Annotated in this window: 51 protein-coding genes and 1 riboswitch (2 of these 52 cut by a window edge); of the genes, 32 read left to right on the top strand and 19 right to left on the bottom strand. The window is 73.5% G+C overall.

Going from position 1 to position 56,282, the window contains the following annotated elements:
- The 3 genes from ACIPAE_RS15025 to ACIPAE_RS15035 form a co-directional block, all read left to right on the top strand.
- Positions 1–58, top strand: partial view of a hypothetical protein gene (locus tag ACIPAE_RS15025; RefSeq protein WP_402445376.1) — the 3' end only. 1,184 nt of this gene lie to the left of the window's left edge; only the last 58 of its 1,242 coding nucleotides appear in the window; its start codon lies off the left edge, out of view; it ends in the stop codon at positions 56–58.
- Positions 55–1,239 (top strand): M48 family metalloprotease, encoded by a 1,185-nt coding sequence (locus ACIPAE_RS15030; RefSeq protein ID WP_329370363.1) that lies wholly within the window; start codon positions 55–57, stop codon positions 1,237–1,239. The genes ACIPAE_RS15025 and ACIPAE_RS15030 overlap by 4 nt, the downstream gene beginning before the upstream one ends.
- Before the next feature lie 77 nt (positions 1,240–1,316).
- Entirely contained in the window at positions 1,317–2,447 is a 1,131-nt protein-coding gene (locus ACIPAE_RS15035; RefSeq protein WP_366413430.1) for a glycosyltransferase family 4 protein, read from the top strand.
- A gap of 300 nt (positions 2,448–2,747) precedes the next feature.
- Here the strand turns inward: ACIPAE_RS15035 and ACIPAE_RS15040 are convergent, their stop codons facing one another.
- Positions 2,748–4,544 (bottom strand): AMP-dependent synthetase/ligase, encoded by a 1,797-nt coding sequence (locus ACIPAE_RS15040; protein ID WP_402445378.1) that lies wholly within the window; start codon positions 4,542–4,544, stop codon positions 2,748–2,750.
- A 141-nt stretch (positions 4,545–4,685) separates the two neighbouring features.
- On the opposite strand from ACIPAE_RS15040, the gene ACIPAE_RS15045 reads away from it, so the two are divergent.
- The 6 genes from ACIPAE_RS15045 (at position 4,686) to ACIPAE_RS15070 (ending at position 10,123) form a co-directional block, all read left to right on the top strand.
- Positions 4,686–5,447, top strand: coding sequence for a metallophosphoesterase (locus ACIPAE_RS15045; RefSeq protein WP_366413429.1), 762 nt, complete (start codon positions 4,686–4,688; stop codon positions 5,445–5,447).
- 110 nt (positions 5,448–5,557) lie between these two features.
- Complete coding sequence (locus ACIPAE_RS15050; protein ID WP_402445381.1) at positions 5,558–6,073, top strand: SRPBCC family protein; 516 nt, start codon at positions 5,558–5,560, stop codon at positions 6,071–6,073.
- Between the two features lie 2 nt (positions 6,074–6,075).
- Complete coding sequence (locus tag ACIPAE_RS15055; RefSeq protein WP_402445383.1) at positions 6,076–7,263, top strand: ArsA family ATPase; 1,188 nt, start codon at positions 6,076–6,078, stop codon at positions 7,261–7,263.
- Between the two features lie 546 nt (positions 7,264–7,809).
- A complete protein-coding gene (locus ACIPAE_RS15060) occupies positions 7,810–8,214 on the top strand; it encodes a DUF5304 family protein (RefSeq protein ID WP_329370371.1) in 405 nt (134 codons plus the stop codon).
- 54 nt (positions 8,215–8,268) lie between these two features.
- A complete protein-coding gene (locus tag ACIPAE_RS15065) occupies positions 8,269–9,210 on the top strand; it encodes an ROK family glucokinase (protein ID WP_328463049.1) in 942 nt (313 codons plus the stop codon).
- Positions 9,211–9,379: 169 nt separating this feature from the next.
- The gene (locus ACIPAE_RS15070; RefSeq protein WP_366413909.1) at positions 9,380–10,123 is read left to right on the top strand and encodes an endonuclease/exonuclease/phosphatase family protein; all 744 of its coding nucleotides are present in this window, start codon (positions 9,380–9,382) and stop codon (positions 10,121–10,123) included.
- A 155-nt stretch (positions 10,124–10,278) separates the two neighbouring features.
- Here ACIPAE_RS15070 and ACIPAE_RS15075 read toward each other — a convergent pair whose 3' ends face one another.
- Entirely contained in the window at positions 10,279–10,788 is a 510-nt protein-coding gene (locus tag ACIPAE_RS15075) for a hypothetical protein (protein WP_329370373.1), read from the bottom strand.
- A complete protein-coding gene (locus ACIPAE_RS15080) occupies positions 10,781–11,560 on the bottom strand; it encodes an alpha/beta fold hydrolase (RefSeq protein WP_329370374.1) in 780 nt (259 codons plus the stop codon). The genes ACIPAE_RS15075 and ACIPAE_RS15080 overlap by 8 nt, the downstream gene beginning before the upstream one ends.
- Positions 11,561–11,698: 138 nt before the next feature.
- On the opposite strand from ACIPAE_RS15080, the gene ACIPAE_RS15085 reads away from it, so the two are divergent.
- From ACIPAE_RS15085 to ACIPAE_RS15105, 5 genes are all read left to right on the top strand, one after another.
- Complete coding sequence (locus ACIPAE_RS15085) at positions 11,699–12,421, top strand: lysophospholipid acyltransferase family protein (protein ID WP_402445386.1); 723 nt, start codon at positions 11,699–11,701, stop codon at positions 12,419–12,421.
- Between the two features lie 228 nt (positions 12,422–12,649).
- Positions 12,650–13,963 carry a MacS family sensor histidine kinase gene (macS, locus tag ACIPAE_RS15090; protein ID WP_329374373.1) on the top strand — a complete coding sequence of 438 codons (1,314 nt, stop codon included), beginning with the start codon at positions 12,650–12,652 and terminating at the stop codon, positions 13,961–13,963.
- The gene (locus ACIPAE_RS15095; RefSeq protein ID WP_329370378.1) at positions 13,960–14,745 is read left to right on the top strand and encodes a response regulator transcription factor; all 786 of its coding nucleotides are present in this window, start codon (positions 13,960–13,962) and stop codon (positions 14,743–14,745) included. The genes macS and ACIPAE_RS15095 overlap by 4 nt, the downstream gene beginning before the upstream one ends.
- Before the next feature lie 69 nt (positions 14,746–14,814).
- Complete coding sequence (locus ACIPAE_RS15100) at positions 14,815–15,843, top strand: 6-phosphofructokinase (RefSeq protein WP_329370379.1); 1,029 nt, start codon at positions 14,815–14,817, stop codon at positions 15,841–15,843.
- A gap of 266 nt (positions 15,844–16,109) precedes the next feature.
- Positions 16,110–16,787 (top strand): uridine kinase, encoded by a 678-nt coding sequence (locus tag ACIPAE_RS15105; RefSeq protein ID WP_402445388.1) that lies wholly within the window; start codon positions 16,110–16,112, stop codon positions 16,785–16,787.
- Positions 16,788–16,821: 34 nt separating this feature from the next.
- On the opposite strand, the gene ACIPAE_RS15110 is transcribed toward ACIPAE_RS15105, so the two are convergent.
- Complete coding sequence (locus ACIPAE_RS15110; protein WP_366413905.1) at positions 16,822–17,568, bottom strand: hypothetical protein; 747 nt, start codon at positions 17,566–17,568, stop codon at positions 16,822–16,824.
- A gap of 69 nt (positions 17,569–17,637) precedes the next feature.
- Positions 17,638–19,692, bottom strand: coding sequence for an anthranilate synthase family protein (locus ACIPAE_RS15115; protein WP_366413904.1), 2,055 nt, complete (start codon positions 19,690–19,692; stop codon positions 17,638–17,640).
- A gap of 283 nt (positions 19,693–19,975) precedes the next feature.
- Here ACIPAE_RS15115 and ACIPAE_RS15120 point away from each other — a divergent pair, with 283 nt between their 5' ends.
- Complete coding sequence (locus tag ACIPAE_RS15120; RefSeq protein ID WP_329370387.1) at positions 19,976–21,325, top strand: class II 3-deoxy-7-phosphoheptulonate synthase; 1,350 nt, start codon at positions 19,976–19,978, stop codon at positions 21,323–21,325.
- Positions 21,326–21,482: 157 nt separating this feature from the next.
- On the top strand, positions 21,483–21,800 hold the full coding sequence (locus ACIPAE_RS15125) for a bacterioferritin-associated ferredoxin (RefSeq protein ID WP_402445504.1): 318 nt from the start codon (positions 21,483–21,485) through the stop codon (positions 21,798–21,800).
- Positions 21,801–21,822: 22 nt separating this feature from the next.
- On the opposite strand, the gene bfr is transcribed toward ACIPAE_RS15125, so the two are convergent.
- Entirely contained in the window at positions 21,823–22,302 is a 480-nt protein-coding gene (gene bfr / locus ACIPAE_RS15130; RefSeq protein WP_329370389.1) for a bacterioferritin, read from the bottom strand.
- A 179-nt stretch (positions 22,303–22,481) separates the two neighbouring features.
- On the opposite strand from bfr, the gene ACIPAE_RS15135 reads away from it, so the two are divergent.
- The gene (locus ACIPAE_RS15135) at positions 22,482–23,096 is read left to right on the top strand and encodes a sulfite oxidase-like oxidoreductase (RefSeq protein WP_328463024.1); all 615 of its coding nucleotides are present in this window, start codon (positions 22,482–22,484) and stop codon (positions 23,094–23,096) included.
- 78 nt (positions 23,097–23,174) lie between these two features.
- Here the strand turns inward: ACIPAE_RS15135 and ACIPAE_RS15140 are convergent, their stop codons facing one another.
- Positions 23,175–24,632, bottom strand: coding sequence for an aminotransferase class I/II-fold pyridoxal phosphate-dependent enzyme (locus ACIPAE_RS15140; RefSeq protein ID WP_402445391.1), 1,458 nt, complete (start codon positions 24,630–24,632; stop codon positions 23,175–23,177).
- A gap of 146 nt (positions 24,633–24,778) precedes the next feature.
- On the opposite strand from ACIPAE_RS15140, the gene ACIPAE_RS15145 reads away from it, so the two are divergent.
- The 5 genes from ACIPAE_RS15145 (at position 24,779) to ACIPAE_RS15165 (ending at position 29,466) form a co-directional block, all read left to right on the top strand.
- Positions 24,779–25,825 carry a hypothetical protein gene (locus ACIPAE_RS15145; protein WP_402445393.1) on the top strand — a complete coding sequence of 349 codons (1,047 nt, stop codon included), beginning with the start codon at positions 24,779–24,781 and terminating at the stop codon, positions 25,823–25,825.
- Complete coding sequence (locus tag ACIPAE_RS15150) at positions 25,810–26,619, top strand: deaminated glutathione amidase (RefSeq protein ID WP_329370396.1); 810 nt, start codon at positions 25,810–25,812, stop codon at positions 26,617–26,619. The genes ACIPAE_RS15145 and ACIPAE_RS15150 overlap by 16 nt, the downstream gene beginning before the upstream one ends.
- Entirely contained in the window at positions 26,616–27,542 is a 927-nt protein-coding gene (locus ACIPAE_RS15155) for an ABC transporter substrate-binding protein (protein WP_402445394.1), read from the top strand. The genes ACIPAE_RS15150 and ACIPAE_RS15155 overlap by 4 nt, the downstream gene beginning before the upstream one ends.
- A 38-nt stretch (positions 27,543–27,580) precedes the next feature.
- Positions 27,581–28,618, top strand: coding sequence for an amino acid ABC transporter permease (locus tag ACIPAE_RS15160; protein ID WP_402445396.1), 1,038 nt, complete (start codon positions 27,581–27,583; stop codon positions 28,616–28,618).
- 86 nt (positions 28,619–28,704) lie between these two features.
- The gene (locus ACIPAE_RS15165; RefSeq protein ID WP_328473985.1) at positions 28,705–29,466 is read left to right on the top strand and encodes an amino acid ABC transporter ATP-binding protein; all 762 of its coding nucleotides are present in this window, start codon (positions 28,705–28,707) and stop codon (positions 29,464–29,466) included.
- 86 nt (positions 29,467–29,552) lie between these two features.
- Here ACIPAE_RS15165 and ACIPAE_RS15170 read toward each other — a convergent pair whose 3' ends face one another.
- The 5 genes from ACIPAE_RS15170 to thiO form a co-directional block, all read right to left on the bottom strand.
- Positions 29,553–30,440: a deoxyribonuclease IV gene (locus ACIPAE_RS15170; RefSeq protein ID WP_402445506.1), complete on the bottom strand. Its 888-nt coding sequence runs from the start codon at positions 30,438–30,440 to the stop codon at positions 29,553–29,555.
- 24 nt (positions 30,441–30,464) lie between these two features.
- Positions 30,465–32,417 carry a Stk1 family PASTA domain-containing Ser/Thr kinase gene (pknB, locus tag ACIPAE_RS15175; RefSeq protein ID WP_402445398.1) on the bottom strand — a complete coding sequence of 651 codons (1,953 nt, stop codon included), beginning with the start codon at positions 32,415–32,417 and terminating at the stop codon, positions 30,465–30,467.
- Between the two features lie 332 nt (positions 32,418–32,749).
- A complete protein-coding gene (locus ACIPAE_RS15180) occupies positions 32,750–33,571 on the bottom strand; it encodes a thiazole synthase (RefSeq protein ID WP_402445400.1) in 822 nt (273 codons plus the stop codon).
- Between the two features lie 2 nt (positions 33,572–33,573).
- On the bottom strand, positions 33,574–33,780 hold the full coding sequence (gene thiS / locus ACIPAE_RS15185) for a sulfur carrier protein ThiS (protein ID WP_329370400.1): 207 nt from the start codon (positions 33,778–33,780) through the stop codon (positions 33,574–33,576).
- Positions 33,777–34,940 (bottom strand): glycine oxidase ThiO, encoded by a 1,164-nt coding sequence (thiO, locus tag ACIPAE_RS15190; RefSeq protein ID WP_402445402.1) that lies wholly within the window; start codon positions 34,938–34,940, stop codon positions 33,777–33,779. Before thiO ends, thiS begins: the two co-directional genes overlap by 4 nt.
- A riboswitch (TPP riboswitch) is annotated at positions 34,936–35,049 on the bottom strand. Its footprint overlaps the gene before it by 5 nt.
- A gap of 160 nt (positions 35,050–35,209) precedes the next feature.
- On the opposite strand from thiO, the gene ACIPAE_RS15195 reads away from it, so the two are divergent.
- The 5 genes from ACIPAE_RS15195 to ACIPAE_RS15215 all read left to right on the top strand — a co-directional run bounded on the left by ACIPAE_RS15195 (position 35,210) and on the right by ACIPAE_RS15215 (position 40,575).
- Positions 35,210–36,421 (top strand): FAD-dependent oxidoreductase, encoded by a 1,212-nt coding sequence (locus ACIPAE_RS15195; protein WP_329370403.1) that lies wholly within the window; start codon positions 35,210–35,212, stop codon positions 36,419–36,421.
- A 101-nt stretch (positions 36,422–36,522) separates the two neighbouring features.
- Positions 36,523–36,897: an Rv2175c family DNA-binding protein gene (locus ACIPAE_RS15200; protein ID WP_329370405.1), complete on the top strand. Its 375-nt coding sequence runs from the start codon at positions 36,523–36,525 to the stop codon at positions 36,895–36,897.
- A 96-nt stretch (positions 36,898–36,993) separates the two neighbouring features.
- Entirely contained in the window at positions 36,994–37,653 is a 660-nt protein-coding gene (thiE, locus tag ACIPAE_RS15205; RefSeq protein ID WP_402445405.1) for a thiamine phosphate synthase, read from the top strand.
- Between the two features lie 961 nt (positions 37,654–38,614).
- Positions 38,615–39,535 (top strand): methylenetetrahydrofolate reductase [NAD(P)H], encoded by a 921-nt coding sequence (metF, locus tag ACIPAE_RS15210; RefSeq protein ID WP_328463000.1) that lies wholly within the window; start codon positions 38,615–38,617, stop codon positions 39,533–39,535.
- Positions 39,536–39,558: 23 nt separating this feature from the next.
- Entirely contained in the window at positions 39,559–40,575 is a 1,017-nt protein-coding gene (locus ACIPAE_RS15215) for a hypothetical protein (RefSeq protein ID WP_329370410.1), read from the top strand.
- 66 nt (positions 40,576–40,641) lie between these two features.
- Here ACIPAE_RS15215 and ACIPAE_RS15220 read toward each other — a convergent pair whose 3' ends face one another.
- The 3 genes from ACIPAE_RS15220 to ACIPAE_RS15230 form a co-directional block, all read right to left on the bottom strand.
- Complete coding sequence (locus tag ACIPAE_RS15220) at positions 40,642–42,894, bottom strand: germacradienol/geosmin synthase (RefSeq protein WP_402445407.1); 2,253 nt, start codon at positions 42,892–42,894, stop codon at positions 40,642–40,644.
- Positions 42,895–43,092: 198 nt separating this feature from the next.
- On the bottom strand, positions 43,093–44,646 hold the full coding sequence (locus tag ACIPAE_RS15225) for a phytoene desaturase family protein (RefSeq protein WP_402445409.1): 1,554 nt from the start codon (positions 44,644–44,646) through the stop codon (positions 43,093–43,095).
- A 780-nt stretch (positions 44,647–45,426) separates the two neighbouring features.
- Positions 45,427–46,050: a helix-turn-helix domain-containing protein gene (locus ACIPAE_RS15230; protein ID WP_329370414.1), complete on the bottom strand. Its 624-nt coding sequence runs from the start codon at positions 46,048–46,050 to the stop codon at positions 45,427–45,429.
- A gap of 169 nt (positions 46,051–46,219) precedes the next feature.
- Between ACIPAE_RS15230 and ACIPAE_RS15235 the strand changes: the two genes are divergently transcribed.
- From ACIPAE_RS15235 to ACIPAE_RS15245, 3 genes are all read left to right on the top strand, one after another.
- A complete protein-coding gene (locus ACIPAE_RS15235; protein ID WP_402445412.1) occupies positions 46,220–46,753 on the top strand; it encodes an SAV_6107 family HEPN domain-containing protein in 534 nt (177 codons plus the stop codon).
- 68 nt (positions 46,754–46,821) lie between these two features.
- Complete coding sequence (locus ACIPAE_RS15240) at positions 46,822–47,604, top strand: methyltransferase (protein ID WP_402445414.1); 783 nt, start codon at positions 46,822–46,824, stop codon at positions 47,602–47,604.
- Between the two features lie 269 nt (positions 47,605–47,873).
- Positions 47,874–48,308, top strand: a complete 435-nt coding sequence (locus ACIPAE_RS15245; RefSeq protein ID WP_328462988.1) for a DUF3040 domain-containing protein — start codon at positions 47,874–47,876, stop codon at positions 48,306–48,308.
- 260 nt (positions 48,309–48,568) lie between these two features.
- On the opposite strand, the gene ACIPAE_RS15250 is transcribed toward ACIPAE_RS15245, so the two are convergent.
- From ACIPAE_RS15250 to ACIPAE_RS15265, 4 genes are all read right to left on the bottom strand, one after another.
- Positions 48,569–50,968 carry a DUF3488 and DUF4129 domain-containing transglutaminase family protein gene (locus tag ACIPAE_RS15250; protein ID WP_402445416.1) on the bottom strand — a complete coding sequence of 800 codons (2,400 nt, stop codon included), beginning with the start codon at positions 50,966–50,968 and terminating at the stop codon, positions 48,569–48,571.
- On the bottom strand, positions 50,965–52,656 hold the full coding sequence (locus tag ACIPAE_RS15255; protein WP_402445418.1) for a DUF58 domain-containing protein: 1,692 nt from the start codon (positions 52,654–52,656) through the stop codon (positions 50,965–50,967). The genes ACIPAE_RS15250 and ACIPAE_RS15255 overlap by 4 nt, the downstream gene beginning before the upstream one ends.
- On the bottom strand, positions 52,656–53,699 hold the full coding sequence (locus ACIPAE_RS15260; RefSeq protein WP_328462983.1) for a MoxR family ATPase: 1,044 nt from the start codon (positions 53,697–53,699) through the stop codon (positions 52,656–52,658). The genes ACIPAE_RS15255 and ACIPAE_RS15260 overlap by 1 nt, the downstream gene beginning before the upstream one ends.
- 151 nt (positions 53,700–53,850) lie before the next feature.
- Positions 53,851–54,405 carry a carbonic anhydrase gene (locus ACIPAE_RS15265; protein ID WP_329370422.1) on the bottom strand — a complete coding sequence of 185 codons (555 nt, stop codon included), beginning with the start codon at positions 54,403–54,405 and terminating at the stop codon, positions 53,851–53,853.
- A gap of 198 nt (positions 54,406–54,603) precedes the next feature.
- Here ACIPAE_RS15265 and mraZ point away from each other — a divergent pair, with 198 nt between their 5' ends.
- Together mraZ and rsmH are read left to right on the top strand one after the other, a co-directional pair.
- Positions 54,604–55,044, top strand: coding sequence for a division/cell wall cluster transcriptional repressor MraZ (gene mraZ, locus ACIPAE_RS15270; protein ID WP_329370424.1), 441 nt, complete (start codon positions 54,604–54,606; stop codon positions 55,042–55,044).
- A 328-nt stretch (positions 55,045–55,372) separates the two neighbouring features.
- On the top strand, positions 55,373–56,282 hold the 5' portion of the coding sequence (gene rsmH, locus ACIPAE_RS15275; protein WP_329370425.1) for a 16S rRNA (cytosine(1402)-N(4))-methyltransferase RsmH. The gene runs 59 nt beyond the window's last position; 910 of the gene's 969 nt are visible here — the first part of the coding sequence; it begins with the start codon at positions 55,373–55,375; the stop codon falls past the right edge of the window.

A 56,282-nucleotide genomic window follows, 5' to 3' on the forward strand; every position in this document is an offset into this window, starting at 1 on the left:
CGGGCTCGCGGACTTCACCGCGAAGTGGCGCGCCTACGTGGAACAGGAACTGGGTTGAGCGGGCAGGACGCGAACGGCGAGAACGGCCGCGGCGAGGCGAAGAGCCCCGAACCCGTCGGCGAGGGGCCCGACTTCACTGCCGAGCAGGTCGCACGGGGACAGGCGTTGCGGCGGCAGGTGCTGCCGCTGACGCTGGCCTCCTCCGCGGTCTCGCTCGCACTGCTGCTCGCGCTCGGGCTGACCGGAGGCGGGGCGCGGCTGGTCGGCGCCTTCGGGACCGCGTGGGCGGTGCGGGTGGTGGGTGGCGCGGTCACGCTCGTGCTGCTGGGCGAGGCGGCCGGGCTGCCGTTCGCCGCGCGGGGACGGGTGGTCAGGGCCCGCTACGGCCTGGTCACGCAGGGCTGGGGCGGCTGGGCGGTGGACCGGCTGCGCGGGCTGCTGGTGTCCCTGCCGCTGGCGCTCGGCGCCCTCTTCGCGGTCTACGCGCTCGCCGGGGTGACCCGCTGGTGGTGGGCGTGGGCGGCGCTCGGCGCGGCCGTGCTGACGGTCCTGCTCTCCTTCCTCGCCCCGCTGGTCTTCGAACCGCTCTTCAACCGCTTCACGCCCATGCCCCCGGGACCGCTGCGCGCCGACCTGCTGGCGCTGGCCGCCCGCGACGGCGTCGCCGTACGGGACGTGCTCGTCGCCGACGCCTCGCGCCGTACGACCGCGCTCAACGCGTACGTCTCCGGGTTCGGCGGCACCCGGCGGATCGTCGTCTACGACACCCTGCTGAGCACCGCCGACCCGCGCGAGGTCGAACTCGTCGTCGCCCACGAACTCGGCCACGTCGTCCACCGCGACGTGGCGCGCGGCACCGCGCTGGGCGCGGTCGGCGCCGCCGCCGGGGTGTGCGTCCTGGCCGCCGTCGTCAGCTGGGACCCGCTGCTGCACGCCGCCGGAGTACGGCACTTCGCCGACCCCCGCTCGGCCTGGCTGCTCGCCGCCGTGGCCGCAGTCGGCGGCGCCCTCGGCGGCCCGCTCACCGCCCTCCTCAGCCGGCGCGTCGAGCGCCGCGCCGACCGGCACGCCCTCGACACCACCGGCGACCCCGCCACCTTCATCGCCATGCAGCGCCGGCTCACCGTGGCGAACGTCGCCGACCCGGCGCCGCCCCGCCTCGCCCACGCCCTGCTCGGCAGCCACCCCACCGCGGCCGAACGCATCGCCGCCGCCCGCCGGTGGGCCGCCGGACGCTGACCGCGCACCGCCGCTCAGGGTGCCCGGACGGGTGGCGCGGCCCGCCGGCCGGGGCGGAGGCGGTACTGTCGGCGGCGATGGAAAAGACGCTCATCGTCACCAACGACTTCCCGCCGCGGCCCGGCGGCATCCAGGCGTTCGTGCACAGCATGGCGATGCGGATGGACCCCGAGCAGGTCGTGGTGTACGCCTCGACCTGGCGGGACGGGCGCGAGGTCGCGCGGTTCGACGCCGAGCAGCCGTTCACCGTGGTGCGGGACCGGACCAGGATGATGGTGCCGACGCCCCGGGTCACCCGGCGCGCGGCGGAACTGCTGCGGGAACACGGCTGCTCGTCGGTGTGGTTCGGGGCGGCCGCGCCGCTCGCCCTGATGGCGCCCGCGCTGCGCAAGGCGGGCGCCCGGCGGCTGGTCGGCACCACGCACGGCCACGAGGCCGGGTGGGCGCAGCTCCCGGCCAGCCGCCAACTCCTGCGCAGGATCGGCGAGGGCACCGACGTCCTGACCTACCTGGGGGAGTACACCCGGTCGCGGATCGCGGCCGCGCTCACTCCCGAGGCGGCCGAGCGGATGGTGCGGCTGCCGCCCGGCGTCGACGAGAGCGTCTTCCATCCCGGGCCGGACGGCGCGGTGCTGCGGGCGCGGCTCGGGCTCGCCGACCGGCCGGTGGTGGTCTGCGTGTCGCGGCTGGTGCCGCGCAAGGGGCAGGACACGCTCATCCTCGCGATGCCGCGCATCCTCCGCGAGGTGCCCGACGCGGTGCTCCTCATCGTCGGCGGCGGGCCGTACCGCGGCGAGTTGGAGAAGCTGGCGGCCCGCACCGGGGTGGCCGCGGCGGTCCGGTTCACCGGCAGCGTGCCCTGGTCCGAACTGCCCGCGCACTACGGCGCGGGGGACATCTTCGCGATGCCCTGCAGGACCCGGCGGGGCGGGCTCGACGTCGAAGGGCTCGGCATCGTCTACCTCGAAGCGTCCGCGACGGGGTTGCCCGTCGTCGCCGGCGACTCCGGGGGGGCGCCGGACGCCGTGCTCGACGGCGAGACCGGGTACGTCGTCCCCGGGGGGTCGCCCGAACAGGCCGCCTCCCGCATCCTCACGCTGTTGCGTGACCCGGAGTTGCGGCGGTCCCTCGGGGAGCGCGGGCGGGCGTGGGTCCACGAAGCGTGGAGCTGGGACCTCCTGGCGGACCGCCTCCAGTCCCTGCTCTAGGCCGGTTGCCGGCCCGGTGGGGGTGTACGGGCCTGCGCCGCGCCCCTTGCGGTCCGCTCCCGGCCACATGCAGTGGCCTGCTGAGCGCGCAGGTCTTCCCCCAGAGCTGGGCCTGGGAGGTACCCCCAGCGCCCCTGGGTATGTGCGGCTCTTCCCGCCGCAGGCGGGTACGCCCCAAAGGGGCGCGTGGAGGTACCACCCAGGCGAAGCTCTGGGGGAGAACTGCGCGACCGGCCACCACCGGCAGGTGGTCCCTCGACCGACAGGACCACCCACCCCGGGGGGTCGGGGGCACCCTCCCTACGCGGAGTAGATCGCCTCGATGTCGGCGGCGAAGTCCGCGGCCACGACGGAGCGTTTGAGCTTGAGGGACGGCGTGAGGTGGCCCGATTCCTCGGTGAACTGGCCGGGCAGGATGCGGAACTTGCGGACGGACTCGGCCTTGGAGACGGCCGCGTTGCCCTCGTCGACGGCGTGCTGGACGGCGGCGAGGAGGTCCGGGTCGGAGGAGAGCTCCGCCGGGGTGCGGCCGGCCTTCTGGTGCTGCTCGGCCCAGCGCGGCAGGAACTCCTCGTCGAGCGTGATGAGCGCGCCGACGAAGGGCCGCTTGTCGCCGACGACCATGCACTCGGCGATGAGCGCGTCCGCGCGGATGCGGTCCTCGATCACCGCGGGCGCGACGTTCTTGCCGCCGGCGGTGACGATGATCTCCTTCTTGCGGCCGGTGATCGTCAGGTACCCGTCGTTGTCGAGGGTGCCCAGGTCCCCGGTGTGGAACCAGCCGTCGGAGACCGCCTCGGCGGTGGCCGCGTCGTTGTTCCAGTAGCCGGTGAACAGGTGCTCGCCGTAGAGCAGCACCTCGCCGTCGTCGGCGATCCGTACGGTGGAGCCGGGCAGCGGCTGGCCGACGGTGCCGATCTTCGTACGGTCCCACGGGTTGAACGCGGTGGCCGCGCAGGACTCGGTGAGGCCGTAGCCCTCCAGGACGGTGAAGCCGAGGCCCCGGTAGAAGTGGCCGAGCCGCTCGCCGAGCGGGGCGCCGCCGGAGATCGCGTGGGTGGCACGCCCGCCGAGCACCGCGCGGAGCTTGGCGTAGACGAGCCGGTCGAAGACGCGGTGGGTCAGCCGCAGCTTGAACGAGGGGCCGCCGGGGGTGTCCAGCGCCTTGCTGTACTCGATCGCGACGTCCGCGGCCTTGTCGAAGATCCGGCCCTTGCCGCCGGCCTGCGCGGTGGCCCGGGCGGTGTTGTAGACCTTCTCGAAGACCCGCGGCACCCCGAGGACCAGGGTCGGCCGGAAGCCCTGGAGGTCCTCGGTGAGGTTCTTGACGTCGGGCACGTGTCCGAGCCGGATCGGTGCCATCACGCTGCCCACCTCGACCAGGCGGCCGAGCACGTGCGCGAGCGGAAGGAAGAGCAGCACCGAGGAGTGCCCGGTGCGGAAGAGCGGGCTCAGCCGCTCCACCACGTTGCCGCACTCGGCGAAGAAGCTGCGGTGGCTGAGCACGCAGCCCTTGGGGCGGCCGGTGGTGCCCGAGGTGTACACGATCGTGGCCGGGGCGTCGGCGCCGGCGGCTGTGGAGCGTTCGTCGACCACCGCCTCGGAGACGTCGCTGCCCGCCTCGACCAGGGCCCGCACCCCGCCGCCGTCGATCCGCCACACCTGCTTGAGCTGCGGCAGGCGCTCCCGTACGGACTCCACCGTCTCCTCGTGCGGCTGCGACTCCACCACCACCGCGACCGCGCCGGAGTCGGCGAGAATCCACTCCACCTGGGAGGCGGACGACGTCTCGTAGACGGGCACGGTCACCGCGCCCGCCGTCCAGATCGCGAAGTCCAGCAGCGTCCACTCGTAGCGGGTCCTGGACATCACCGCGACGCGGTCGCCGGGCTCCACCCCGGAGGCGATCAGGCCCTTGGCGACCTCCCGCACCTCGTCGAGGAAGCGGGCCGCCGTGATGTCCTGCCAGTGCCCGGCGGAGTCCTTGCGGCCGATGACGGGCGTGTCCGGGTGCTGCGCGGCGTTGCGGCGGATCAGGTCCGTCAGGTTGCCGTCCGCGGGAAATTCGTACAGGGCCGGAAGGCTGAACTCACGCAAGGCTGCTGCTCCTCATCGGTGCCGCGTCGCACCCGGAGGGAAGGTATGGACTGCGAGGACGTTACCCATCGGTAAAGCCTCGGGATAGGGGGCGCAGGGCAGATGTTCTCAGGGTCACACACCCGAGCATAGGGTGACGGCATGCGGGTTCACGTGGTCAGTGACGTACATGGCGCGGTCGAGGCGCTGGCGAGGGCGGGGGACGGCGCGGACGCGCTGGTCTGCCTCGGCGACCTGGTGCTCTTCCTCGACTACGCCGACCACTCCCGGGGCATCTTCCCCGACCTCTTCGGCGAGGCCAACGCCGACCGCATGGTGGCCCTGCGCACCGCCCGCCGCTTCGACGAGGCGCGGGCGCTCGACCGCGAGCTGTGGGCCGGCCGGGACCGGCCCGCGCTGATCGAGCAGGCCGTGCGCAAGCAGTACGCGGAGCTCTTCGCCGCGTTCCCCACCCCGACCTACGCCACCTACGGCAACGTCGACGTGCCCCGGCTGTGGAAGGAGTACGCCCGGCCCGGCACCACCGTCCTGGACGGCGCCACCGCCGAGATCGGCGGCCGGGTCTTCGGCTTCGTCGGCGGCGGCCTGCCCACCCCGATGCACACCCCGTACGAGATCGACGAGGAGGCGTACGCCGCCAAGGTGGCCGCCCTCGGCCCGGTGGACGTGCTGTGCTCGCACATCCCGCCGGCCGTCCCCGAACTCTGCTACGACACGTCCGCCCGGCGGTTCGAGCGCGGCAGCGAGGCGCTGCTCGACGCGGTGCGGTCCGTGCAGCCGAAGTACGCGCTCTTCGGGCACGTCCACCAGCCGCTGGTGCGCCGCACCCGGATCGGCCGCACCGAATGCGTCAATGTCGGCCACTTCAACCACACCCGCGTCCCCTGGGCACTCCAGTGGTGACCTGCCGCACGGCCCGGCGCGATAGCCTTCCCCACGTCGGGACAGGTCGAGCAGTACGAGCGCTATCAGCACTTTCACCAGATGCACCAGTAGTCCGGAGGGCCACGGCGATGGCGGAACACACGAGGTCGAGCATCACGATCGAGGCGGCGCCGGCCGCGGTCATGGGCGTCATCGCCGACTTCGACCGCTATCCGGAGTGGACCGGCGAGGTCAAGCAGGCGGAGGTGCTCGCCACCGACGACGCAGGGCGCGCCGCGCAGGTGCGGCTGGTGCTGGACGCGGGCGCGATCAAGGACGACCACACCCTGGCGTACGAGTGGATCGGCGCCGACGAGGTGCGGTGGTCGCTGGTGAAGTCCCAGATGCTGCGCACCCTCGACGGCTCCTACGCGCTCGTGCCGCTGGACGGCGGCAGCCGCACCGAGGTCACCTACCAGCTCACGGTCGACGTGAAGATCCCCATGCTCGGGATGATCAAGCGGAAGGCCGAGAAGGTGATCATCGACCGGGCGCTGGCCGGCCTGAAGCAGCGGGTGGAGTCCGGCGAGGCGGACCGGCCCGCGGAGGGCGTCGAGGGCGCCGGCACGGACGCCGGGTCCGGCACGTCCGGCAAGTCGGTCTGAGCGTGACCGCGGTACGCACCCTGCTGGTCACCGGCGCGTCCGGGGCCGGCCGCAGCACCGTCGCCGCTGCCGTCGCCGCAGCAGCGGCCGGCGGCGGCAGCCGCACCCTGCTGCTCACCGCCGACCGGGCCGCCGCCGAGGTCACCGCGCCGGGCCTGGCGGTCGGCCCGGTCGATCCGGCCGCCGCGTTCCGCGAGGGCGCGCTCGACGCGCAGAGCCGGACAGGCGCGCTGCTCGCCCTGCTCGGCGCGGCGCCGCTGGACCCGGAGGAGCTGACCGAACTTCCCGGCGCCGACCCGCTCGCCCTGCTGCGGGCGCTGCGGCAGGCCCGGGTGCTGTCCGACCAGGACGACACGGGGGGCGCCGGTCCGTCCCCGTGGGACCTGGTCGTCGTGGACCTGCCCGCCGTACGGGACGCGCTGCGGATGCTGGCGCTCCCGGAGCAACTGCGCCGCTACCTCTGGCGGTTGCTGCCCCCCGACCGGCAGGCCGCCCGCGCGCTGCGCCCGGTGCTCGCCCAACTCGCCGGCGTCCCGATGCCCGCCGAGTGGGCGTACGACGCCGCGGCCCGCGCCGACCGCGAACTCGCCGCCGTACAGGCGGTGATCGAGGACCCCGGCACGGCGGTGGCCGTCGTCCTCGACCCCGGGGCCCGGCCCCAGGAGGCGCTGCGCACCGCGCGGACCGGGCTGGCCCTGTACGGGCACCGGCTCGCCGCCGTCGTCGCCAACCGCCTGCTGCCGACCGGCTCGGCCGACGCGTTCCTCGCGGGGCTGTCCGGGCAGCAGCAGAGCGAGCTCAAGGCGGTGGCCGAGAGCTGCGCCGCCGACGGGGTGCCGCTGGTCGAACTCCCGCATCTCGGGCGGGAGCCGCGCACCCCCGCGGATCTTGCCGGGCTGGGCGGGGTGCCGCTGTCCGGCGGTCCGGCGCGGGCCGGCGAGCCCTGGGAGGTCGAGGATCTGCTCGGCACCGAAGGGCACTTCCTCTGGGTGCTTCCGCTGCCCGGGGCCGACCGCGAAGGGCTCGACCTGGTCCGGCGCGGGGACGAACTCGTCGTCGACGCAGGTGGGTTCCGCCGTATCCTCCCCCTCCCCTCCGCGCTCCGCCGCTGCACCGTCCAGGGTGCCGCCCTCCGCGACGGCGCCCTACGGGTGCGCTTCGTCCCCGACCCCACGGTGTGGCCGAGCTGAACCCCCCGGGTGGCCCGGTTCTGTCGGTTCCGGGACCACCTCCCGGTGGTGGGCTTGTCGCGCCGTTCCCCGCGCCCCTGGTTGCGCTCGGCTCCTCCGTGAAAAGAAGCTCGCTTCCTTCGGAGTGCCCGGGAGTGCTTGCTTCTCTCGGGCTTTGGCGGGCTGGACTGCCGTCCAGGCTGCCCCTTGCGGGGTTTGCCGGATCTTCTGCGGGTTGAGGGCTGGTCGCGCAGTTCCCCGCGCCCCTTCGTCGTGGCTGTTCGCCGCGGGGACAGCGCACCTCAACCACGTCACCCCACTCCGTACGAAGGTCGGCCTACCCAGGGGCGCGGGGAACTGCGCGACCAGCCACTCACTGGGGGAAGATCCGGCACCCCCGCAAGGGGCAGAGCGGGCGGAGCCGCACCGGGAAATACCCGCACATACCCAGGGGCGCGGGGAACGGCGCGACAAGCCCACCACCGGCGGGTGGTCCCGGAACCGGGAGAAAGGGGAAACTCGGGGGGTTCAGGTACCGTCGGAGATACACACCGTTTGGAGCCGATCATGAGCGAAGCCAAGGACCGTCCCGACGCTGACGCGTGGGCGAAGGCCAGCGCGGAGGACATCGCGGCGGAGCACGCGCGGCGAAGGGCACAGGCGGGCGAGATGCCGGGCTCGGCGGCGGACGAACTGCGCAGGCTGGCGGAGGCCGTGGGGGACGCCGTGACGGAGCGGCTGGCCACCCTCCGCAACCCGGCCGTGCAGATGGCCGCGCAAGGCGTCATCTCCCAGGTGCGTTCCGTTGTCGAACCCATCAAGGAACGCAACCCGGATCTGTTCGATCACTTGAGCACCGCGGGAGCCGAACTCCTGGCGGCTTACCGCTCCGCGGTGGCCGGAGCGGAGGCGCGCTGGACCTCGGGTGGGAGCTCCGCGCGTTCAACCGCTGAACACATCGACCTCGACTGACCCCCTCTCCGGTACGGTTCTCTTAGCGGGGATCGACCGAAAACTGAGGGACACATGGGACTCACCATCGGCGTCGACATCGGCGGCACCAAAATCGCGGCCGGAGTGGTCGACGAGGAAGGCTCGATTCTCGAGACCGTCAAGGTGCCGACACCGTCGACTTCCGAAGGCGTCATCGACGCGATCGTGGCGGCGGTACGCCAGGTCAGCACCGGTCATCAGATCGAGGCCGTCGGCATCGGCGCCGCCGGTTACGTCGACGACAAGCGCGCCACCGTGCTCTTCGCGCCCAACATCAACTGGCGGCACGAAGCGCTCAAGGACAAGGTCGAACAGCGCGTCGGGCTGCCCGTCGTGGTGGAGAACGACGCCAACGCGGCGGCGTGGGGCGAGTACCGTTTCGGCGCCGGACAGGGCCACTCCGATGTGATCTGCATCACGCTCGGCACGGGGCTCGGCGGCGGCATCATCATCGGCAACAAGCTGCGCCGCGGCCGGTTCGGCGTCGCCGCGGAGTTCGGCCACGTCCGCGTGGTGCCCGACGGCCTGCTCTGCGGCTGCGGCAGCCAGGGCTGCTGGGAGCAGTACGCCTCCGGCCGCGCCCTGGTCCGGTACGCGAAGCAGCGTGCCAACGCCACTCCGGAGAACGCCCAGGTGCTGCTCGCCCTCGGCGACGGCACCCCGGAGAGCATCGAGGGCCGGCACATCAGCGCCGCCGCCCGGCAGGGCGACCCGGTCGCGATCGACTCCTTCCGCGAGCTGGCCCGCTGGGCCGGCGCCGGCCTCGCCGACCTCGCCTCGCTCTTCGACCCGTCCGCGTTCATCGTCGGCGGCGGCGTCTCGGACGAGGGCGAGCTCGTCCTCGACCCGATCCGCAAGTCGTTCCGGCGCTGGCTGATCGGCGGCGAGTGGCGGCCGCACGCCCAGGTGCTCGCCGCCCAACTCGGCGGCAAGGCAGGGCTGGTGGGGGCGGCGGACCTGGCCCGCCAGGGCTGAGCGCTCGGGTCCGGCCCGGACCGGAAACGGACCGACTGGACCCGACCCGACCCGACCGGTCGCACCGGACCGGTTCCACCCGACCCATCCCACCCGACCGGTTCGACCTCTCCGGCTCGACCCCTCCGGTTCGAGCCGACCCGGACGACACGACGAAAGCGCAGCGCGAGTGGAAGATCTGCCGAGTTCCGCCACGGAGCCAGGGGGCTCGGCGGTCATCCGCGTACTGAGTTACAACGTCCGCTCGCTGCGGGACGACACGGCGGCGCTGGCCCGGGTGATCCGTGCCTGCGCCCCCGACCTCGTCCTGGTCCAGGAGGCCCCGCGGTTCTTCCGGTGGCGCAAGGCCGCGGCCCGCCTCGCCGAGTCGACCGGGCTCTTCTACGTCACCGGCGGCGCTCCCGCCGCCGGGCCGATGGTCCTCGCGTCCCTGCGGGCCCGGGTGATCCGCACCGAGGACATCCTGCTGCCGCGCACCCCCGGGCTCCACCAGCGCGGCTTCGCCACCGCCGTGCTGGGTTTCGGCGGAACCCGGCTGTCCGTGCTCAGCGCACACCTCAGCCTGCGCGCCGACGAGCGCGCCGAGCAGGCCGACCTCCTGCTGCGCCGCCTCGACGCCCTCGGCGAGGAGCACCGGGTGGTCGGCGGCGACCTCAACGACCCGCCCGGTGGGCGTGCCTTCCGGCGGCTGGCCGGCACCCTCCAGGACGCCTGGGCCACCGAACCGTGGGGCGGCGAGCCCACCTCTCCCGCGCTCGGTCCCCGCCGGCGGATCGACGCGATCTTCGCCTCCACGGGCATCCAAGTCCTCGGCGCCGGCGTCCCGTTGGACCTCCCGGGCGTCAAGCGCACCGACCTCGCCTCGGCCACCGACCACCTCCCGGTGCTGGCGGCCCTGCGCGTCCCGGCCTAGCGCCTTCCCGTCCCGGTCCGGGGCCCCGCGTCCCGGCCCGGGGTCACGCGCGTCCCGGCCCGGGGTCACGCGCGTCCCGGCCCGGGCCGTTTCCTCCGGACGATGTCCGGGCTGCCCCGACAACGGCCGGGCCGCCCGTGCGGCCGGGCTGCCGGTCAGACGACGGCGCCGCCGTCCGGGCGTTCGTCGTCCTCGTCGCCCGTCCGCATCCGGGCCACCAGCGTGGCGAACCCGCCGACGAACCCGCCGACGCCGACCAGGATCACCCACCAGGTGATGTCGAGCTGGAGCAGGACGTAGACGAGCAGCAGCAGCGGCCCGCCGAGCACCGCGAGCCAGGCGAACTTGGTGGTGACGTCGGCCTCGGGCAGCGGCGGCGGCTCCGGCGGGACGTAGTGCGCGTCCTCGTCGTCATCCTCGACTTCGTAGTCCCGCGGCCCGGAGATCACCGGGTGGATGACGATGCTGCGGGTCGGCGGCGGGGTGATGGCCGCGGGGTCCTCGGCGGGCGGCGTCTTCGGCTGGTCCGGCGTCACGTTCTCGGCCTCGGGCCAGGACCCGGCCCCGGGTTCGGGCTCCTCGTCGTAACCGGCGACCAGGGCCGCCCAGGCGGCGTCCTCGTCGAGCGGCGCGGCGCCCTCGTCCTCGCGATCGGCGTCAGCCACCGGCGGTGACCTCCTCGGTGGCCGTGGTCGCGGACAGCCGCTCGATGAACGCGTGGGACTCGGCGAAGATCCGCTCGGCGTCGTGGTCGAGGGTGGCGACGTGGTAACTGCGTTCCAGGACCAGCTCGGTGACGTCGGTGGAGGAGATCCTGCCCAGCACCATCGCCGTGTTGGACGGGTGCACCACGTGGTCCTCCCTGCTGTGCAGCAGCAGCACCGGCTGGGTGACCTGGGGCAACGACGCGCGCACCACCGGCCAGAACTTCGTCAGCGAGTGCAGGGCGCGCATCGGCACCCGGGAGTAGCCCAGTTCGACGCCGCCCTCGCGGGCGATGTCGCTGGCGATGCCCGGCGCGGACGGCAGGATGTGCCGCAGCAGCGGTACCGCCTTGATCTGCAACCCGTCGGCCTTCACCGACGGGTTGACCAGGACCAGCCCGCTGATCGCGGCGCCGTGCTTCTCGGCCAGCCGCAGCGTGAGGGTGGCGCCCATGGACAGGCCGCACACGAACACCCGGGAACACGAGTCGAGCAGCGACCGCAGTGCGCGGTCCACCTCGGCGTACCAGTCCGGCCACCCGGTGGCCTGCATGTCCTGCCAGCGGGTGCCGTGTCCGGGCAGCAGCGGCACGGACACGGTCAGCCCCCGCTCCGCCAGGTACTCGCCCCACGGGCGCATCGACTGAGGGGAGCCGGTGAAACCATGGCAGATCAGGACACCGGTCTCGCCGCCTTCATGGCGGTACGCTTCTGCTCCGGGCATGAGCGGCACCGTGCATCTCCTGTTCAACGACGCGTACGCGGGTACACGGGAGTCGGACGTTCAGCGTACGCGGACCCGATCCCCAGGGGTAAGCCCCACCGGCCCCCGCGCGGGTTAAGGTCATCGCGACGGCAACAGGAGGCCCCGTTGTTCTACGGCGCGATGAAGATCGTTCTCGGCAAGCCGATCAAGGCTGTCTTCCGCCCGTGGGTGGAGGGGATGGAGAACATTCCGAAGGACGGTCCGGCGATCCTCGCCAGCAACCACCTGTCCTTCTCGGACTCCTTCTTCCTGCCGTCCATGCTCGACCGCAAGGTCACCTTCATCGCGAAGGCGGAGTACTTCACCACCCCTGGGGTCAAAGGGAAGTTGACGGCCGCGTTCTTCAAGGGCGTCGGGCAGCTCCCGGTCGACCGCTCCGGCGCGCGCGGCGCCGGCGAGGCCGCGATCAACAGCGGGATCGCGGTGCTCGAACGCGGTGAGCTGTTCGGGATCTATCCCGAGGGGACGCGCTCGCCCGACGGCCGGCTCTACCGCGGCAAGCCGGGCGGCCTGGCCCGGGTCGCCCTCGCCACCGGCGCGCCCGTCATCCCGGTGGCCATGATCGACACGGAGAAGGTCCAGCCGGTGGGGCAGGTCATGCCCAAGCTCTCCATCCGCCCGGGCATCCGGATCGGCCGGCCGCTCGACTTCTCCCGCTACAACGGGATGGAGCACGACCGGTTCATCCTCCGCTCCATCACCGACGAGGTGATGTACGAGATCATGAAGCTGTCCGGGCAGGAGTACGTGGACATCTACGCGACGGCGGCGAAGCGGATGATCGCGGAGGCGGCGAAGGCGGACCCCCCGTCCGATCCGGAAGCGTGAGTCCCGGGACCTTCTCGGGTGGGGCGGCCTGATCCTCGCCGTCGGGGCTGAGTTCGGGTACCGGCCGCGGGCCGGTGGGTGGTTGCGCGCTCCGTTCTCCCCGGAGCTTCGCCTGGAGGCGCCCCCTGCGCGCTGATTTCGTGCGGGTCCTCCCGTGAAAAGAGGGCAGCGCACCCGGGGCCCGGGGGAGACTGGCGGTTCGGGGGAAAGGAACGCGTGGCCGTGAAGATGTCGGTGGAGCTGCCGCTGTGGCGGGCGTTGCTCGCGTATCGGGTGCTGACCTGCGGGTACGCGGTGGCGCTGTACGTGCATGCGTCCGGGGAGCTGCGGCACCCGCTGCCGGGTGGCGTGTACATGGGCGTACTGACGCTGTGGACGTTCGCCACGCTGGGCCGGGTGAAGAACGCGGCACGCTGCACGCCCGCGTTCCTCGTGGTGGACCTGGCCGTCGCGGTGACCGGAGTGCTGCTGACCGCGGTGGTGGACGCGCCCGCGCGGATAGAGTCCGGCGCGTTCACGCTTCCCTCGATCTGGACCGCCGGATCGGTGCTGGCGTGGGCGGTGAAGGGCGGCTGGCGCTGGGCGGCGCTGGCCGCGTCGGTGGTGGCCGCGGCCGACCTCGTGGAGCGCGGCACCCCCAGCCCGGAGACCCTGCACAACCTGGTGCTGGTGTGGATCGCGGCGATCGCCATCGGCTACGTCGTCGAGGTGGCCCGGGCGAGTGAGCGCACCCTGGCCCGGGCGCTGCAGATCGAGGCGGCCACCCAGGAACGGGAGCGGCTGGCCCGCGACATCCATGACAACGTGCTCCAGGTGCTCGCGATGGTGCAGCGCCGGGGCGACCAGGCGGGCGGCGAGGCGGCGGAACTCGGCCGGCTGGCCGGCGAGCAGGAGGTGGCGCTGCGTTCGCTGATCTCGGGCACCCCCGAGCCGTCGCCGACCGCTCCCGACGGCTCGCCCGTGCCGGACTGCCCGGTCGACCTCGGGACGCTGCTGGCCCGGTACGCCTCCGGCCGGGTCACCGTGTCGGCGCCGGGCACGCCGGTGCCGCTGGACCCGGGCGCCGCGGCCGAGCTGGCCGCGGCGGTCGGCGCGGCACTGGACAACGTCCGCAACCACGCGGGCGAGCAGGCGCACGCCTGGATTCTGCTGGAGGACGAGCCGGACGCGGTGCTGGTGACCGTGCGGGACGACGGCCCGGGCATCGCGGAGGGCCGGCTGGCCGCGGCGGCGCAGGAGGGGCGGCTGGGCGTCGCGCAGTCGATCCGGGGCCGGTTGCGGGACCTGGGCGGCAGCGCCGAGGTCCTCTCGGTGCCCGGCCAGGGCACGGAGGTGGAACTGCGGCTGCCGAAGGCGGTGCCGGAGAAGGGGCGGCTCCGGCGTACGGGCCCGCACCCGGCGACCGCGGAGCCGCGCCCCGCCGCCGTATCCCCCGCGCTCCCGCGGCCGGGGACCGTACCCGGCGGCCCGGTAGCCTCGGCCGTACGCACCGAACCGGCCGGTACCGACGCCGGCCGGACCGAAGGGGGACCCACGCCATGACCCTCGGCACCGCCGAGCACGCCGGGCCGGACCGGCCCGTGACGGTGATGGTCGTCGACGACCACCCGATGTGGCGGGACGCGGTCGCCCGCGACCTCGCCGAGGCCGGTTTCGAGGTGGTCGCCACCGCGGGCGACGGGCCCGAGGCCATCCGCCGGGCCCGTGCGGCCCGCCCCCAGGTGCTCGTCCTGGATCTGAACCTGCCCGGCGCGTCCGGGGTACAGGTGTGCAAGGAGGCCATCGCGCACGATGCGGCGCTGCGGGTGCTGGTGCTGTCGGCCAGCGGCGAGCACACCGACGTACTCGAAGCGGTCAAGTCCGGTGCGACCGGCTACCTGTTGAAGTCCGCCGGGCGGGCCGAGCTGGTGGACGCGGTACGCCGTACGTCGGCCGGCGACCCGGTCTTCACCCCGGGCCTGGCCGGGCTGGTGCTGGGGGAGTACCGCCGGCTCGCCACCGAGCCGGTGCCGGCGAAGTCCGACGAGCCGGCCGCGCCGCGGCTGACCGAGCGCGAGACGGAGGTGCTGCGGCTGGTCGCGAAGGGCCTGAGCTACAAGCAGATCGCCCAGCGCCTGGTCATCTCGCACCGCACCGTGCAGAACCACGTGCAGAACACCCTCGGCAAGCTCCAGCTGCACAACCGGGTGGAGCTGGTCCGGTACGCGATCGCGCGCGGCCTCGACGACGAGGGCGGCGAGGAGGGCCGGGCCGACGCGCGCGGCCGGGGTGACCAGGGCGCCCGGGGGAGCGCGGCGGACGACCGCAGGGACGGCGACATGTGACCCAAGTCACGCTAGCTTGGCGGAGGTTGCACATCCGGCACAGCTGGCTTGCGACGAAGGGAAGAGTCCATGCGGGTCGGAGTCCTGACCGGCGGCGGAGACTGCCCCGGCCTCAACGCGGTCATCCGCGGCATCGTCCGTAAAGGCACCCAGGAATACGGCTACCACTTCACCGGCTTCCGCGACGGTTGGCGCGGCCCCCTCGAAGGGGACACCGTACGTCTCGACATCCCCGCCGTCCGCGGCATACTGCCGCGCGGCGGCACCATACTCGGCTCCTCGCGCACGAACCCGCTCAAGGTGGAGGGCGGCGCCGACCGGGTCCGGCGCACCCTCGCCGAGGAGGAGGTCGACGCGCTCATCGTGATAGGCGGCGAGGACACCCTCGGGGTGGCCGCCGAACTGTACGAGCAGCACGGCATCCCCTGCGTCGGCGTCCCCAAGACCATCGACAACGACCTGTCCGCCACCGACTACACCTTCGGCTTCGACACGGCGGTCAACATCGCCACCGAGGCGATCGACCGCCTGCACACCACCGCCGAGTCGCACATGCGGGTCCTGGTGGTCGAGGTGATGGGCCGGCACGCCGGCTGGATCGCGCTGCACTCCGGCCTGGCCGGCGGCGCCAACGTCATCCTCATCCCCGAGCAGCGCTTCGACCTCGACCAGGTCTGCGCCTGGGTGGAGAGCCGCTTCAAGATCCGCTACGCGCCGATCGTGGTCGTCGCCGAGGGCGCGATGCCCCGCGACGGCGACATGGTGCTCAAGGACGGCACCCTCGACTCCTTCGGGCATGTCCGGCTGTCCGGCGTCGGCGAGTGGCTCGCCCACCAGATCGAGAAGCGCACCGGCAAGGAGGCCCGCACCACGGTGCTCGGCCACGTCCAGCGCGGCGGCACCCCCAGCGCCTTCGACCGGTGGCTGGCCACCCGGTTCGGGCTGCACGCCATCGACGCGGTCCGGGACGGCGACTTCGGCACGATGGTCTCGCTGCGCGGCACCGCCATCGTGCGGGTGCCGATCGGCGACGCGACCGCCCGGATCAAGACCGTCGACCCGGCCCTCTACGCGGAGGCGGAGGTGTTCTTCGGGTAGCGCGGCCGTCGCTTCCCCGCCGCGGGGTGCGCCCCGGTGACGGCTGCCGGTTCGGGCTCCGGTCCGGCCTCGGTCCGGCCCTGGTCACCGCCCTGGTCGCGGCGCCGGACGCACCGGTTCCGCACGTTGCCCGACTCATGGCCTACGGCGCTTGCCGTAGGCCATCCGCGCGCCCTACCATCCCTCCACCCGGCATGTCCGGCCGCTTTGGTTTTCCCCTTCTCGTCCTGTCCCCACCTTTTTTGAGCACCTGAGGAGCGCCCGGTATGACGGGTGTTGTGGGAGGGCACGCGGTGCCCGTACTCGCGGTCGCAGGCGGCACCGCTTCCGGCAAGTCCACCCTTGCGGAAGCGCTGGCGCGGCACCATCCCGAGACCGTCGGTCTCGTCCACCTCGACGACTTCTACGTGCCCGCGCACGATCCGGGGCGCGGGGTGCGGACGTTGAGCGCGACCGGGGCGGAGACGCTCGACTGGAACCATCCCGGTTCCATCGACGAGGACGCCGTCGCCACCGCGATCGACGCGGCGGCCACCGGCGGGCGGCACCGGCTCGTCGTCGTGGAGGGGCTGTTCGCGCTCACCCTCCGCGCGGTCGCCGAGCGCGCCACCTGGCGGGTGTACGTGGACACTCCCGACGACATCCGGCTGGCCCGGAAGATCCTGCGCAAGATCGAGGTCTTCGGGCAGGACCCGGGGGTCTCGCTGCGCAACTACCTGCTCAGCGGGCGCGAACGGCACGCGGAGTACGTGGCCCCCGCGCGGGACCGGGCCGACCTCGTCCTGGACGGGACGACGTCGGAAGCCGGGCTGCTGAGCGCCGTCGCGCACCTGGTGGGCGACGTGCTGGGGCTCGGCGTGGAGGGGCTCGGCGCGGAGCCCCGGCACGTCGGGCTCGGCGCCGAGGCCCCGCACGCCTCGCACGCGCAGCCCCTGGCCGTATGACCCCGGTGCCCCCGGCCCCGGGCGCTGCGTCCGGTCACCAGCTCTCGCGGAGGACGGCCAGGGCGAAGGCGAGCCGCAGGTCGAGCCAGTCGGCCCGGGGGACGTAGGGGCGCTGGCGGCCCTGGCCCGGGAGGTAGTCGAGGACGTCCTCGTCGCCGGCCCGCCAGGTCACCGGCTTCGACGAGGAGCGCCCGCTGTCGCCGGTGCTTTCGCCGTCTCCGTCGCCGTCGAGCCCGATGGCGCTCAGCGCCAGGCCCACCGCGACCACGGCCGCGGTGCCGACCGCAGCCGTGGTCACCCGGCCCGCCACCTCACGGGTCGAGCCGGTCGCCCAGTGGTGGCGGGCCACCACGTTCGGGTGTCCCGGCTGCTGGAACCACAGGGTCTGCTGGACGGAGCGTTTGGCCCGCGGGGTGCGGAACACCCGGCCGATCTCGGCGCCGGCCGGGTCGACCACCCGGTGGCCGTCGACGTCCCCGCGGTCCGCGGTGTCCGTCCCCGTCCCGGCCAGCGGCAGCACCCGGCACACCGGCGCCCTGTCCAGGGCGCCGTACAGGTCGTACAACTCCTCGGCCGTGTGCGGCTGTTCGATGAACACCGCGGGCGCGAACCGGTTCTCGCCGCCGTTCGGCACCCGGACCGCCGGCGGCCCGTAGGCCGGGCGCACGATGCGGCTCTCGTCGCCCCGCACCCGCCGGCCGACGACGAAGCGGGTGACCTCCCGCCACGGCACCGGGTCCTCCTCCGGCGGCAACTGCGGCCTGTTGCGGCGGAATCCCATGACTGCGCTCCCTCCCCCGAGCCGCCCGCCCCGTCGGCCGGGCGGCCCCCGAAAACCACGCCGACCACGCTATACCGGCGGTCGCACCGCCCGGGCGGTGGTGGCGATGTGGGTGAGGAGCCCGGCGGCGAGGGCGGCGCCGTCGAGGGAGAGCACGGACTCGGGGTGGAACTGGATGCCCGCGAAGCCCGGTCCGCGCAGCGCGTGGATGTCGCCGGAGCCCGGGTCGCGGCTCAACTCGATGCCGTGCATGGCCAGTTCCTCGGCGGCGTCGGCGTCGCAGCGGGCCGTGAAGGTGTTGTAGAAGCCCACCGTCGTACGGGTGCCGAAGTAGTCGACCACCTCCTGCGCGCCCTGCGCCGGGTGGTCCTTGCGGACCAGGTCGAGGCCGAGTTCGGCCGCGATCAACTCGTGGCCGAGGCACACCCCGAGCAGCCCGTGCGCGTGGTCGCGCACCAGGTCGGCGGTGAGGGCGCGCAGGAACCGCATCTTGGCGTCGGCGGTGTCCGCCGGGTCGCCGGGGCCGGGGCCCAGCACCACCGGCCCGAGGTGCGCCAGCGCGGCCTCCCGCAGCCCGGGCTCGTCGTAGCGCCGTACGGCCACGGTGCGGCCGGAGGAGCGCAGCACGTGCGCGAGCATCGCGGTGAAGGTGTCCTCGGCGTCCACCACCAGCACCGGTCCGCCGGACGCCGCGTCGCCGTCGGCCGGGGCGGTGGCCGGGCCGCCGGTCCGCATCCGCAGCCAGAACGGCGCGAGCTTGGAGCGCCGGGCGTCCAGCGCGGCCCGCACCCGGATGTCGTCGGCGAGCCGGGGCGCGGCCGAGCCCGCGCCGGACCCCGCCGAGGCCCGCCGCGTCCCCGCGGGCGGCGCGAGCACCCCGAGCGCGGTGAGCACCCCCGCGGCCTTCGCGTGCGTCTCGGCGACCTCCGCGTACGGGTCGGAGTGCCGCACCAGGGTCGCGCCGACCGGCACCTTCAACTCGCCGGCGGGGGAGATGTCGGCGGTGCGGATCAGGATCGGCGAGTCCAGCGTCTGGGCGCCGCCCGCGTCCCGCCCGAGCAGCGCGAGCGCGCCCGCGTAGTAGCCGCGCCCGGAGCCGTCGCTGCCACGCGGTTCGTACCGCTCGATCACCCGGCAGGCGTTCTGCACCGGCGAGCCGGTGACGGTGGCGGCGAACATCGTGTCGCGCAGCACCTCCCGCACGTCCTTGCTGGAGCGCCCGCGCAACTCGTACTCGGTGTGCGCCAGGTGCGCCATCTCCTTGAGCCGCGGCCCGATCACGACCCCGCCGAGGTCGCCGACCGTGCACATCATCTTCAGCTCCTCGTCCACCACCATGGTCAGCTCCTCCACCTCCTTCGGGTCGTGCAGGAACTCCAGCAGCCCCTCGGCGGACGGCCCCTGCGCCGGGTAGCGGTAGGTGCCGCTGATCGGGTTCATCACCACGGTGCCGCCGGACATCCGCACGTGCACCTCCGGGCTGGCGCCGACCAGCGTCCGCTCGGGGGTGTGCACCGTGTACGTCCAGTACGCGCCGCGCTCGCCGCGCAGCAGCCGGGCGAACAGCGCCAGTTCCCCCAGAACCCTCGCCCGGGAGGTGCCCCCGGCCGCCGGGTCGAAGTCCGGGAGGTAGCCGCGGAAGGTGCGCCGGATCACGAAGTTGGCGCCCTCACCGGTGCCGATCTCGTCGTCGATCACCTGCCGCACGATCCGCGCGTACGCGTCGTCGTCGACGTCGAACGCGCCGCCCTCGACCCGCACCTCGCGCCCGCCCGGCAGCGCCTCCAAGGCGGCCAGCACCTCGGCGAGCGGGAGTTCGTACGCCTCCTGCGGGCGCAGCACGGCCAGCGGGGTGCCGTCGTCGTGGACGTCGAAGCCCCGCTCGCGGATCTGCCGGAACGGCACCAGGGCCAGCGCGTCGGTGACGGGGGCGCCGGGCGCGCCGGAGGGCAGCGGGATACCGGCGAGCGTGTCGGCGTGCTCGATCGGGCCGAGCAGCACCTCCACCACGTCCCGCGGGCGGCCGGGGGTCTGGCGGTGCAGCAGGGCGAACGGCGGGCAGCCGGGGGTGAGCAGGCGCTCCACGAGTCGCGCGGCGGTGGGAGGCGGGGCGGAGAGGGGCACGGCGGGCGTTCCTTCCTTGACGGGCGGGGAAGGGGGCGGCCGGACCCGGAAACACCGAAGGCCGCCCCCTGGGCGGCCTTCGCGAGGTGATCTGCGCGCGATGTCTAACGGGCCGCCGGAGAAGCGGTCCGCCAGCAGGTGTGCTGGGTGGTGCGGGTGATCATCGCGGTCATGGCACCGACCCTACCGCACCGCGGCGGCAGCCGTCCGTATCCGGTGGCGAGATGTCTCATCCACTGAGCGGCCCGATCCGGCACCCATCGGACCCCGTACTGTGGAGCCCGTGACCGTGAAAGCCGAAACCCATGCCGGGGTCAACACCTGGCAGTCTCTTCCCGCGGCGCAGCAGCCCGAGTGGCCGGACCCCGAGGCTCTGCGCGACGTGATCGCCGAGCTCGCCTCGTATCCGCCGCTGGTCTTCGCCGGCGAGTGCGACCAACTGCGCAGCCGCATGGCCGCGGTGGCCGAGGGCAAGGCGTTCCTCCTGCAGGGCGGCGACTGCGCCGAGGCGTTCGACGCCGTGGGTGCGGACCAGATCCGCAACAAGCTCAAGACGCTGCTCCAGATGGGAGCGGTGCTCACCTATGCCGCGTCGGTGCCGGTGGTCAAGGTCGGCCGGATCGCCGGGCAGTACAGCAAGCCGCGCTCCAAGCCGACCGAGACCCGCGACGGCGTCACGCTGCCGACCTACCGGGGCGACTCGGTCAACGGCTTCGAGTTCACCTCCGAGGCCCGCATCCCGGACCCGGAGCGGCTCAAGCGGATGTACCACGCCTCCGCCTCCACGCTGAACCTGGTGCGCGCCTTCACCACCGGCGGATACGCCGACCTGCGCCAGGTGCACGCCTGGAACCAGGACTTCGTGAAGTCCTCGCCGTCCGGGCAGCGCTACGAAGCGCTCGCCCGCGAGATCGACCGCGCGCTGACCTTCATGGCCGCGTGCGGCACCGACCCGGCCGAGTTCCGCACGGTCGAGTTCTACGCCTCCCACGAGGCGCTGCTGCTCGACTACGAGACCGCGCTGACCCGTACCGACTCGCGCACCGGCAAGCTCTACGACGTCTCCGGGCACATGGTCTGGATCGGCGAGCGGACCCGGCAGCTCGACGGCGCGCACATCGAGTTCGCCTCGCGGATCGGCAACCCGATCGGCGTGAAGCTCGGCCCCGGCACCAGCCCGGAGGAGGCGCTCACCTACGTCGACCGCCTCGACCCGGACCGGCAGCCCGGGCGGCTCACCTTCATCGTGCGGATGGGCGCGGACAAGGTGCGGGACAAGCTGCCGACGCTGGTGGAGAAGGTCACCGCGTCCGGGGCGAAGGTGGCGTGGGTCTGCGACCCGATGCACGGCAACACCTTCGAGGCCGCCTCCGGCCACAAGACCCGGCGCTTCGACGACGTCCTGGACGAGGTCAAGGGCTTCTTCGAGGTCCACCACGGCCTGGGCACCCACCCCGGCGGCATCCACGTCGAGCTGACCGGCGACGACGTCACCGAGTGCGTCGGCGGCGGCGACGAGATCTTCGTCGACGACCTGCACCAGCGGTACGAAACGGCGTGCGACCCGCGGCTCAACCGCAGCCAGTCGCTGGACCTGGCGTTCCTGGTCGCGGAGATGTACCGGGGCCAGTAGCACCCCGGGAGACCCGGCGCCGAGACCAGGCACCGAGATACGGCAGAGGGGCGCGGATCACATCGATCCGCGCCCCTCGTGGCTTTTCTTCCGCCGGGACCTCTGGGTAAGGTAAGGATTACCTCAGTAGCCCTTGGCCTCGATCGGCGGTGACCGCGTGTACGTCTGCTCCTGCTTCGGCATCACCGAGCAGCAGGTCAAGCAGCACGCCGAGGAGGGCCGCCGCACCCCGCGCCAGATCGCCTCCGCCTGCAAGGCCGGCACCGACTGCGGCTCCTGCGTCAAGCGCATCCAGGCGGTCCTGGGCCGCGGCGACGGCTGCGCCACCCGCACCAGGCTGGAGCCGGCGAGGGCCCCGGTGGAGCCGGCGACCGCGCCGCGGGAGCCCGTGACGGCGCCCTTGGAGCCCTCGGTGCTGCCGCAGCCCGGGTCCGTACCGCCGGCCCTGCCGCTGCCGCTGCGCCGCGTCGCCTGACCGGGAACGGCCCCGCCCCGCGTCAGCTCTCCGGCTGCTCGATCTGCTGCGCGATGTAGAGCGGCTCGCCCAGCTTCTCGATCAGCCCGAGCTGCGTGTCCAGGTAGTCGATGTGGTGCTCCTCGTCTTTGAGGATGTCCTCGAAGAGCCGCGCCGAGGTGACGTCGGACTTCGACCGCATCAGCTCGATGCCCCGGCGCAGCCGGTCGATCGCCTCGACCTCCACCAGCCGGTCGGCCTGGAACATCTCGGTGACGGTCTGCCCCACCCGGACATGGAACAGCCGCTGGTAGTTCGGCAGGCCGTCCAGCAGCAGGATGCGGTCGGTGATGATCTCGGCATGCCGCATCTCGTCGAAGGACTCGGCGCGGGTGTTCTTCGCGAGCTTCGTCCACCCGAAGTTGTCCTGCATCTTCGCGTGCAGGAAGTACTGGTTGATCGCGGTCAGCTCGGCCGTCAACTGCTCGTTGAGGAACTCGATGACCTCGGGGTCGCCCTGCATGGCAACGCCGTCCTTCCCGTTCGGGCTCGACAGTTCCGGGCATCCTCGCACCGCCCAGCGGCCTGTTCCAGTAAGTGCACGCTTACGGAGGCGCCGCCCGGCGCGGCGAAACCCCTGGTGGGGGCGGTGAGTGGCGCCTCGCGGCGGAAGCATCGCGGCGGGTCTGTCACCATGGGGGTATGGGTCGGCACGAGCATCCGGAGGGGCGGCTCCCCCCGGGGCAGCGGCTCCAGCGGGGCTGGCCGGTCACGCACTACGGCCCCGTGCCCCGCTTCCGCCCCGACCGCTGGGACTTCCGTGTCTTCGGTGCCACCGCGCAGGGGGCGCGGCCGGTGTGGAACCACGACGAGTTCTCCGCGCTGCCGTACGCCACCGTGGTCGCCGACTTCCACTGCGTCACGAAGTTCTCGATGACCGGGATGGAGTGGGGCGGGGTCGCCGCCACCACCGTCGCGAAGCTCGCGCCGCCCGCGGACGACGTCACCCACGTCATGGTCTGGGCCGAGTACGGCTTCAGCTCCAACCTGCGCATCGACGACTTCCTCGACGACCTCACGATCTTCGCGACGCACGAGAGCGGTCAGCCGCTCACCGCCGAACACGGCTTCCCCGTCCGCCTGGTGGTCCCCAAGCGCTACGCCTGGAAGGGGCCCAAGTGGGTCCGCGGCATCGAGTACATGACGGCCGACCGCCGCGGGTTCTGGGAGGAGCGGGGCTACCACAACGTCGGGGACCCCTGGAGCGAGCAGCGCTACTCCTTCCAGGAGACCCCGGGAGACGGCCCCGAACTCTAGGCGGCGTCGGGGGAGTCGGCCAGGCGTGCCGGGATGGCCGCGACGCCGCGGAGATCCCAACCTCACAGGGCAGTGCGGCTAGGGCGCGTCCGGGGCGACGGCGGCCCTCGCGAGGACGGCGGCGGTCCTGTCCAGCGCCTCCGGGTCGTCGGTGAGGCGGCTGGTGGCGACCCGGACGTGCGGCAGGGAGTAGGAGACGCAGAAGCGGCTGCCGGGGGACACGGTGATACCGCGCGCCGCCAGGGTGACCAGCGTGGAGGTCTCGTCGGCCACCGGCACCCAGAGCATCAGGCCGTCCCGGTTGGCCGTGGGCACGCCGTGCCGGGCCAGCCGGTCGGCCAGCCCCCTGCGGCGCAGGTCGTACCGGTCGGCGGCGGCCCGCACGGTACGGCTCGCCGTGTCGTCGGTGAGCAGGTGGGCCAGGGCGTCCTGGAGGATGCGGCTGGTCCAGCCGATGCCGAAGGTGCGCAGCACCCGGGCGCGCTCGACCACCTCGCGCGGCCCGCCGAGCACGGCGATGCGCAGGTCGGGCCCGTATGCCTTGCTGTAGGAGCGCACCAGCACGGTGCGCTCGGGCAGATGGGTGCCGATGCTGCCGGCGGCGGTGCGGGCCAGCGGGCCGATGCCGTCGTCCTCGATGACGGTGAGGTTCCGGGCGGGCTCCAGGACGGCGGCCAGCGCGGCGGCCCGGGCCGGGCTCACGGTCCAGCCGCAGGGCGCCTGCGCCCGGGCCTGGTGCAGGAAGAGCGTGGGGCGACGGGCGACGGCGTCGGCGAGCGAGTCCGGCAGCGGCCCCTCCGCGTCACAGGCGACGGGCAGGATCTGGGCTCCCAGGGACTCCAGGATGTCCAGCAGCCGAGCCGCCGTCGGCTCCTCCACCGCGACCCGGTCGCCGGGCGCGATCAGCGCCTGGCAGAGCAGGTGTACGCCTTCGTAGCCGCCGCCCACCGCCATCCACGCCTCCGGCTCGAACGGCCAGCTGCCGCGTACGGCGTCCAGAAGGGCTGAGGTGACGGCCGTGCGCGAGTAGTCGTTGAGCTGGGGCGTGCGGGCGCCCGCGAGCAGGGCGCCGTCCAGGGCCGGCAGCAGCGCCCGGTCGGGGGCGGCCACGGCGAGGTCCAGGGTGAGGTGGGGACCGAGGTCGCCGACCCTTTCGTAGCGCACCGGGTGGGGCACGGACGGCGGCCCGCTGACGACGCTGCCGCGTCGGCCGAGCGTGGCGATCGTCCGGCGTCCGCGCAGCAGGGCCCACGCCTCCGCGACGGTGCCGGGGCTGACCTCCAGCGCGGCGGCCAGGGCGCGCACGGTCGGCAACGCGCTGCCGGGTGCCAGGTCACCGGCCCGGATGAGGTCCGTCATGGCCGCCGCGATGCCGCGGGCGCTGGGGTCGGTGATCCGCCCGGCCAGCCGGACCGCGGACCAGCCCCCGCCTTCCTCTTCCGTGGCCGTGCCGCCGGCCTCCTGCGCCGCGCCCGCCCCGCTGATCGCCTTCTCCTGCATCGCCCCGCCCTTCGCCCGGACCGCACTCTGACGCACCCTCAGCAGGTTACGACGTGGAAAACCTATGTTCAGTAACAAAACAACTCTTGTCTACCGTCCTGGGTGAACAATAGCCTCCTTTGCATCGCAGGCCGTATGAGAGCTATGCGTGGAAAGTTCGTACACGCGAGGAGTTGCGCACTGTGTCCTCCCCTGTGGTCCGACTGGGACTTCGTGACTGGGACCATCTCGTCCCGCTGGCCTCCGGTGGCGTGGAGGTACCGGGCTGCACGGTCCGCATCGAGTCGCGCGAGGTCACGCCCGACGTGCTGGCCGAGCCCGGACTCGACGGCGGCGAGACCTCGTTCAGCCGCTACGTGCAGGCCGTGGCGGCCGGGGACGACCGGCTGGTCGGCCTGCCGGCGTTCGTGATGCGAGGCTTCCGCCACCGCTGCGTGCTGGTGCGCACCGACAGCCCGCTGCACGCGCTGGAGGAACTCGCCGGAACCCGGATCGGCCTGACCGGCTGGCCGGACTCCGGCAACACCTGGACCCGGGCGCTGATCCGGGCCGCCGGAGTGGACCTGACCGGGGTGGAGTGGCGGGTGGGGCCGCTGGAGGCGGGCGAGATCGGCAAGAGCCGGCTGGGCGCGCGCCCGCTGCCGCCGAACGTGTCGGCCATGTCGGCGGGGGAGTCGCTGGTCGGAGAGCTGGCCGCGGGCCGCGTGGACGCGATCCTGACACCGTTCATGCCGCCGGAACTGTTCACGGCCGGCAGCCGCTTCCGCCACCTGCTCGCCGACCACCCGGCCGCCGAGCGCGCGTACTGGCGGACCACCGGGTTCGTCCCCGGCATCCATCTGGTGACGCTGAAGCGCGAGGTCGTGCGGGCCCATCCGGACCTGCCCGCCGCGCTGCTGGCGGCGCTGGAGGAGTCCAAGCGCCGCTGGGTGGGCCGCCGCCGCCTGCTCGCGGACACCGAACCCTGGCTGCTGCACCAGCTCACCGAGTCGGCGCTGCTCTTCGACGGCGACTGGATGCCGTACGGAGCGCTGCCCAACGCCGCGATGACCCGGGCGTTCTGCGCCGAACTCCACGAGCAGGGCGTCTGGCCCGAGCCCATCGACCCGGCCGTGGTCTTCCCCGACCCGGCCCTCGACACCGTCGACGTCACCGAACCGCCCGCCGCGACCACAGCTCACCGGTCCGCGGCCCCGACCGGGAGCACCACGCCATGCGTACAGCAGTAGGACAGTTCGCCGCCCGTCCGGACTGGCAGGACAACCTCGCCGCCTGCAAGGACGCACTGGAGCAGGCCGAACGCGGGGGCGCGGACCTGCTGGTCCTGCCCGAGGGCGTGCTGGCCCGCTTCACCGAGGACCGGCACCGTATCCGCGAGGTCGCGCAGCCGCTGGACGGCCCCTTCGTCAGCGAGCTGGCCGCGGCCACCCGCGGCGGCGGCGCCACCGTGGTCGTCGGCGTCCACGAGCCCTCCGACGACGGTCGGGTCTTCAACACGCTGGTGGTCCTGCGCGACGGCGCCCTGGTCGCCCGCTACCGCAAGCTGCACCTCTACGACGCCTTCGGCGACCAGGAGTCGGTGAACGTCCGCCCCGCGGACGAGCCGCCCGTCGTCGTCGAGGTGGCCGGCACCAAGGTCGGCCTGATGACCTGCTACGACGTACGCTTCCCGGAACTGGCCCGGCTGCTGGTCGACGCGGGTGCCGAGGTGCTCGCGCTGCCCGCGGCCTGGGTGCGCGGTCCTGCCAAGGAGCGCCACTGGGAGGTCATGGTCACCGCCCGCGCGCTGGAGAACACCTGCTGGGTGGCGGCCAGTGGCGAGTGCGGTCCGCGCAACATCGGCAACAGCATGCTGGTGGACCCGCTCGGCACCGTCCGGGCGCGGCTGGCCGCCGGTCCCGGGCTCGCCTGGGCCGACATCGACCCCGAGGCCACGGCGACGGCCCGGCGCACCCTGCCGGTGCTGGCCAACCGCCGCTTCGCCGTCAACCCCGACCCCATACTGCTGGGAGGCCCCTCATGAGATCCGCCCTCGCCGGCGCGGCCGCCGCCCTGACCTGCGCCCTCGCCCTGACCGCCTGCGCGGCGAACCCGCCGGAGTCCCAGGGCGGCGCGCAGACCTCCGGCGGCCGGCAGACCTCGATCACCGAGGACCCCGCGCTGCACGCCATGCTGCCGGCCAAGAACCGCTCGTCCGGCACGCTGGTGTCGGTGAACGGCGGCTCCTTCCCGCCGTACGAGATCGCCGGCTCCGACACCTCCAGCCTCACCGGCGCCTCCGCGGACCTGGCGGATGCCCTGGGCCGGCTGCTCGGCGTGAAGATCCAGAACGTCACCGCCGACGGGCTGCCCTCCGAACTGACCGGCATCAAGGCGGGCCGCTACGACTTGGCGCTCGGGCCGGTCGGGGACTTCAAGGACCGGCAGGGCGCGAACGACTTCGTGGACTGGGTCAAGGAGTTCGTGGTCTTCGCCGTCCCGAAGGGCAACCCGGCCGGCATCGACTCCCTGCCCACCGCCTGCGGCCGGCGCATCGCCGTCCAGGCCGGCGGTTCGGCGGAGTCCGTCATCCGCTCGCAGTCGCAGACCTGCGTCAAGGACGGCAAGAAGGCCATCGCCGTCCAGTCGTACAAGGACCAGCCCAGTTCGATCCTGGCCGTGCGGTCCGGACGGGCCGACGCGTTCTTCTCCTCCGAGTCGCCGCTGACCTACTTCGTCTCGCAGTCCAAGGGGCAACTGGAGCTGTCCGGCACCAAGTCGGCCAACGGCTTCCACGACCTGTACCAGGGCGCTGTCGTCGCCAAGGGCTCGCCGCTGCGCGGCGTGCTGGTCAAGGCGCTCCAGAAGCTGGTCGACGACGGCACGTACGGATCGATCATGAAGAAGTGGAACCTCACCCGCAATGAGCTCACCACGCCCGGCATCAATCTCGGCGGCGACGCCTGAAATCCGCAGCAGACCCTTTGAGAGGAGGTGAGCCGGCCATGGCCACCCCGCATTCCACGACCGCCCAGGACGGCCCCGACACGACCGGTCCGCACACCGGCGCAACCCGGTCCGGCCCCGGCGACGGCACCGCGCCGCTTTCCGTCCACGGCACCGTCGACGTCTCCACCGCGGCGCGTGTCCACCACCCGCTGCGCTGGCTGTCCGTCCTGGTTTTGGCGGTGCTGGCCGCCCAGCTCGGGCACTTCCTGGTGACCAGCCCCAACTTCGAATGGGGCACGGTCGGCGCCTACTTCGACGCCCAGCTCATCGGCCCCGGCATCGCCACGACCATCGAACTGACCGCGGTGGCCATGCTCATCGGCATCGTCGGCGGCGTCCTGCTGGCCATCGGGCGCATGTCGGACAACCGCGTGATGCGCGGCGCCTGCGGGCTGTACGTCTGGCTCTTCCGGGGCATCCCCGTCCTGGTCCAGCTCATCTTCTGGTACAACCTCTCGGCCCTGCTTCCCCGGATCTCCCTCGGCGTGCCGTTCGGCCCCGAGTTCGGGCACGCGGCGACGAACTCGCTGATCAGCCCGTGGTTCGCGGCCATCCTCGGCCTCGGGCTCAACGAGGCCGCGTACATGGCGGAGATCGTGCGCGGCGGCCTGCTCGGGGTGGACCCGGGACAGACGGAGGCCGCGTCCGCGCTCGGCATGGGGCGGGCCAGAATCCTGCGGCGCGTCGTGCTGCCGCAGGCCATGCGGTTCATCGTGCCGCCCACCGGCAGCCAGGTCATCAACATGCTCAAGGCGACCTCGCTGGTGAGCGTCATCGCCCTGGCCGACCTGCTCTACACCGTGCAGTCGGTCTACAACCGCACCTTCGAGACCATCCCGCTGCTGATCGTGGCGTGCCTGTGGTACCTGATCATGACGTCCGTGCTCTACGTCGGGCAGTCGTTCATCGAGCGCCACTACGCCCGCGGAGCGACGCGCAACACCCCCCAGAGCTTCTGGGACTTCGCGTTCTTCCGCCGGCAGCGCGCGACCCTCGCGCCGCAGGCACGGGAAACCGAGGAGACGATCTCATGACGACGGACGAGACGGCCGTGCGGAGCGTGACGGGTCCGCGGAGCGCCCCGGTCGCCACCGGCCCGGCCGGGACGAAGCCGGCGCCGATGGTGGTGGCCCGCCAGGTGCGCAAACGGTTCGGGCACCAGGAGGTGCTGCGCGGCATCGACCTGGAGGTGGGCACCGGCGAGGTCGTCGTCCTGCTCGGCCCTTCCGGTTCGGGCAAGTCGACGCTCCTGCGGTGCGTGAACTACCTGGAGCAGATCGACGCGGGCTCCATCCATGTCGACGGCCGGCTGATCGGCTTCCGCCAGTCGGGCTCGCGCGTGACGCACCTGCGTCCCCGGGAGGTCACCCGGCAGCGTCGCGACATCGGGATGGTCTTCCAGCACTTCAACCTCTTCCCCCACCAGACGGTCCTGGCCAACGTGATGGAGGCGCCGGTCGGCGTCCTGCGGGTGCCGAAGGCGGAGGCACGCGAGACGGCGCTGCGGCTGCTGGACCAGGTGGGCCTCGCCGACCGGGCGGGCGCCTACCCGCGGCAGCTCTCCGGCGGGCAGCAGCAGCGGGTGGCCATCGCCCGCGCACTGGCCATGCGGCCCAAGCTGATGCTCTTCGACGAGCCGACCAGCGCCCTGGACCCCGAACTCGTCGGCGAGGTACTGGCCACCATGCGGACCCTGGCCGAGGAGGGCCTGACCATGCTCGTGGTCACCCACGAGATCGCCTTCGCCAAGGAGGTGGCGGACCGGGTGGTGTTCATGGACGACGGGCAGGTCGTCGAGAGCGGACCGCCCCGCCAGGTCCTGGACAATCCCGCCCAGGCCCGCACGCAGGCGTTCCTCAGCCGCTTCATCCAGGAGACCTGACGGCGGCACCGCCCGGGTCAGGAGGCTGCGCCGCCCGGGGCCGGGTCCAGGCCGCGCCGCCCCGGGTCAGGCCGCGCCGCCCCGGGTCAGGCCGCGCCGCTCACCGGCTCGGGGCGGAGGGACTGGAGCAGGTTCACGTCCGAGGCGTGCCCTTCGGGTCCCCCCGGGGTCTCGATGATCAGGGGCACCCCGGACGTCGCCGGGTGGGCCAGTATCTCGCGGAAGGCGTCGGCCCCGATCCGCCCGGACCCGATCCCTTCGTGGCGGTCGAGGTGGGAGCCGCATCCCGCCTTCGAGTCGTTCGCGTGGATCAGCCGAAGCCGCCCCGCGCCCGCCGCGCTCTCGATCTCCGCGAACATGCGCGCCACCCCGCCGGGCGCGGCGATGTCGTGCCCGGCGGCGAACACATGGCAGGTGTCGAGGCACAGCCCCACCCGGGGATGCCGGTCCAGCGCGTCGAGATACGGCCCCAGGTCCTCCGCCAGGGAACACAGCGAGGACCCCTGGCCTGCGGTCGACTCCAGCAGCAGCCACGGGTCGTCGTCGTGCGTCAACTCGTCCAGCAGCGGCCGCATCCGCTCCCGTACCTGCCCCAGCGCGGCCTCGCGGCCCCGGCCGCCGGTCGCCGAACCGGTGTGCACCACGACGCCGAGCGCACCGATCGCCCGCGCGCGGCGCAGCGAGTGCCGCAGTGACGCCACCGAGCGGTCGACGGTCTCCGGGGTGTGCGAGCCGAAGTTGATCAGATACGGCGCGTGGACGTACGCCGGCAGGGACGCGTCGGCACACCGGGTGCGGAACTCCTCGTCCTGGGCCGGGTCGCCCGGGCCGGTCGCCCAGCCGCGCGGGTTCGCCACGAAGACCTGGACCGCCTCCGCGCCCAACCGCTCCGCGTAGCCCAGGCCCTTGGCGGCGAGGCCGCCCGCCACCGGCACGTGCGCGCCGACCGGGTTGCGCAGCCGGCCAGGCGTCATCAGCTCGTTCACTCGAACACCGTCTCAGCGCACCCACAGGGTGATCGTGGCGCCCTTGGGGGCCTGGCTGCCGCCGTCGGGCGACTGGCTGAACACGGTGCTGCCGAAGAAGATGTTGATCACACGGACGTCGAAGCCCGCGGCCTGGAGGATCTTCTTCGCGTCGCCCGCGCTCTTGCCGGTCACGTCCGGCACCGGGAACTGCTGCTGGCCCTTGGAGACCGTGATCGTCACGGAGTCGCCCGCGGCGGCCTGGCTGCCGCTGCCCGGCGACTCCAGCGCCACCTGGTCCTTGTCGGCCTCGTCGGAGAAGACCTTGCCCGGCGCGAGCACCACCTTCAACCCGGCCGCCTCCAGGTCCTGCTGGGCGTCGGTGACCGACTCGCCGACCACGTCCGGCACGTCGATCGGGGCGCCGCGCGAGACGGTGATCGCGATGGGGGTGCCCGGGGCCAGCTCGGTGCTGCCCTTCGGGTCGGTGGAGACCACCTCGCCGCGCGGCACGTCGTCGTCGAACGCCTGGGCGACGGTGCCCGGGGTCAGGCTCGCGGCCTTGATCTCCTTGCGCGCGGTGGCCAGGTCGCGCCCGGCGACGTCGGGCACCTGGACGTGCTGGGGGCCCTTGGAGACCGTCAGCGTCACGGTGCCGTTGCCGCGGATGCGCTTGCCCGGGGAGGGGTCGGTGGCGATCACGCTGCCGCGCGGCACCGTCAGCGAGAAGTCCCGCTTCACCTTGGTGTCCAGGCCGGCCTTGTCGAGCTGCTGCTCCGCCTTCGCCTGCGGCAGCGACAGCACGCCCGGGACGGTCGTGAACTGGCCGTCGTTGATGTACCAGACGCCCGCGGCGACGCCGATCAGGACCAGCACGGCGACGAGCAGGGCGAGCGGGCCGCGGCGGGAGCGGGCCCTTCCCCCGGGTGCCGGGGCGGGGGGAGGGTCGTCGGGCGGCGGGGTGGGCAGCAGGCGGGTGGTGCGGTCGGTGACCGGGCCGTCAGGCAGCGCCACGACGCTGGTGGGCTCCTCGGAACCCGCCGGTCCGGCGGGTGCCGCGTCCACGGGCTCGGGCACCGGCACCGGTACGGGCACGGCCTGCGCGCTCGCGCCGCCCGGCCGCGCGTCCAGCTCCTCGGGCGAGAGGGCGGCCCGGGCCGTACGGGCCTCGGCGAGCAGCTCCACCGCGTCCGCCGGGCGGGCCTGCTGAAGCCGGGCACAGGCCCGCGCCACCAGCGCGTCCAGCAGCGGCGGAACGGTCGGCATGACCGCGGAAGGGGCCGGCACGTCCTCGTTGACGTGCTGGTACATCACCTTCATCGGGGTGTCGCCGTCGTACGGCTTGCGGCCGGTCAGCATCTCGTACAGCACCACGCCGCACGCGTACACGTCCGCGCGCTGGTCGACCGTGCCGTGCCCGATCTGCTCCGGCGCCAGGTACGACACGGTGCCCAGCACCACGCCCGTGGACACGCTCGTCTTGGTGTCGATCGCCCGGACCAGGCCGAAGTCGGCGACCTTCACCCGGCCGTCGTCGCCGATCAGCACGTTCTCGGGTTTCATGTCGCGGTGCACCAGACCCGCGCGGTGGGCTGCGCCCAGCGCCGCGAGCACCGGTTCCAGGATGTCCAGCGCCGCGTGCACCTGGAGCGCGCCGCGCTCCCGCAGCACGTCCCGCAGGGTGCACCCGGCGACGTACTCCATCGCCAGGTACACGTACGTGCCGTCCGCGCCCTGGTCGAAGACCCCCACCACGTTCGGGTGCGCCAGCTTCGCGACCGCCTTCGCCTCGCGGATGAAGCGCTCCACGAAAACGGCGTCCTCGGCGAGCCGCGGGTGCATGACCTTCAGTGCGAGTTCCCGGTCCAGCCGGGTGTCCATGGCGCGGTAGACCGTCGCCATCCCCCCGACGGCGATGCGCCCCTCGACCAGGTAGCGCCCGTCGAGCATCTGCCCGACAAGCGGGTCCTGCACGCTGGTGTCCACGGCCACCGATTCTACGAGGCGCTTTGGGTGGTTCGACGTGACCCGCGCGGTTCGCTACGCGGTTGTGACGGTACGGCTCCCCGCCGCGGGGGTTCCCCTCGCGCCCGGGTGCGCCCCGGCGGCCGGTTGCGCGCGCGGTTCCTCCCCCCCGGGCTTCGCCTGGGTGGGGGTGCCCCCTGGCTTGGTGCGGCTCCTTCCGCGGGAGGACGGTCACCCGCCAGGGGCGCGGGGAACTGCGCGCGCAACCCACCACCGGGGCGCGGCCGGGAACGGGCCGAAACCCTGGCGGCGAGGAGCCGCGGGGGCCGCACCCGGGAGGCGGACGGGGACCGTCAGGACGGGGAGTCCGGGGCCGCCCCGAAGGTGGGGGCACCGTCGGTCGGGGAGGAAGCGAGGGCACCGTACCTGCGGGGGATGCGGCCGGCCCGGTGGGCGAGCCGGCCGCCGGCGACCGCGTGCCGCATGGCCTCGGCCATGAGAGCGGGCCGCTGCGCCCGGGTGACCGCAGACGCGAGCATGACGGCGTCGCACCCGAGTTCCATCGCCAAGGCCGCGTCGGAAGCGGTGCCGGCACCGGCATCGAGGATCACGGGCACGGACGCGCGCTCCACGATGAGCCGAAAATTGTGCGGATTGCGAATGCCGAGCCCGGACCCGATCGGCGCGCCGAGCGGCATGATCGCCGCGCACCCGACAAGCTCCAACTTGCGGGCGAGCACGGGATCGTCGTTTGTGTACGGCAGCACCGTGAACCCGTCGTCCACCAACGTCTCCGCGGCGTCGAGGAGTTCGACCGGATCGGGCAGCAACGTCCACTCGTCCGCGATCACTTCGAGCTTGACCCAGTCGGTGCCCAGCGCCTCCCGGGCCAGCCGCGCGGTGAGGACGGCCTCGCCCGCGGTGAAGCACCCGGCCGTGTTCGGCAGCACCCGGATGCCGTGCCGGTCCAGCACCGACAGCACCGAACCCTTCGCGGTCGGGTCCAGCCGCCGCATCGCCACGGTCGTCAACTCCGTACCGGACGCGAGGAGCGCCTGCTCCAGCACGTCGAGACTGGGCGCCCCGCCGGTCCCCATGATCAGCCGGGACCCGAACACGGCGTCCCCGATCCGCAGCGGATCGGCCGTCCCCGCGGACTTCACCGATGTCGTCACGGTCAGCCTCCCTGCACCGCGGTGAGGATCTCCACCCGGTCGCCCTCGGCCAGCGGGGTCGCCGCCCAGCGCGAGCGCGGTACGACGGTCTCGTTGAGAGCGGCGGCCACCCCGGAGGGCGCCGCGGTGAACCGCGCCACGAGGGCGCCGAGTTCGATCGGTTCGTCGAGGGTGCGCCGCTCCCCGTTGACGAGCACGCTGATCGTCATACCGCCTGCTCCTCACGCGCGGTCGCCGCGAACCGGCCAGCCCCGAACGGCCTGGCGTAGTCGGGAAGTTCGCCGGTGTCCAGGACGTGGCCGAGCACGTCCCCGGTGATCGGGGTGAGCAGCACACCGTTGCGGTGGTGCCCGGTGGCGAGCAGCAGGCCGTCCAGCTCGGACGGCCCGAGCAGGGGCGCGTTGTCGGGGGAGCCGGGCCGCAGTCCCGCCAGCGTCTCGGTGAGCGGGAGTTCGGTGATCCCGGGTACCAACTCGTGTGCGTCCCGAAGGAGTTGGTACACCCCGCCGGCGGTCACCGCGGTGTCCCAGCCGAACTCCTCGCTGGTCGCGCCGAGTACCAGCTCGCCGTTCTCCCGCGGCACCAGGTAGACGTGGCTGCCGCGGACCACCGCGCGGACCGTGCGCGACAGGAACGGCGCCCGCGCGGCCGGCACCCGCAGCCGCAGGATCTGCCCCTTCACCGGCCGCACCGGCGGCAGCGCGTCCTCCGGCAGCCCCGGCAGCCGGCCGCTCTCGCAGCCCGCGGCCAGCACGGTACGGCCCGCCGACACCCTTGTGCCGTCGGCGAGTTCCGCGCCGGTGACCCGGTCGCCGGCGCACTCCACCCGGACCGCCTTCGCCTGGACGAACTCCACGCCCGCGGCCCGCGCGGCCCCCAGCAGCGCCGCGGCCAGCCGGCGCGGGTCGACCTGGTGGTCGCCGTCCACCCGCAGGCCGCCGCGCACCCCGGGGGCCAGCAGCGGCTCCAGCCGGCGGCAGTCCCGCCCGCTCAGCCACTGCGCGGAAAGTCCGAGCGAGGTCTGGAACGCGTGCAGGTCGCGCAGGTCCGCCCGGTCGTCCGCGTCCAGCGCCACCGCGAGGGTGCCGCACGGGCGGTAGCCGGTGTCCAGGCCGGTGGCCGCGGTCAACTCCGCGACGAAGTCCGGGTAGCGCGCGGCCGACGCCAGGTTCAGGTCGAGCAGCGTCTGCTCGCCGTACTGCAACTCCGTCACCGCGGCGAGCATGCCCGCCGCCACGTGGGCGGCTCCGCCGCCTGGGGACGGGTCGGCCACCACCGTGGCCAGCCCGCGCTGGGCGGCGCGCCACGCCGTCACCAGCCCGATGATGCCGCCCCCCACGACGAGGACGTCCGTTGTTCGGGTACGCATGAGTCTCGGCTGCTCCCTTCGCCGGCATGACCCGGATCAGGTTCGTACGGTCGGCGGCCGACCAGCCACCCTCTCAGCCCGGTCCGCCCGGGCTCCCGCGATCTCGCTTGCCGGCCAGCTTAGCGGAGGGCCCCGGCCCGGACGCCGCCCCCGTCCGCCGCCCGACCGCCCCAGTCCGCCCCCGTCCGCCGCCGCGTCGAGGGCGAAGCAGGTCCGCGGCGCGGACGGGGCGGGCGTCCGCCGCGGCACCGACGGGTTAACGTGGCCGGGTGAGCGAGCGTCACGCAGTGATCGTGGGAGCCGGCATGGCCGGCGTGCAGACGGCCGTCGAGTTGCGCCGGCAGGGGTGGCGCGGCCGGATCACCCTGTTGGGAGACGAGCCGCACCTGCCGTACGACCGCCCGCCGCTGTCCAAGGCGGTGCTGCTCGGCGCGGAGGGCGGCGCCCTCACCGACGTGCACTTCGACGTCGACTTCGCCGCGCTCGACGTGGACCTGCGGCTGGGCGTGCACGCGCAGGCGTTGCGCGCCGAGCGGCACGAACTGATCACCGACACCGGGCGGGTGGACTACGACGCGCTCGTGCTGGCGACCGGCGCGTACGCGGTGGCCCTGCCCGGCACGGCCGGCCTGCCCGGCGTGCACCCGCTGCGCACCCTGGACGACGCCGCCGCGCTGCGCCCCGTACTCGACCGGCGCGAGCACGTCGTGGTGGTCGGCGCCGGCTGGATCGGCGCCGAGTTCGCGACGGCAGCCCGGCAGGCCGGCTGCGAGGTGACGGTCGTGGAGGCGGCCGACCGCCCCCTCGCCGGGGTGCTGCCCGCCTCCGTCACCGCACACATGACCGGCTGGTACGACGAAGCGGGCGTCACCCTGCGGACCGGCACGCCGGTGGCCGCGGTCGAGGCGGGCGGGGTGGTGCTCGCCGACGGCAGCCGGCTGGCGGCCGGCGCGGTGGTGGTCGGGGTCGGCGCCCGGCCCTCCACGGGCTGGCTGGCCGGCTCCGGGGTGACCCTGGACCCGCAGGGCGCGGTACAGGCCGACGAGCGGCTGCGGACGACCGCGCCCGACGTCTACGCGGTCGGCGACTGCGCGTCCTTCCCCTCGGCCCGCTACAACCGGCGCCTGCTCATCCACCACTGGGACAACGCCGTCCAGGGACCGCGCACCGCCGCCGCGAACCTCCTCGGCGGCGAGGAGGCCTACGACCCGGTGCCGTACTTCTGGTCCGAGCAGTTCGGCCGCTTCGTGCAGTACGCCGGATTCCACCGGGACGACGACCAGTTGCTCACCCGCGGGGACCCCTCCGGCACGTCCTGGTCGGTGCTGTGGCTGCGCCGCGGCGTGCTGGTGGCGCTCCTCGCGGTGGAGCGGCCGCGGGACATGGCACAGGCCCGCAAGCTGATCGCGGCCGGCTTCGAGCCGGACCCCGCGCTCGCCGCGGACCCGGCGGTGCCGCTGAAGTCCGCGGTGCCCCGCTGACCGGCCCGGGCGCGGGCACGACACGGCGGGCCGGCGGGCACCACTACCGTGACGGCTCAGCGTTGGGAGCGATTGTCGGCCGCAGGTGGCAGGCTTGTCCCGTGACTGTTTTCTCGTCGGTTGACGCACACATTGACGCTCTCGTCCCCTCCTGGCTCACCCTGCCCGAGGTCGCGGAGCGTCTCGGCCTCGAAGTGACCCGGATTCGACCGCTGATCAAGGAAGGGCAGCTCATCGCGGTTCGCCGCGGGGAGAACAAGGTCCTGATGGTGCCGAGCGACTTCATCGGAGACGGAAAGATCGTCAAGGGGCTGCCCGGCACGTTGACGCTGCTGAAGGACGACGGGTTCACGGACGACGAGGCCCTCGAGTGGCTCTTCACGCCCGACCCGACCCTGCCCGGCACCCCCGCCAACGCGCTGCGCGAGAATCGCGGGACCGAGGTGAAGCGCCGCGCGCAGGCGCTCGCCGTGTAGCCCGCGCCCGCCGGGGGCCGCCGCCACGCCCGTACCGCACCCGCGTGCGTGCACGGCGGCGGCCCGCCCGGGGCGCATCGACCCCGGGAGCCCGCGATGCCCACTCCAGCTGCGTCCGCCCGCCTCGCCGACGCGCGGCTCTACCTGTGCACGGACGCGCGTACCGCCCGCGGCGACCTCGCCGAGTTCGCCGACGCGGCGCTGCGCGGCGGCGTCGACATCATCCAGCTCCGCGACAAGGGCATCGAGGCCCGCCAGGAGCTGGCCGCGCTCGACGTACTCGCCGACGCGTGCCGCCGGCACGGCAAGCTGCTCGCGGTCAACGACCGGGCCGACGTCGCGCACGCGGCCGGCGCCGACGTGCTGCACCTGGGGCAGGACGACCTGCCGGTGCCCGCCGCCCGCGCCCTGCTCGGCCCCGACGTGCTGATCGGCCGGTCCTGCCACGCCGAGGCCGAGGTGGACGCCGCGGCGGTCGAGCCCGGCGCGGACTACTTCTGCACCGGGCCGGTGTGGCCGACCCCCACGAAACCAGGGCGCCCCGCTCCCGGGCTCTCCCTCGTCCGCCACGCCGCCGCCCTCGGCACGGAACGGCCCTGGTTCGCGATCGGCGGGATCGATCTCTCGAACCTCCCCGCCGTGCTCGACGCCGGCGCCCGCCGGATCGTCGTCGTCCGCGCGATCACCGAGGCCCCCGACCCCTACGAAGCCGCTTCCGCCCTGACCCAATCCCTCCACCCCCCCACGCCCCACTGACCCCCCGCCCCCCTCCCGGAAGACCTCCACCCCCTCCAGGCGCGCGGGGGTGCTGTTGTGGGGTGGGGGGACCGATGGGGGGTGCGGGGGTGCTGTCGTGGGGTGGGGGGACCGATGGGGGGTGCGGGGGTGCTGTCGTGGGGTGGGGGGACCGATGGGGGGCGCGGGGGTGCTGTCGCGGAGCACGGCAACCAATGAGCGGCGCGGGGGTGCGGTCGCGGAGTGCGGCACCAATGAGCGGCGCTGGGGTGCTGTCGTGGGGTGCGGGAACCGATGGGGGCGGGGGGTGCCGTCGCGGAGTGCGGCACCGATGGGGGACTCGGGGGTGCCGTTGTGGAGTGCGGCAACCAATGAGCGGCGCTGGGGTGCCGTCGCGGAGTACGGCAACCAATCAGGGGCGCCGGGGTGCCGTCGCGGAATGCGGCAACCAATCAGGGGCGCCGGGGTGCCGTCGCGGAGTACGGCAACCAATGAGCGGCGCGGGGGTGCCGTCATGGAGTGCGGCAACCAATGAGGGGCGCTGGGGTGCCGTCGCGGAATGCGGCAACCAATCAGGGGCGCGGGGGTGCTGTCGCGGAGTGCGGCAACCAATCAGGGGCGCGGGGAACTGCGCGACCAGCCGCGACGGTGGCGCGCGTCGCCACCGGCCAGAAGGGGCTGTTGCTGTCGTGTCCGGACCACCGGCCGGTGGATGGCTGCGCCCGCAGCTCACCCCCGAGCTTCGCCTGGGAGGTACCCCCAGCGCCCCTGAGTGGTGAACGCCTTCCGCGGCAGCGGGTCCGCCCGGGGAGGAGGGCAGCGCCTTCCGCGGCAGTGGGTCCGCCCGGGGAGGGGGCAGCGCCTTCCGCGGCAGCGGGTCCGCCCGGGGAGTGCAGGGCACCCTTGTCCGAGGGGCACGGGTCCCCCCGGGGATGGCGTGACGCACTAACGTGTGGCGACCGCCACACGTTAGCCTGCTTGCATGGCCCTGGGGACTTCATCCACACGCACGGACCGCGCGATCACGATCCGTGAACTACTCGCGTCCGGTCAGCGCTCGTACTCGTTCGAGTTCGCCGCGCCGCGGACCGAGAAGGGCGAGCGCACGTTGTGGAGAGCGATCCGCCGGATCGAGGCGGTGCGCCCGACCTTCGTGTCGGTCACCTACGGCGCCGGCGGCTCCTCGCGGGAGGGCACCGTGCGGGCCACCGACCGGATCGTCTCGGACACCACGCTCACCCCGTGCGCCCACCTCACCGCGGTGAACCACTCGGTCGCCGAACTCCGCAACATCATCGGGCAGTACGCGGACGCGGGCATCCGCAACATCCTCGCGGTGCGCGGCGACCCGCCCGGCGACCCGATGGGCGAGTGGGTACCGCACCCGCAGGGGCTGACGTACGCGGCCGAACTGGTGCGGCTGGTCAAGGAGTCGGGGGACTTCTGCGTCGGGGTCGCGGCGTTCACCGAGATGCACCCGCGCTCGACCGACCCGGCCGAGGACACCCGGCACTTCCTCGACAAGTGCAGGGCCGGCGCCGACTTCGCGATCACCCAGATGTTCTTCGACGCGGACGCGTACCTGCGACTGCGGGACCGGGTGGACCGGGCGGGCTGCACCGTGCCGATCATCCCCGAGGTGATGCCGGTGACCAACGTCCGGCAGATCGAGCGCTTCTCGCAGCTCGGCAACGCGCCGTTCCCCGCCGACCTGGCCGAACGCATCCTCGCGGTGCAGGACGACCCGGCGGCGGTACGGGAGATCGGCATCGAGTTCACCACCGAGATGTGCCGCCGCCTCATGGCAGAGGACATTCCGGGGCTCCACTTCATTACTCTTAACCACTCCACCGCATCGCTGGAGATCTACGAGAACCTCGGGCTGCATCGGCGGGCGGCGTGACCCCTAGGTGAGGAAGTGGGCACATGGGCTACTCGGTGCTCTACATCGCGTTCGGCATCGTCGCGCTGTGGCTGCTGGGCGAAGTGCTGTTGCAGTACAAGGCCCGGCTGCGCTGGCGGGTGCTCGCCTTCGCGGGGTTCCTGGGCCTGGTCATCGGGGTCGCCGACCGCAGTGTGGTGCTCATCGTGCTGGGCGCGCTCGCCTTCGGCACCGGGCAGAGCCAGGTCACGCTCTCCTACAAGCGGGGATTCTCCACGGGTTGGGCGATAGGCGGCCGTCCCGGCTCCAGCCGGCGCCGCAGGGCCGCGGGCGCCCGCCCGGCCGAACCGGTGCTGGAGGTCGGCCCGATCGAGGCCGACCAGGCGGCCGGCCCGGACGCCGCCCAACAGCCGCTTCCGACTGAGGAGTTGGCGGGCGTGGGCGCCAACGCGACGGCGGTGCACGACTTCTCGGTCCCGTCGGGCGACCCGCAGGGCCAGGGCGGGTACGGCGCCGAGCAGGCGGTGTACCAGCCGATGCCGATGCAGGACGACAGCGGCGAATACCCGCTCTACGACGGCCAGTCGACGTACACCCCCGACCCGTACACCAGCGGCGGCTACGAGGGGTACGGCGCGCAGGGCTACCAGAGCTGGACCGGCTACGAGCAGCAGCAGCCGGCCTGGGACCAGGGGCAGGGACAGCAGCAGGGCCAGGATCAGGACGGCGGCGGCTACCAGGAGCAGCCCGCGCCCGCCGCGGCCTCGTACGGCTACGACCCTGACGACTACGACGTGTTCGGCAACGCCCGCGGCACCGACGGCGGCGGGTACGGCGGGGAGGGCGCCGGGGACTGGCAGTCCCCGCAGCCCTACCCGCAGCAGCCCGCGGCCGACACGTACGGCGGCTACGGCTTCGACCAGCAGGCGTACGACCAGCAGGCGTACGGCCGGCAGCAGCCGTACATCCCGCAGCAGCAGCACCAGCCGCCGTACGAGCAGCAGCAACAGCCCGAGCAGCAGCAGGAGTACGCGGACCCGTACGACCCGTACCGCTACTGAGCGCCGGTCCGCCGCCGACAGCCGACGGTCGACCCTCAACCGCCGGGCCAGCCAACCGGCCTTCGGCTAGCGACCGTTGAGCAGGGACGGCAGCCGGGCCGCGGACAGGCCCAGGCCCGCCGGGGTGCGCCAGGGTTGCTGCCCGGGCCGGGGCACCGTGGCCGCGAGGTGCGGGTAGTGCTTGAGCAGCGTCTCCTCGGTGTACCGGGCGCAGCCCTCGTGCCAGGTGACGATGCCCGCCATCCAGTCCCGCAACTCCTGGGCGTAGTCGAGCAGTACCCCGCGTGCCGTCTCGTCGAGGTCGAACTCCTCGAAGAGCGTGGGAAGTTGGGTCTCGGTGATGTGCTGGAACTCCGACATCCGGGCGGCCATCAGGTCCCCGACGATGTCCATCGCCTCCTGCGGCCCGCAGTCCAGGAAGTTCTGCACCACCAGCACCGCGTTGTGGATCTCGCCCTCGAACTCGATCTCCTTGCGGTAGGAGAACACGTCGTTGAGCAGGCAGGCGAAGTCCTGGGCGGCGACCTCCATGCCGCGCACCGGCCGGGAGCGGTAGATCTCGTCGGGCAGCGCGTCGCCGTGGCCGATCCGGGACAGGCTCATCGTCAGGTCCGAGCCGAACGTCTTGCGGCGCATCTCGATGTAGTCCACCGGGTCGGGCACCCGGTTGAGCTTCTGGTTGGCCAGCTCCCACAGCCAGCTCTCGCACATGTCCTCGATCGCGGCGCGGAACCGCTGCCGCGCCGGCGGCGCCATCGGGCCCGCGGTGCGCTGCCACAGGTCCGCCAGCGAGCGTTCCAGCGCCGTCAGCGGCGGCGGCACCGCGCCCGCGTCCAGCGGCATGAACAGCTTGAAACGCTCGGTGGTGATCCGGGCCGCCGCCATGTCGCCGGCCCGGCCGAAGACGATCGGGTAGTAGTCGTCGCCGTAGGTGCCCCAGGTCAGCCAGTCCGTGGTGAGGTCCAACTCGTCCTGGGAGGCGGCCGGATGGATGCCCGCGGCGCACAGCGCGAAGTCGTACCCGGCGAGCTTCTCCTCGTTCCACAGCCCGCCCGGCACCGGGAAGCCCGGCTCGGCGTCCAGCAGGCCCATCCGCCGCCCCCACGCCAGGTTGTGCGCGCGGGAGGCGTCCAGGTGCGGGCTGAGCGTCGTCTCGAACGGCATCGGGACCGGCGCCCGCCGCACCCAGCCGACCTGCTGGAACGGCGCGTGGCCGTAGGCGCGGGCCCGCTGCGGCAGCGTCGCGGCCAGCGAGCCGGCGATCTGCGCGGCCGACGTGCCGATCCCGGTCGGCCCGCCGAGCACGCCCACCGCCCGCGCCTCGTCGCTCGCGCCGTTCATGTAGCGGCTGGAGCGCATGTGCCACTCGTGGCCGCCGGACTGCCAGTCCTGTAGCCCCTTCACGTAGGCGAAGACGCCCAGCCGCTGCGCCGGGTCCAGCCCGAACTCGTCGAAGAGCGGCTCCACTTCGGTGAACGCGGTGTGCTCGAACTGCTGGAGCCGCGAGGTCAGCAGGTCGTTCACTGTGTCGGCGGCCTCCTGCGGGGTCTGGTCGAGGAACCGTTCCAGCACCAGTACGGCGTTGGACAGTTCGCCCTCGTCCTCGATCTCGCGCTGGTACGAGAACAGGTCGTTGCGCAGGTGCACGCTGTCCGCGAAGCAGTCGCGCAGCACCCGCATCGGGCGGCTCGCCGCGATCGCGTCGGGCACCTCGGCGCCCGCCGCGTGCTCGATCAGGTTCGCCGACCACGGCGCGCCGCCGACCTTGCGGCGCATCTCGATGTACTCGATCGGGTTGGACACCCGGCCGGTGCTGATGTTGGACAGCTCCCAGAGCGACTCCTCCAGCAGGTGCCGGGTGCTCTCGTGGAACCGCCGCCGGTACCCCTCCGACATCTGCGGCACCGTCCGCCGCCACAGGTCGGCCAGGCCCGCCTCCACCTGGTTCGTCGGCTCGGGGACCTCCTGCGCGAGGTCCACCGGCATGAACGCCGGCAGCCGGTCCAGATACGCCTTCGCGCCCGCCATGTCCGGGGTGCGCTTGAAGATGTCGAGGAAGTGGTCGTCGAAGAAGAACACCCACACGTACCAGTCGGTCACCAGGTCCAACTCCGGCCCCGAGGCGTCCGGGTGGGTGTACGCGCACAGCAGGGCGTAGTCGTGCGAGTCGAAGTCCGATTCGGCCCAGATGCCCGAGCCCTCGATCATCGTCATCTCCCGGGCCCACTCCTTCGAGTGCTCCCGGGCGCGTTCGAGGTGCGGGTTCAGCCGCGCCGGGTACGGCACGTAGAACTTGGGCAGTTCGAAGGGCTGCGGCATCTCCGTTAAGACCTTCCGCTCAACTGATCACCTGTACAGCCCCTCACGCTAGGTCGGCCCCACCCGGCGCCGTGAGCCGGTAACGCCCTTTTCCGCCCGATGGGTTGAATTCGCTGCCGCGGGGGTTAACGATCTTGTTCCCGGGCTCGCGGTGGAAGGTGGGGCGCACCGGGCGCGTGCCCGGCGGCGGAGCGGAGGTCAGCGGCTGCCGCCCGGGCCGCCGGCCACGAGGTCGGCGACGATCGCCGCGGACATGCCCGCGTGCGGGAGCCCGCCGCCCGGGTGGGCCCAACCCCCCAGGAAGTAGAGCCCGTTGAAAGGCGTCCGGTTGGGCGGGCGGAAGAGGGCGCCGCCGGCCCCGGGGAGCGAGGGAACCGGCACCGAACCGCCCGCCGCCCCCGTCTCCCGCTCCACGTCCCGCGGGGTGCGGACCTCGCGCCACAACTCCCGCTCCCGCAGCCCGGGAACGGCCCGCTCCGCCACCTCCAGCATCCGCTCGGCGAACGCGTCCACGAAGTCCCCGCCGGACCAGTCCACCCCGGAGCCGGAGGTGGAGCCCGAGTGGGAACCGGAGTTGGTCCGCCCGGCGGCGTGCCGCGGCACCGTGGCCGTCACGGTGACCGCCTCGTGCCCGTCGTCCGGCCGCGTCGCCGGGTCGTCCGGTCGCAGCACGGTGACCGTCAGCGCCCCCGGCGCCGGCACCTCGGCCCGCCCGCGCCCGAACACCCAGTCCAGCGCGGCCCCCCGGTCCGCGGCGTGCACGACCGTACGGTGCGCCGCACCGGCCGGGCGCGAGCCGCGCAACGCCACGTGCACCGTGCAGCGCCCGGGCTCGTCGCGCGCCCCGGCGAGCGGCCGCAGGTCCTTCCCGCCCGACGGGAGGGTCTCCTGCGGGAGGCAGGGCAACGGCACGGACGCGGCCACCATGTCGGCGGCCCCGGTCGAGTGGTCGGTGAACCGGAGCCCGCGCACCCGTCCGTCGTGCACCTCCACGCCCCTCACCTCGGCGCCGAACCGGAACTCCACCTTCCGGGCCCGGCAGCGGGCGTACAGCGCGTCCGCGAGCGCCCGCATCCCGCCGCGGACGTACCAGACGCCGAACGACTGCTCCAGGTACGGCAGTACGGCCGCCGCCGCGGGCGCCGTACGCGGGTCGAGCCCGTTGCCGAGGGCGTACCACTCCAGCAGCGCGGCCGGGCGCGGATCACCGCCGAGCTCGTCCGCGGCCACGTCGGCCAGGTGCGGCGGGCGCCGCAGCAGGCCCTTGCGCCGGGCCGGGTACGGGTCCCTGGACAGCGGCTTCGGGTCCCCGAGCGGCTCCTCCAGCAGCGGCCTGCGGACGCCCTCCCACACCTGCCGCGCCCTCACCAGCACCTCGCTCCAGCGCTCGCCGCTGCCCGGGCCGAACGCGCCGTCCAGCGCCTCGATCACCCCCGAGCGGGAGGCGTTCGGCAGCGACACGTCGGTGCCGTCCGCGAAGACGTGGCGGCCGGCCGGGTCGGTCTGCACCAGCTCGACGCTGTCCTCCAGGCTCTCCCGGCCGGTTTTCACGAACAGGTCGCGGTAGACCGCGGGGAGCTGGAGCAGGCCCGGGCCGGTGTCGAACGCGAAGCCGTCCCGCACGAACGCGCCCACGCCTCCGCCGTACGTCTCCCCACGTTCGTACACCACCACGTCGTGCCCGCCCGTCGCGAGCCGCGCCGCCGCCGCCATCCCGGCCATCCCGGCGCCCACCACCGCAATCCGTCCCATGCGCCGAGCGTATCCACGCCGTGGGTTCAGCGATCCGCCCGGGTTGCCCCCTCCCCCCGCTGCCCGGACCTTGCGGTGGATGGGGGCTGGTCGCGCCGTTCCCCGCGCCCCTGGGTATGTGCGGGTACTCCGCGGTGCGGCTCCGCCGCGCCTGCCCCTTGCAGGGGGGTGCCGGATCTTCCCCCGGTGAGTGGCTGGTCGCGCAGTTCCCCGCGCCCCTGGGTGTCTGCGGCTCTTCCTGCGCGCGGCTCCGCCGGCCCTGCCCCGGGTGGCCTGCTGGTCGCGCAGTTCCCCGCGCCCCTGGGTAAGCCGACCTTCGTACGGAGTGGGGTGACGTGGTTGAGCAGCACTGTCTCCGCGGCGAACAGCCACAACGAAGGGGCGCGGGGAACTGCGCGACCAGCCGTCAAGCCGCAGAAGGTCCGGCAAACATCCGCAGCAGCAGCCTGGACGGCAGTCCGGCCCGGCCAAAGCCCGAGAGAAGCAAGCACACCCGGGCACCCCGAAGGAAGCGAGCTTCTTTTCACGGAGGAGCCGAGCGCAACCAGGGGCGCGGGGAACGGCGCGACAAGCCATAGGGGGACGTATGGTCCCGGGACGGGGGAAAGGGGCAGGACGGAGGGGCCTACCTAGGTAATGGGATGAGTAGCTGTACGGATGGCGAGGCCCGGCGCAGCCGGAAGAGTAGGGGGTGCGGAAGGGGCGCGGCCCGGACCCGCCGACACGGGGCGGCGGAAACGAGCACGCGGGCACCGACCGCAACGGGGGATGGCCCGCGGATCACCGAGCACAGCGGTGGGCCGCGGCGCCGCCCACCCGCCCCTGGAGCAACCGCGACAGCGCCTCGTGGACGTCGTCGAGGCTGCGCTCGGGCTGGAACGCCTGCCAGTCGAGCGCAGCGACCAGCACCATCCCGAAGAGCGCGGACGCGGTCAGCGGCACATCGATCTCGCCACTCACCTCGCCGCGTTCCATCGCCTCCCCCAGCACCTTCTCGACCACGGCGACCGCTTCCTGCCGGACGGTCATGAGCGTGTCCTGCCAGGTGCGGTTGGTCCGCCACAGCTCCGCGACGTACAGCTGCGTGAAGGACGGGTAGCGGGCGATGAAGGCGAGCCCCGAACGGATCATCGCGTCCAGCGCGTCGACCCGGCTGCCGCCGCGCGCCGCCGTCTCGTCCGCGGCCCGCCGCAGCGACACCGTCAGCAACCCGACGCCGTGCCGCAGCAGCTCCTCGAACAGCACGTTCTTGCTGGCGAAGTTGTAGTAGACGGTCCCCTTGGCGACCCCGGCGCGCTCGGCGATCTCGTCGACCGTGGTGGCGGAGAAGCCCTGCTCGGCGATGAGGGTGACGGCGGCCTCGAACAGCTTCTGCCGGGTGGCCTGGCGTCGTGCGGTGGTCATGGCCCTGATTCTGCCCGCACCGTGACGGCCGTGTTTCCACCGCATCACGGCGGCATGGCCCGGGATACGCGCGTAGCACGTGGGGTTCGCGCAGGTCAGAGCCGATTGTCAGTGGTGGCGTCGATGATGGGAAGCCGATGAGGAAGCAACGGAGACCAGGAGGTTCGCCATGGCCGTTCCCGCGATGCCGTTCGTGCCGCCGACCCCGCCCGTGCCCGCGCTGTCCGCGACACCCGGGGGCTTCGGCGCCCCGGCCGGTCCAGGCGCTCCCGCCGACATCCACCCCGTGCTGCGCCGCGCCGCCGCGTCCCCCGGCGCGCTCGACCTGCTCACCCAGGCACACATCGGACTTCAGGAGGCAGCCCTCCTCGAACCCCCGCACGAGCGGTACGCGACGGCCCACCTGGCCGCGCTGCGCACCGCCGCCGCCGTGCTCGCGGTGCGCGGCCGCCCCGAGCCCAACCCCCGCAAGCGCGGCCGCATCCGCAGCGTGTGGGAGGTGCTGCCCGAGGTCGCGCCCGAACTGGCCGAGTGGAGCGCCCTGTTCGCGGCCGGCGCCGAGCGCCGGGCGCGGGCCGACGCGGGCATAGCCGGCGCCGCCGGCCCGCGCGACGCCGACGACCTGCTGCGCTCCGCCGCCATGTTCCTGCGCCTAGTGGAACGCATGCTTCTGCTCCGGCCCGCGCCCGGCGGCACACCTTAGAGTTGGGGGTGCGACGGCCGACGCCGTCGGTCACGCAGCCAGCACCACCGCGAGGAGAGCCGCCCGCCATGTCCCGTGCAGGGTCCCGTCCAGGAGGGGTGGACCCGATCCGACCCCGTGCCAGCCTTCGTACCGCCGTGGTGTGGGAGGTGCTCCAGGGCGCCCTGGAGCGGCGCGCCAAGTCCTCGGACCGGCCGGCGCTCGACGTCCTCGACACCGGCGGCGGCACCGGCAACTTCGCGGTGCCCGTGGCCCGGCTCGGCCACCGCGTCACCGTCGTCGACCCGAGCCCGGACGCGCTGTTCGCCCTGGAGCGGCGGGCGGCCGAGGCCGGCGTCACCGACCAGGTCACCGGCGTCCAGGGCGACGTCCACGGCCTGCTCGGCGTGATCCGCCCCGGCGGATACGACATGGTGCTCTGCCACGGAGTGCTGGAGTACGTCGACGACCCCGCCGAAGGCGTGCGGAACGTGGTGGAGGCCCTCCGCCCGGCCGGCTCACTGAGTCTGCTCGCCGCCGGGCGCGGCGGCGCCGTGCTGGCCCGTGCGCTCGCCGGGCACTTCGGCGAGGCCCAGCAGGCGCTCCTTGACCCGGACGGCCGATACGGCGCGGCAGACTCCCTGCCCCGCCGCTTCACCGCCGACGACCTGACCCGCCTGGTCACCGACGCGGGCCTGCGCACGGCTTCCGTGCACGGTGTACGGGTCTTCGCCGACCTCGTGCCCGGGGTGCTGGTCGACACCGAGCCCGGCGCCGCGGAGGCGCTGCTGCGGCTGGAGCTGGCGGCGGCCGAGGAGCCCGGGTTCCACTCCGTCGCCACCCAGCTCCACGTCCTCGCCGAGCGCGACTGACCCGCCCCGCGGGGGTACTCCCGGGCGGAGCCCGGCCGCGGCCCCGGCCCGACCGGGGGCAGCGCGCACCGGACCGGGCCGCGGAGTCGGTCACAGGCCCGCCCGCGGCGTCATTCCTCACCGTATGCTGGCATGACGTGACGCTCGGCGGGGAAGAAGTGCCCCGTCGGATTGGCGCAGTGGGGTGGGTTTCACGGAGGGGAATCCCGCCTATCCTGAAAGGGTCGGACCGGTCGCGGCCCCGCGCGACCGACGAGTAGGAGGTCTCCGTGCCGCTCTCGGAGCACGAGCAGCGCATGCTCGAGCAAATGGAGCGAGCGCTGTACGCCGAAGATCCCAAGTTCGCGTCGGCGCTTGAGGGAAACGGAGTGCGCGCGTTCACCCGTCGTCGGGTCTACCTGGCCGTGCTCGGTTTCCTGTGCGGGATCGGGCTGCTCATGGGCGGCATGATCGCGCAACAGTCCTGGATCGGTGTGGTCGGCTTCCTGGTGATGCTGGCGTGTGCCGTGCTCGCGGTCACCGGTTGGCGTCGCGCCAACCGTCCGCCCGAGGCCGGGCCGCCCGGACCTCCCGGGCCCACCGCGGTCCCCGGGCACATCGGTCGCCGTTTCGGGGCCCGCCGTCGCCAGCAGCGCCGCGGCAAGGTCATGGACCGCATCGAGGAGCGGTGGCAGCGCCGCCGCGACCAGCAGCAGGGCCAGTAGCGGCCGGCAACGGCCGGCGGCCCGGCGGCCCGGCAGCCCAGCCGCACCTCGGTCGCACCGCTCACGACCGCAGGACCCAGGACCGTAAGACGCAGACGTAAGACGTAGGACCGTAAGCCGCACCACGCAGGACCGCACCACGCACGACCGCATGGCGTATGGCGCACCACGCACGACCGCACGCACAACGTAAGAAGGGCGCGCCCCCCGGTGGGGGCCGCGCCCTTTCTCACGTCTCGGATCGGCTCCGGCGTGCGCCCCTACGACACCTCCCGGGCCGCCCTCCTGCGCAGCGGCGCCGTGAGCCGCTGCCCGGTGGCCCGGGTGCGCGAGGCGAGCGCCGTCCAGCGGGCGGACAGCGCCCATCCGATCCGGGCCGCCGAACGCGGCAGCAGAGCCGCCCGCAGCCGCCCGCGCCGGTTCGTCCCGGCCTTCAGGCCCCGGCGGACACGCTGGACGTCCTCCGAGAGCCCGGGGACCGGCCGGGGCTGCGCGGCGTAGAGGGTCTGCTCCACGGCCGTGGCGAGCTTGGCGGCGGACTGCGCCGACTCACCCTCCAGGTGGCCGTCCCGCACCAGCCGGGCCATGGCCCGGCGGGGGGTTTCCGAGTCGTCCGGCGGGATGCCGTAGTCCCACCCGGTGTCGACGACCTCCCGCCACGCGGACAGCGCGAGCCCCTCGGGCCGGTCCCCGCCGCCGAGCCGGTGTCTGCGGACCCGCGAGCGCCACGTCAGCGGGGCGGTGAGCAGCAGCAGCACGATCAGCGCGGCCAGTACGACCAGCGCCGCCCGGCCGCCGCCGAAGCCGCCGCCGGAGCCGCTGCTCGCGGGCAGCGCGGCCTGCGAGCAGTCACTGCCCGATGTCGCGTCGCCCTGGTCGCAGCTCTGCGTCGGAGCGGGCGTGCCGGTCGTGGCGGGCGCCGAGGTGTGCGGCGCGAGGTCCTGCTGGTTGGGGTCACCGGTGGGGGAGGGGGCCACGGTGTAGTCGGGCGCGCTGCCGCGGTACGGCGTCGGCTCGAAGCGGGTCCAGCCGATCCCCTCGAAGTACAGCTCGGGCCAGGCGTGCGCGTCCTTCAGCCCCACCGACATCACCCCGTCGGCGTTGGCCTCGGGCGCGCCGGGGGTGAAGCCGATCGCGACCCGGGCCGGGATGTGCAGGGTGCGGGCCATCGCCGCCATGGTGAAGGCGAAGTGGACGCAGAAGCCCTCCTTCGTCTGAAGGAACCGGGCGATCGCGTCGACCCCGGTGCCCGCCTTGGCCTGCGTGTTGTACACGAACTGGCCGGAGGTGAAGTAGTTCTGGAGGTCGACGGCCTTCTGGTAGTCGCTGGTGGCGCCCCTGGTCTCGCGCAGCGCGGTCTGCTTGACGATCGACGGCAGCGAGCCGGGCACCTGCTCGTACTCCTTGGCGATCCGCCCGGTGGCCTCGGGGGCCGCGGCGAGCTGGGCGGCGGTCGGCTCGACCTGCATGCTGGCGACGGTGTAGCGCTGGCCGGCCGCGGTCTGGCCGTGCGCGCCGACGATCATCCGGCCCTCGGGCTGGTACTTCCAGTCGCCCGTGGTCCGCACGCTCGTCGCGGGGAACGGCACCGGCAGCATGCCCTGCACGTAGCTGTCGTCGACCCGCACCTGGGTGGTGGCGGTGGTGTACTTCACGTCCGCCGCCATGCCCTGGGGGCGCGGCAGCGCGTCCGGGAGGGCCTCGGTCGGCAGGTTCGACGGCGACCACTGCGTGCCGTCGAACTTGTCCAGCGCCGCGATCCGCAGGTACATGCCCGCGGCGGGTTTGGCGTTGGTGGTGTAGGTGAGCACCTCGCTGTTGCTCGGCTGGTTCAGGTTGTCCTGGAGGGCGGCGATCAGGTTGACCGAGCCGCCGCCTCGGCCGCCGATGCCGCTGCCGCCGCCGTGGCCGGAGGCGTCCAGCAGGCCGCCGCCGAGCGAGGGCAGCGCGGCGGGCGCGATCAGCGCGATACCCAGCGCCATCGCCCCGATCCGGCGGGCGCCGCGCACCGGTGTGGGCCTGGCCTGGCCGGCCTGGCCGCCGCCCCAGGCGTTGCGCGGCGGCGGGCTGCTGAACACCCGGCCCCAGCGGGACATCCGGTCCCGGCCCTCGGCGAGCAGCAGCAGGAGGTAGCCGGCCGCGGCCAGCAGGAAGTACAGCCAGGCGGCGCTGCCGCTGTCCAGGCCGGCGGCGACGGAGTACAGCGCGAGCAGTGGCAACCCGGCCGGGGCCGCGCTGTTGTAGGTGACCGCCATCGCGTCGACGGCGAGCGCGACGAGGGTCACGCCGCCGATCAGCAGGATTCTGATGCCGGGGGTCACCGGCGCGGGGATCGAGTAGTTCGAGACGTCGGTGATGCCCTGCTGGACCACCTGGCCCAGCTGCTGGAGGGCCTGCGGGCCCGGCAGCACGCCGCCCAGGGCCTGCTGGGAGGAGAACATCACCGTCAGCACGACCAGCGACAGCACCGCCTGGACCAGCACCGTCAGCGGCCTGGCCAGCGGTATCCGCCGGCACGCCGCGCCCACCGCGGACTGGAAGAGGACCAGCAGGATCGCCTTGGCGAACCACCCGCTGTCGTCGGTCAGCGGCAGCAACGCGGCGGCGGCCAGCAAGGAGGCCACCACCGCGCACACCGTGAGCCGTGCGCGTCCGCTCATCCCGCCGCCCCCGCTCCGCGCGGCGCCTGGTGCGCCTGCGCCGCTTGCGTCTCCTCGCGTGACCGGTAACGGTCCGCCTGCTGCCACAGTTCCGGCAACGCGGCGCCCGGCTGCACCTCCACCACGTTCCATCCCGCCTCGCGCAGCATCCGCACCGCGCGTTCGGTGCTGTCCGGCTCCGCGCCGTCGACGCCGGGCTGCACCGCGGACAGTTCCGGGCCGGGCCGGGCGCCCAGCTCGCGGGCCAGCCAGTCGTCGCTGTCCAGCACGAACGCCACGGCGCCGCCGGCCCGTTGCCGCATCCGCGCGATGGTGGCCGCCTGCTCCTGGTAGAGGTCGCCGAAGAACCCCACCAGCAGGCCCTCGTTGGCCGACCGCAGCACGTCGTACGCGGCCGCCAGGGTGTCGCCGTCGGAGTGGTCGACCACCGCGAGGGTGTCCAGCAGCAGCCCGGCCATGTCGCTGGAGTCGCCGCCGTAGCCGGAGGTGCCCTCGGGGCCCGGCACGCTGCTGCCGGTGTCGGTGAGCAGCCGCACCGCGAAGCCGCGCTCCAGCATGTGGGTGGTCACCGACGCGGCGCCGGACACCGCCCACTCGAAGGCGGAGTCGGGGCCGGCGCCGAAGTAGGCGTCCCTGCGGGTGTCGAGCAGCACGGTGCAGCGCGCCCGGTTCGGCTGCTCCTCGCGGCGCACCATCAGCTCGCCGTACTTCGCGGTGGACCGCCAGTGCACCCGGCGCAGGTCGTCGCCGTGCCGGTAGCCGCGCGGGATGACGTCGTCGTCGCCGGCCAGCGACAGCGCGCGGGTGCGGCTCTCGCCGTATCCGGAGGACTCGCCGGCCAGCCGCACCGGCGGCAGCGGCTCGACCTTGGGCACCACGGTGAGGGTGTCGAACGCGCTGAACGAGCGGGTCAGTTCGACCATCCCGAACGGGTCGGTCAGCCGCAGTTGCAGCGGGCCCAGCGGGTAGCGGCCGCGCAGGTCGGAGCGGACCCGGTAGGACACCTCGCGGTGGCCGCCGGGCTCCACCCGGTCCAGCACGAACCGGGGCCGCGGCCCGAGGACGTAGGGCACCCGGTCCTGGAGCATCAGCAGGCCGGTGGGCATCCGCGAGACGTTGTCCACCCGCAGGTGCACCCGCGCCTCGGACATCGCCGGCACCCGGGAGGGCGCCAGCCGCCGGCTGCCGGCCACCCGGTAGCGGGTGCGGTAGAGCACGGCCACGCACACCAGCGGCAGCGCGGCCAGCAGCAGCCCGACCCGCAGCAGGTCGGACTGGCCCAGGACGTACGAACAGGCGGCGGCGGCGACCCCGGCGGCGACGAACGACCGGCCGCGGGTGGTCAGTCCGCCCAGCGCCCGGCGGAAACCGCCGGTCGGCCGCTCGTCGTCGGACGAGGGCCCGACCGGCGGGACGCCCGGGGGCCGGGGGGCCGCGTAGGGCCCGGTCGCCTGGGACCCGCCGTACGGCCCGGCGCTGTCCGGTCCGGCGCCATGCTGTCCGGCACCGTGCCGTCCGGTGGGGTGCCGTCCCGGAGACCGGTGCCCGGAGCCGTAGGGACTGTCGCCGTACGGGCCGTCACCGTAGGGCCCGACGCCGTAGGGGCCGTCGCCGTACGGGCCCGCGGACGGTGCCCGCCCCGGTGGGCGGGAGCCCGGCGGGGGAGGCGGGGTGGCGGGCGAACCCATCACAGGCCCCGCGCGTCCGGCGTGCCCTGGGGTCGCCCGCCCGGCCGCTGCGGCCAGGCCCCGGCGCCGTTGCCGGCCGCCGGATCGGGCACCGGCACCCGCTGCACGATCTCGGTCACCACCTGCTCCGGCGTACGCCGGTTGAGCTGTGCCTGCGCGGTCGGCAGCAGCCGGTGCGCGAGGACCGAGGACGCCAGCGCCTGCACGTCGTCCGGCAGGACGTACTCACGGCCGTCCAGGGCCGCGGAGGCGCGGGCGGCCCGCACCAGGTGCAGCGTGGCGCGCGGGGAGGCGCCCAGCCGGAGGTCGGGGTGGCTGCGGGTGGCGCCGACGAGGGCGACCGCGTAGCGGCGGATCGGGTCGGCGACGTGCACCTGCCGGACCGCCTCGATCAGCTTCACGATGTCGTGCGCGTGCGCGACCGGTTGGAGGTCGTCCAGCGGGGAGACCCCGCCGTGCACGTCGAGCATCTTCAGCTCCGCCTCCGGGCTCGGGTAGCCGATCGACACCCGGGCGGTGAAACGGTCCCGCTGCGCCTCCGGCAGCGGATAGGTGCCCTCCATCTCCACCGGGTTCTGGGTGGCGATCACCATGAAGGGGCTGGGCAGTTCGTAGGTGGTGCCGTCGACGGTGACCTGGCGCTCCTCCATCGACTCCAGCAGCGCCGACTGCGTCTTCGGCGAGGCGCGGTTGATCTCGTCGCCGACCACGATCTGCGCGAAGATCGCCCCGGGTTTGAACTCGAAGTCCCGCTGCTGCTGGTCGAAGACGCTCACGCCGGTGATGTCCGACGGCAGCAGGTCGGGAGTGAACTGGATACGCCGTACGGAGCAGTCGATCGACCGCGCCAGGGCCTTGGACAGCATGGTCTTGCCCACGCCCGGCACGTCCTCGATCAGCAGATGCCCCTCCGCCAGCAGAACGGTCAGTGCGATGCGTACGACCTCGGGCTTGCCCTCGATCACGTTCTCCACGCTCCGGCGCACCCGCTCCGCGGTCGTGGTCAGATCGCTCAGTTCCGCTCGAGCGTCAAAGGTCGTCACCCGGTACTCCTCGGCCTGTTCCATTGGGGCCCCAGGGTCTCGGTCGTCCCTGGACCGCGGCCCTCCCCGATTGCGCAACGCCCGCCGGAGGCGAGACGTGCCGCACGGTGCATTCTTCCCTTACGGGGAGGGCCGCGTCACTCGCCTGCCGTTACTTGTTCGTGATTTCCCGCAGCAGGCCGGTGTGCACGTCGAAGACGAAGCCGCGCACGTCGCCGGTGTGGGCCAGGAACGGGGAGGTCCGCACCCGGGCCATGGACTGCCGCACGTCCTGGTCGATGTCGGTGAACGCCTCGACCGCCCAGGTGGGCCGCTGGCCGACCTCGTGTTCCAGATCGGTGCGGAAGTCCTCGGTGATGGTCTGCATGCCGCAGTTGGTGTGGTGGATGAGTACGACGGAGCGTGTACCCAGCGCGCGCTGGCTGATGGCAAGGGACCGGATGGTGTCGTCGGTGACCACACCGCCGGCGTTGCGGATGGTGTGGCAGTCGCCCAACTCCAGGCCGAGCGCCTTGTGGAGGTCGAGGCGGGCGTCCATGCAGGCGACGACCGCCACCCTCAGGACGGGGGCGGCGCCCATGCCGGGGTCGGTGAACTGTTCGGCGTAGCGCTGGTTGGCGGTGACCAGCCGGTCGGTCACGGAAGCGTCGGCGCCCTGGTCTTCGGGGGCGGGGGGATTCGCGGGGGCGCTGGCATGTATCGACATGTCTATGACGGTATCCGAGCCTGCCGGGACCGCATCGGCGCGCCCGCCCCCGCAGGGCCGCGTGCCGGGGAGTGTGCCCGGGCGTACGGAGGGGCGCACGAGGCGTACGGAGGGGCGCGCCCGGGCGCGGCCGCCGTTGACGGTGGGGCATGGTGGAGTAAAGTGGCGCGAAGTGGTGCCGTCTGCGGGAGGTGTGCCGTGTTCCTGGGATTCCTCGGGACGTACACCCCGCGGCTGGACGACAAGAACCGGCTGGTGCTGCCGTCCCGGTTCCGCGAGCAGCTCGCCGACGGACTGGTGATCACCCGCGGGCAGGAGCGCTGCCTGTACGTATGGCCGGTGGAGGGCTTCCGGGCCGCCACCGAGCAGCTGTCCACCGCGCCGCTCACCTCCAAGGCCGCCCGTGACTACCTGCGGGTGCTGTTCGCCGGTGCGCATGACGAAGTGCCGGACAAGCAGGGCCGGGTGACGGTCCCGCAGCCGCTGCGGGACTACGCGGGCCTGGTCCGGGAGTGCGCGGTGATCGGCGCGAACACCCGGGTGGAGATCTGGTCGGCGGAGGCGTGGGAGCGGTATCTGGCAGACCAGGAAGACACCTTTTCGGCCCTGTCACAGGAGGTTCCGACCGGATTACTGTGAGCGCGGCCCCGCCCCGACGAGGGGCGCGCACCACTTCGTCCCACCCCGGTGCGGACGCGCGGCCCGGCCTCCTCCCGCTCCCCGGCTCCGCTGGCACCACTTCCCCGGTGCCAGGGGAACGTTTCTCCCGAGCGGGCGGGGACCAGGTTCCGCGTCCACCGAGCCGCTGCCGGCCGTAGCGTGTCCGTCGTGCTTGTCTGGCAGGCGACGTTCCTTCGCCGGACCGCCGGACCGCCGACCCGACCCGTACGACCCCGTACGACCGTCCCCACCGTTCGACGCCGTTCCCGACCGTGCGACGCCGTCCCTACCGTTCGATAAGGGCCACATGAGCAACCCGTCCCCGTCCCCGCGGCACATCCCGGTGATGCTGCGGCGCTGCCTCGACCTGCTGGCCCCCGCGCTCGCGCTGCCCGGCGCCGTCGTGGTCGACGCCACGCTGGGGCTCGGCGGGCACAGCGAGGCGCTGCTGACCACCTTCCCCGCCTGCCGGTTGATCGCGGTGGACCGCGACCCGGCCGCGCTGAAGCTCGCCGGGGAGCGGCTGGCGCCGTTCGGGGAGCGCGCCACTCTCGTGCACGCGGTATACGACGAACTGCCCGACGTGCTGGAGCGGCTGCGGGTGCCGCGGGTGCAGGGCGTGCTCTTCGACCTCGGGGTGTCCTCGATGCAGCTGGACGAGGCCGACCGCGGCTTCGCCTACTCCCAGGACGCGCCGCTGGACATGCGGATGGACCAGTCCACCGGGATCAGCGCCGCGGAGGTGCTGAACACCTATCCGCCCGGTGAGCTGGTGCGCATCCTGCGGGCGTACGGCGAGGAGAAGTTCGCCCGCAAGATCGTGGACGCGGTGGTGCGCGAGCGCGAGCGGGAGCCGTTCAGCGGCAGCGCGCGGCTGGTCGACGTGATCCGGCAGGCGCTGCCGCAGGCCGCCAAGCGGACCGGCGGAAACCCGGCGAAGCGCACCTTCCAGGCGCTGCGGATCGAGGTCAACGGCGAGCTGTCGGTGCTGGAGCGGGCCGTTCCCGCGGCGGTGGCCGCGCTGGCGGTGGGCGGCCGGATCGCCGTGCTGTCGTACCACTCGCTGGAGGACCGGCTGGTCAAGCAGGTCTTCGCGGCCGGTGCCGCGCACTCCGCGCCGCCGGGCCTGCCGGTGGTGCCCGAGCAGTACCAGCCCCGGCTGAAGCTGCTCACCCGCGGCGCCGAACTGCCGGGCGAGGACGAGATCGCCGAGAACC

The organism is Streptomyces sp. NPDC087270 (assembly GCF_044744625.1).
Taxonomy (GTDB): Bacteria; Actinomycetota; Actinomycetes; order Streptomycetales; family Streptomycetaceae; genus Actinacidiphila.

What these genes read in the sequence shown, in the direction of transcription:
- ACIPAE_RS15035 (WP_366413430.1), top strand. Translation starts at nt 1,317, where the DNA reads ATGGAAAAGACGCTCATCGTCACCAACGACTTCCCGCCGCGGCCCGGC.
- ACIPAE_RS15045 (WP_366413429.1), top strand. Translation starts at nt 4,686, where the DNA reads ATGCGGGTTCACGTGGTCAGTGACGTACATGGCGCGGTCGAGGCGCTG.
- ACIPAE_RS15050 (WP_402445381.1), top strand. Translation starts at nt 5,558, where the DNA reads ATGGCGGAACACACGAGGTCGAGCATCACGATCGAGGCGGCGCCGGCC.
- ACIPAE_RS15060 (WP_329370371.1), top strand. Translation starts at nt 7,810, where the DNA reads ATGAGCGAAGCCAAGGACCGTCCCGACGCTGACGCGTGGGCGAAGGCC.
- ACIPAE_RS15065 (WP_328463049.1), top strand. Translation starts at nt 8,269, where the DNA reads ATGGGACTCACCATCGGCGTCGACATCGGCGGCACCAAAATCGCGGCC.
- macS (WP_329374373.1), top strand. Translation starts at nt 12,650, where the DNA reads ATGTCGGTGGAGCTGCCGCTGTGGCGGGCGTTGCTCGCGTATCGGGTG.
- ACIPAE_RS15095 (WP_329370378.1), top strand. Translation starts at nt 13,960, where the DNA reads ATGACCCTCGGCACCGCCGAGCACGCCGGGCCGGACCGGCCCGTGACG.
- ACIPAE_RS15100 (WP_329370379.1), top strand. Translation starts at nt 14,815, where the DNA reads ATGCGGGTCGGAGTCCTGACCGGCGGCGGAGACTGCCCCGGCCTCAAC.
- ACIPAE_RS15105 (WP_402445388.1), top strand. Translation starts at nt 16,110, where the DNA reads ATGACGGGTGTTGTGGGAGGGCACGCGGTGCCCGTACTCGCGGTCGCA.
- ACIPAE_RS15110 (WP_366413905.1), bottom strand. Translation starts at nt 17,568, where the DNA reads ATGGGATTCCGCCGCAACAGGCCGCAGTTGCCGCCGGAGGAGGACCCG.
- bfr (WP_329370389.1), bottom strand. Translation starts at nt 22,302, where the DNA reads ATGCAGGGCGACCCCGAGGTCATCGAGTTCCTCAACGAGCAGTTGACG.
- ACIPAE_RS15135 (WP_328463024.1), top strand. Translation starts at nt 22,482, where the DNA reads ATGGGTCGGCACGAGCATCCGGAGGGGCGGCTCCCCCCGGGGCAGCGG.
- ACIPAE_RS15150 (WP_329370396.1), top strand. Translation starts at nt 25,810, where the DNA reads ATGCGTACAGCAGTAGGACAGTTCGCCGCCCGTCCGGACTGGCAGGAC.
- ACIPAE_RS15155 (WP_402445394.1), top strand. Translation starts at nt 26,616, where the DNA reads ATGAGATCCGCCCTCGCCGGCGCGGCCGCCGCCCTGACCTGCGCCCTC.
- ACIPAE_RS15160 (WP_402445396.1), top strand. Translation starts at nt 27,581, where the DNA reads ATGGCCACCCCGCATTCCACGACCGCCCAGGACGGCCCCGACACGACC.
- ACIPAE_RS15165 (WP_328473985.1), top strand. Translation starts at nt 28,705, where the DNA reads ATGGTGGTGGCCCGCCAGGTGCGCAAACGGTTCGGGCACCAGGAGGTG.
- ACIPAE_RS15170 (WP_402445506.1), bottom strand. Translation starts at nt 30,440, where the DNA reads ATGACGCCTGGCCGGCTGCGCAACCCGGTCGGCGCGCACGTGCCGGTG.
- thiS (WP_329370400.1), bottom strand. Translation starts at nt 33,780, where the DNA reads ATGACGATCAGCGTGCTCGTCAACGGGGAGCGGCGCACCCTCGACGAA.
- thiO (WP_402445402.1), bottom strand. Translation starts at nt 34,940, where the DNA reads ATGCGTACCCGAACAACGGACGTCCTCGTCGTGGGGGGCGGCATCATC.
- thiE (WP_402445405.1), top strand. Translation starts at nt 36,994, where the DNA reads ATGCCCACTCCAGCTGCGTCCGCCCGCCTCGCCGACGCGCGGCTCTAC.
- metF (WP_328463000.1), top strand. Translation starts at nt 38,615, where the DNA reads ATGGCCCTGGGGACTTCATCCACACGCACGGACCGCGCGATCACGATC.
- ACIPAE_RS15215 (WP_329370410.1), top strand. Translation starts at nt 39,559, where the DNA reads ATGGGCTACTCGGTGCTCTACATCGCGTTCGGCATCGTCGCGCTGTGG.
- ACIPAE_RS15220 (WP_402445407.1), bottom strand. Translation starts at nt 42,894, where the DNA reads ATGCCGCAGCCCTTCGAACTGCCCAAGTTCTACGTGCCGTACCCGGCG.
- ACIPAE_RS15225 (WP_402445409.1), bottom strand. Translation starts at nt 44,646, where the DNA reads ATGGGACGGATTGCGGTGGTGGGCGCCGGGATGGCCGGGATGGCGGCG.
- ACIPAE_RS15230 (WP_329370414.1), bottom strand. Translation starts at nt 46,050, where the DNA reads ATGACCACCGCACGACGCCAGGCCACCCGGCAGAAGCTGTTCGAGGCC.
- ACIPAE_RS15235 (WP_402445412.1), top strand. Translation starts at nt 46,220, where the DNA reads ATGGCCGTTCCCGCGATGCCGTTCGTGCCGCCGACCCCGCCCGTGCCC.
- ACIPAE_RS15240 (WP_402445414.1), top strand. Translation starts at nt 46,822, where the DNA reads ATGTCCCGTGCAGGGTCCCGTCCAGGAGGGGTGGACCCGATCCGACCC.
- ACIPAE_RS15250 (WP_402445416.1), bottom strand. Translation starts at nt 50,968, where the DNA reads ATGAGCGGACGCGCACGGCTCACGGTGTGCGCGGTGGTGGCCTCCTTG.
- ACIPAE_RS15255 (WP_402445418.1), bottom strand. Translation starts at nt 52,656, where the DNA reads ATGGGTTCGCCCGCCACCCCGCCTCCCCCGCCGGGCTCCCGCCCACCG.
- ACIPAE_RS15265 (WP_329370422.1), bottom strand. Translation starts at nt 54,405, where the DNA reads ATGTCGATACATGCCAGCGCCCCCGCGAATCCCCCCGCCCCCGAAGAC.